At 42.5% G+C, this 57,671-nt stretch carries 48 protein-coding genes (2 of these 48 running past the window's edge); 16 read left to right on the forward strand and 32 right to left on the reverse strand.

The window, feature by feature from the left end:
• The 7 genes from D0907_RS14395 to D0907_RS14425 form a co-directional block, all read right to left on the reverse strand.
• A protein-coding gene (locus D0907_RS14395) for a YhdP family protein (RefSeq protein WP_118844658.1) crosses the window boundary here: on the reverse strand, positions 1 to 2,405 show its 5' portion. 1,456 nt of this gene lie to the left of the window's left edge; 2,405 of the gene's 3,861 nt are visible here — the first part of the coding sequence; its start codon is at positions 2,403 to 2,405; the stop codon falls past the left edge of the window.
• Entirely contained in the window at positions 2,405 to 3,877 is a 1,473-nt protein-coding gene (gene rng, locus D0907_RS14400; protein WP_036973165.1) for a ribonuclease G, read from the reverse strand. The genes D0907_RS14395 and rng overlap by 1 nt, the downstream gene beginning before the upstream one ends.
• A gap of 1 nt (position 3,878) precedes the next feature.
• Positions 3,879 to 4,448, reverse strand: coding sequence for a Maf family protein (locus D0907_RS14405; RefSeq protein WP_036973166.1), 570 nt, complete (start codon positions 4,446 to 4,448; stop codon positions 3,879 to 3,881).
• Entirely contained in the window at positions 4,448 to 4,927 is a 480-nt protein-coding gene (gene mreD / locus D0907_RS14410) for a rod shape-determining protein MreD (RefSeq protein ID WP_036973169.1), read from the reverse strand. Before mreD ends, D0907_RS14405 begins: the two co-directional genes overlap by 1 nt.
• A complete protein-coding gene (gene mreC, locus D0907_RS14415; RefSeq protein WP_174403892.1) occupies positions 4,920 to 5,762 on the reverse strand; it encodes a rod shape-determining protein MreC in 843 nt (280 codons plus the stop codon). Before mreC ends, mreD begins: the two co-directional genes overlap by 8 nt.
• The gene (locus tag D0907_RS14420; protein WP_036973172.1) at positions 5,762 to 6,805 is read right to left on the reverse strand and encodes a rod shape-determining protein; all 1,044 of its coding nucleotides are present in this window, start codon (positions 6,803 to 6,805) and stop codon (positions 5,762 to 5,764) included. Before D0907_RS14420 ends, mreC begins: the two co-directional genes overlap by 1 nt.
• 132 nt (positions 6,806 to 6,937) lie before the next feature.
• Entirely contained in the window at positions 6,938 to 8,962 is a 2,025-nt protein-coding gene (locus D0907_RS14425; RefSeq protein ID WP_036973173.1) for an SUMF1/EgtB/PvdO family nonheme iron enzyme, read from the reverse strand.
• Between the two features lie 236 nt (positions 8,963 to 9,198).
• On the opposite strand from D0907_RS14425, the gene D0907_RS14430 reads away from it, so the two are divergent.
• A complete protein-coding gene (locus tag D0907_RS14430) occupies positions 9,199 to 10,095 on the forward strand; it encodes a 1-aminocyclopropane-1-carboxylate deaminase/D-cysteine desulfhydrase (RefSeq protein ID WP_118844659.1) in 897 nt (298 codons plus the stop codon).
• Here D0907_RS14430 and D0907_RS14435 read toward each other — a convergent pair.
• From D0907_RS14435 to D0907_RS14445, 3 genes are all read right to left on the reverse strand, one after another.
• Positions 10,092 to 11,789: an EAL domain-containing protein gene (locus tag D0907_RS14435; protein WP_118844660.1), complete on the reverse strand. Its 1,698-nt coding sequence runs from the start codon at positions 11,787 to 11,789 to the stop codon at positions 10,092 to 10,094. The genes D0907_RS14430 and D0907_RS14435 overlap by 4 nt on opposite strands.
• A 323-nt stretch (positions 11,790 to 12,112) precedes the next feature.
• A complete protein-coding gene (gene ssb / locus D0907_RS14440) occupies positions 12,113 to 12,805 on the reverse strand; it encodes a single-stranded DNA-binding protein (protein ID WP_065978307.1) in 693 nt (230 codons plus the stop codon).
• Between the two features lie 19 nt (positions 12,806 to 12,824).
• The gene (locus tag D0907_RS14445; RefSeq protein WP_036973178.1) at positions 12,825 to 14,192 is read right to left on the reverse strand and encodes an MFS transporter; all 1,368 of its coding nucleotides are present in this window, start codon (positions 14,190 to 14,192) and stop codon (positions 12,825 to 12,827) included.
• A gap of 163 nt (positions 14,193 to 14,355) precedes the next feature.
• Between D0907_RS14445 and uvrA the strand changes: the two genes are divergently transcribed.
• Positions 14,356 to 17,175, forward strand: coding sequence for an excinuclease ABC subunit UvrA (gene uvrA / locus D0907_RS14450; RefSeq protein WP_074989346.1), 2,820 nt, complete (start codon positions 14,356 to 14,358; stop codon positions 17,173 to 17,175).
• Between the two features lie 13 nt (positions 17,176 to 17,188).
• Positions 17,189 to 18,259 carry a hypothetical protein gene (locus D0907_RS14455; protein WP_118844661.1) on the forward strand — a complete coding sequence of 357 codons (1,071 nt, stop codon included), beginning with the start codon at positions 17,189 to 17,191 and terminating at the stop codon, positions 18,257 to 18,259.
• Between the two features lie 481 nt (positions 18,260 to 18,740).
• Here the strand turns inward: D0907_RS14455 and trpS are convergent, their stop codons facing one another.
• Genes trpS through rpe form a run of 3 tightly spaced genes read right to left on the reverse strand, consistent with a single transcriptional unit; the run spans position 18,741 to position 21,142 of the window.
• Positions 18,741 to 19,745, reverse strand: coding sequence for a tryptophan--tRNA ligase (trpS, locus tag D0907_RS14460; protein WP_036973183.1), 1,005 nt, complete (start codon positions 19,743 to 19,745; stop codon positions 18,741 to 18,743).
• A gap of 48 nt (positions 19,746 to 19,793) precedes the next feature.
• Positions 19,794 to 20,459: an HAD-IA family hydrolase gene (locus D0907_RS14465; protein ID WP_065978303.1), complete on the reverse strand. Its 666-nt coding sequence runs from the start codon at positions 20,457 to 20,459 to the stop codon at positions 19,794 to 19,796.
• Positions 20,456 to 21,142 carry a ribulose-phosphate 3-epimerase gene (gene rpe / locus D0907_RS14470; RefSeq protein WP_036973185.1) on the reverse strand — a complete coding sequence of 229 codons (687 nt, stop codon included), beginning with the start codon at positions 21,140 to 21,142 and terminating at the stop codon, positions 20,456 to 20,458. Before rpe ends, D0907_RS14465 begins: the two co-directional genes overlap by 4 nt.
• 327 nt (positions 21,143 to 21,469) lie before the next feature.
• Between rpe and D0907_RS14475 the strand changes: the two genes are divergently transcribed.
• Positions 21,470 to 21,766 carry a hypothetical protein gene (locus D0907_RS14475; protein ID WP_036973186.1) on the forward strand — a complete coding sequence of 99 codons (297 nt, stop codon included), beginning with the start codon at positions 21,470 to 21,472 and terminating at the stop codon, positions 21,764 to 21,766.
• Between the two features lie 5 nt (positions 21,767 to 21,771).
• Positions 21,772 to 21,957 (forward strand): DUF2970 domain-containing protein, encoded by a 186-nt coding sequence (locus tag D0907_RS14480; protein WP_036973187.1) that lies wholly within the window; start codon positions 21,772 to 21,774, stop codon positions 21,955 to 21,957.
• On the opposite strand, the gene D0907_RS14485 is transcribed toward D0907_RS14480, so the two are convergent.
• The 9 genes from D0907_RS14485 to D0907_RS14525 all read right to left on the reverse strand — a co-directional run bounded on the left by D0907_RS14485 (position 21,929) and on the right by D0907_RS14525 (position 30,850).
• Entirely contained in the window at positions 21,929 to 22,771 is an 843-nt protein-coding gene (locus tag D0907_RS14485; RefSeq protein WP_075593954.1) for a Dam family site-specific DNA-(adenine-N6)-methyltransferase, read from the reverse strand. The genes D0907_RS14480 and D0907_RS14485 overlap by 29 nt on opposite strands.
• Positions 22,772 to 22,824: 53 nt before the next feature.
• Complete coding sequence (locus D0907_RS14490; RefSeq protein ID WP_118844662.1) at positions 22,825 to 24,219, reverse strand: AAA family ATPase; 1,395 nt, start codon at positions 24,217 to 24,219, stop codon at positions 22,825 to 22,827.
• A complete protein-coding gene (gene aroB / locus D0907_RS14495; RefSeq protein ID WP_036973191.1) occupies positions 24,219 to 25,289 on the reverse strand; it encodes a 3-dehydroquinate synthase in 1,071 nt (356 codons plus the stop codon). Before aroB ends, D0907_RS14490 begins: the two co-directional genes overlap by 1 nt.
• Positions 25,290 to 25,316: 27 nt before the next feature.
• Positions 25,317 to 25,835, reverse strand: a complete 519-nt coding sequence (gene aroK / locus D0907_RS14500; protein ID WP_036973192.1) for a shikimate kinase AroK — start codon at positions 25,833 to 25,835, stop codon at positions 25,317 to 25,319.
• Positions 25,836 to 26,014: 179 nt separating this feature from the next.
• On the reverse strand, positions 26,015 to 28,096 hold the full coding sequence (locus tag D0907_RS14505; RefSeq protein ID WP_065978298.1) for a type IV pilus secretin PilQ: 2,082 nt from the start codon (positions 28,094 to 28,096) through the stop codon (positions 26,015 to 26,017).
• A complete protein-coding gene (locus D0907_RS14510; protein WP_036973194.1) occupies positions 28,083 to 28,619 on the reverse strand; it encodes a pilus assembly protein PilP in 537 nt (178 codons plus the stop codon). Before D0907_RS14510 ends, D0907_RS14505 begins: the two co-directional genes overlap by 14 nt.
• The gene (locus D0907_RS14515) at positions 28,616 to 29,221 is read right to left on the reverse strand and encodes a type IV pilus inner membrane component PilO (protein WP_036973195.1); all 606 of its coding nucleotides are present in this window, start codon (positions 29,219 to 29,221) and stop codon (positions 28,616 to 28,618) included. The genes D0907_RS14510 and D0907_RS14515 overlap by 4 nt, the downstream gene beginning before the upstream one ends.
• Positions 29,211 to 29,783 carry a PilN domain-containing protein gene (locus tag D0907_RS14520; RefSeq protein ID WP_074989341.1) on the reverse strand — a complete coding sequence of 191 codons (573 nt, stop codon included), beginning with the start codon at positions 29,781 to 29,783 and terminating at the stop codon, positions 29,211 to 29,213. The genes D0907_RS14515 and D0907_RS14520 overlap by 11 nt, the downstream gene beginning before the upstream one ends.
• Positions 29,771 to 30,850, reverse strand: a complete 1,080-nt coding sequence (locus D0907_RS14525) for a pilus assembly protein PilM (protein WP_074989340.1) — start codon at positions 30,848 to 30,850, stop codon at positions 29,771 to 29,773. The genes D0907_RS14520 and D0907_RS14525 overlap by 13 nt, the downstream gene beginning before the upstream one ends.
• A gap of 132 nt (positions 30,851 to 30,982) precedes the next feature.
• On the opposite strand from D0907_RS14525, the gene D0907_RS14530 reads away from it, so the two are divergent.
• Positions 30,983 to 33,493 carry a penicillin-binding protein 1A gene (locus D0907_RS14530; protein ID WP_074989339.1) on the forward strand — a complete coding sequence of 837 codons (2,511 nt, stop codon included), beginning with the start codon at positions 30,983 to 30,985 and terminating at the stop codon, positions 33,491 to 33,493.
• Positions 33,494 to 33,578: 85 nt separating this feature from the next.
• On the opposite strand, the gene metL is transcribed toward D0907_RS14530, so the two are convergent.
• A complete protein-coding gene (gene metL, locus D0907_RS14535) occupies positions 33,579 to 35,924 on the reverse strand; it encodes a bifunctional aspartate kinase/homoserine dehydrogenase II (RefSeq protein WP_074989338.1) in 2,346 nt (781 codons plus the stop codon).
• A gap of 4 nt (positions 35,925 to 35,928) precedes the next feature.
• Entirely contained in the window at positions 35,929 to 37,194 is a 1,266-nt protein-coding gene (gene metB / locus D0907_RS14540) for a cystathionine gamma-synthase (protein WP_074989337.1), read from the reverse strand.
• A gap of 223 nt (positions 37,195 to 37,417) precedes the next feature.
• Between metB and metJ the strand changes: the two genes are divergently transcribed.
• Positions 37,418 to 37,738 (forward strand): met regulon transcriptional regulator MetJ, encoded by a 321-nt coding sequence (gene metJ, locus D0907_RS14545; RefSeq protein ID WP_036973203.1) that lies wholly within the window; start codon positions 37,418 to 37,420, stop codon positions 37,736 to 37,738.
• A 122-nt stretch (positions 37,739 to 37,860) separates the two neighbouring features.
• On the opposite strand, the gene D0907_RS14550 is transcribed toward metJ, so the two are convergent.
• A complete protein-coding gene (locus D0907_RS14550; RefSeq protein WP_118844663.1) occupies positions 37,861 to 39,102 on the reverse strand; it encodes a malic enzyme-like NAD(P)-binding protein in 1,242 nt (413 codons plus the stop codon).
• 524 nt (positions 39,103 to 39,626) lie between these two features.
• The gene (rpmE, locus tag D0907_RS14555; RefSeq protein ID WP_036973208.1) at positions 39,627 to 39,842 is read right to left on the reverse strand and encodes a 50S ribosomal protein L31; all 216 of its coding nucleotides are present in this window, start codon (positions 39,840 to 39,842) and stop codon (positions 39,627 to 39,629) included.
• A gap of 246 nt (positions 39,843 to 40,088) precedes the next feature.
• On the opposite strand from rpmE, the gene priA reads away from it, so the two are divergent.
• From priA to D0907_RS14580, 5 genes are all read left to right on the forward strand, one after another.
• Entirely contained in the window at positions 40,089 to 42,269 is a 2,181-nt protein-coding gene (gene priA, locus D0907_RS14560) for a primosomal protein N' (protein ID WP_075593951.1), read from the forward strand.
• A gap of 17 nt (positions 42,270 to 42,286) precedes the next feature.
• Positions 42,287 to 42,817: an SPOR domain-containing protein gene (locus D0907_RS14565; protein ID WP_065978292.1), complete on the forward strand. Its 531-nt coding sequence runs from the start codon at positions 42,287 to 42,289 to the stop codon at positions 42,815 to 42,817.
• An 80-nt stretch (positions 42,818 to 42,897) separates the two neighbouring features.
• On the forward strand, positions 42,898 to 43,416 hold the full coding sequence (gene hslV, locus D0907_RS14570; RefSeq protein WP_008115012.1) for an ATP-dependent protease subunit HslV: 519 nt from the start codon (positions 42,898 to 42,900) through the stop codon (positions 43,414 to 43,416).
• Positions 43,417 to 43,427: 11 nt separating this feature from the next.
• Positions 43,428 to 44,756, forward strand: coding sequence for an HslU--HslV peptidase ATPase subunit (gene hslU / locus D0907_RS14575; protein ID WP_036973213.1), 1,329 nt, complete (start codon positions 43,428 to 43,430; stop codon positions 44,754 to 44,756).
• A gap of 79 nt (positions 44,757 to 44,835) precedes the next feature.
• Positions 44,836 to 45,210 carry a gamma-butyrobetaine hydroxylase family protein gene (locus D0907_RS14580; RefSeq protein ID WP_074989335.1) on the forward strand — a complete coding sequence of 125 codons (375 nt, stop codon included), beginning with the start codon at positions 44,836 to 44,838 and terminating at the stop codon, positions 45,208 to 45,210.
• 73 nt (positions 45,211 to 45,283) lie between these two features.
• Here the strand turns inward: D0907_RS14580 and D0907_RS14585 are convergent, their stop codons facing one another.
• The 3 genes from D0907_RS14585 to D0907_RS14595 all read right to left on the reverse strand — a co-directional run bounded on the left by D0907_RS14585 (position 45,284) and on the right by D0907_RS14595 (position 48,852).
• Positions 45,284 to 47,164, reverse strand: a complete 1,881-nt coding sequence (locus D0907_RS14585) for a methyl-accepting chemotaxis protein (protein WP_074989334.1) — start codon at positions 47,162 to 47,164, stop codon at positions 45,284 to 45,286.
• Between the two features lie 105 nt (positions 47,165 to 47,269).
• Positions 47,270 to 48,319: an MJ1255/VC2487 family glycosyltransferase gene (locus D0907_RS14590; RefSeq protein WP_036973219.1), complete on the reverse strand. Its 1,050-nt coding sequence runs from the start codon at positions 48,317 to 48,319 to the stop codon at positions 47,270 to 47,272.
• Positions 48,316 to 48,852, reverse strand: coding sequence for a phosphatase PAP2 family protein (locus D0907_RS14595; protein ID WP_036973220.1), 537 nt, complete (start codon positions 48,850 to 48,852; stop codon positions 48,316 to 48,318). The genes D0907_RS14590 and D0907_RS14595 overlap by 4 nt, the downstream gene beginning before the upstream one ends.
• A 241-nt stretch (positions 48,853 to 49,093) precedes the next feature.
• Here D0907_RS14595 and rraA point away from each other — a divergent pair, with 241 nt between their 5' ends.
• Together rraA and D0907_RS14605 are read left to right on the forward strand one after the other, a co-directional pair.
• Positions 49,094 to 49,594, forward strand: coding sequence for a ribonuclease E activity regulator RraA (gene rraA / locus D0907_RS14600; protein WP_036973221.1), 501 nt, complete (start codon positions 49,094 to 49,096; stop codon positions 49,592 to 49,594).
• A gap of 5 nt (positions 49,595 to 49,599) precedes the next feature.
• Positions 49,600 to 50,649 (forward strand): formimidoylglutamase, encoded by a 1,050-nt coding sequence (locus tag D0907_RS14605; protein ID WP_118844664.1) that lies wholly within the window; start codon positions 49,600 to 49,602, stop codon positions 50,647 to 50,649.
• 815 nt (positions 50,650 to 51,464) lie between these two features.
• On the opposite strand, the gene D0907_RS14610 is transcribed toward D0907_RS14605, so the two are convergent.
• Together D0907_RS14610 and hutI are read right to left on the reverse strand one after the other, a co-directional pair.
• Positions 51,465 to 53,138, reverse strand: coding sequence for a GGDEF domain-containing phosphodiesterase (locus D0907_RS14610; protein ID WP_244223153.1), 1,674 nt, complete (start codon positions 53,136 to 53,138; stop codon positions 51,465 to 51,467).
• A gap of 120 nt (positions 53,139 to 53,258) precedes the next feature.
• Positions 53,259 to 54,500 carry an imidazolonepropionase gene (gene hutI / locus D0907_RS14615; RefSeq protein ID WP_036973224.1) on the reverse strand — a complete coding sequence of 414 codons (1,242 nt, stop codon included), beginning with the start codon at positions 54,498 to 54,500 and terminating at the stop codon, positions 53,259 to 53,261.
• 143 nt (positions 54,501 to 54,643) lie between these two features.
• On the opposite strand from hutI, the gene hutC reads away from it, so the two are divergent.
• Positions 54,644 to 55,351, forward strand: a complete 708-nt coding sequence (gene hutC / locus D0907_RS14620; protein WP_036973226.1) for a histidine utilization repressor — start codon at positions 54,644 to 54,646, stop codon at positions 55,349 to 55,351.
• Here hutC and D0907_RS14625 read toward each other — a convergent pair whose 3' ends face one another.
• Complete coding sequence (locus D0907_RS14625) at positions 55,352 to 56,122, reverse strand: Rossmann-fold NAD(P)-binding domain-containing protein (RefSeq protein ID WP_118844666.1); 771 nt, start codon at positions 56,120 to 56,122, stop codon at positions 55,352 to 55,354.
• A 123-nt stretch (positions 56,123 to 56,245) separates the two neighbouring features.
• Here D0907_RS14625 and D0907_RS14630 point away from each other — a divergent pair, with 123 nt between their 5' ends.
• Positions 56,246 to 57,671: the 5' portion of a methyl-accepting chemotaxis protein gene (locus D0907_RS14630; RefSeq protein WP_074989330.1), read on the forward strand. It continues 602 nt past the right edge of the window; only the first 1,426 of its 2,028 coding nucleotides appear in the window; its start codon is at positions 56,246 to 56,248; the stop codon falls past the right edge of the window.

Here is a 57,671-nt window from a genome sequence, read left to right on the forward strand (position 1 = left end):
CTTTTTGTGTAAGGTGCGGGTAATTGACTGGTTATACCGACTAAGTTACCACTGATATCAGCGCGATAGTTAAAGTCGTTGGGTAAAAAGTTAAGGGAGACATTAATAGCAACGTCACTTTGCCCCGTTAAATAACCTTCGAGCAGACCCTGCCCTTGCTCAATTAATGGTTCTGCATCTAAGGCCAATTTAATCGCAATTTCTGCGCGGTAGTTATCAGCCACATTTTCGCTATTAAAGCTGGCTGTTAACGGCATACCTAACCAATCAGCTTTGGCATTTTTTAAATCAATTTTGTCGTTATTAAATTTAACAATGCCTGTCATATGATTAAGTGTGATGCCAGGCTGAGCAAGATAAACAGGTAAATTAGCAAGCTCAACTTCGCCGAGGGTATCAACATGGCCTGAATGTAAATCGACAAGCAAATTAATATTTGCTGTGGCTTCACCTTGCGCTTGTACTACTTCAAAAACACTTGCTAACGGTTTAGCGAGCGGTGTGGCTGCAAAAAATGACTGTAATTTATTGCCGTGGGCACGTTTATTTATCGCTACATTGAGTGTATCGGCATGCATTAAATCAGCAATACTTACGTGTACACTGTCGCCAAGTGATAAGTTTACAAGTGTGCCTGACTTGCTGTAAATATCCATGCGTTCATTTTCAAAATGCAAAATCACATTGGCATTTTCAACGCTGGGCCAACTGGGTGTGAACTGGTATTTGGCATTGTTCACATTTGCCAATACTTCGAACTGCCCTTGTTGCTCTTTAAACGGAAAACCGCTAAACGGCCCCGAAAACAACACCTGTGCTTTATCAACTTCGCCGCCTTTAATGGCGCCGTTTAGGTAGTTAACTAAGTTTTCGCTCATTACCGGTAATGGAAAATAATGCCCCGCCACGTTGGCATCAGGTGCGTACGCTTCGGCATATAAATCAAGGCGCGGCTCTGCAGTTAGGCTAAGCATCATTTCTGCTGCAACGGTTACTTCGTCATTATCAAGCCAAATGTTGTCACTGCTAATACGCCAGCCATCGTCGTAATGACGTAAATCAAGTTCAACATTTAACTGATTATAAGGAATGTCTTGGCTAAAACTGCCATTGGTTAACAAACGGTTATTTTCGCCAAATAACGTTATTCGCCCCGCTGCTTGGTTAATATTTCCCTCAACCCGAATAGCTTGCCCACCAGGGATCCCTTGTAAGGATAACCAATTGAGCTGTTCACCCTTAAACCACAACTGCCAGTTATCTTGCGCACCAAATTCAACATACGCTTCGCTTAATTGGCCATTAGGCTGTCGTTCTAAAAATGGCGCTAATACTTCAAAGTTACTCAATTGAGATAATTTTGATAACAATGCAAAGTCAAACTGCTTGAGCCAAATCTTATTTGTATCTCCAAGCTGGGCTTCAAACTGCAATGTTGGCCATTGTTTTAAATCACTTTCAAAAGCAAGTCCGGTACTTTTTAAACGCCAACCATTCTGCCAAGGGAATAAGTGAAAGCCCCCTTCATTTAAACTAATTTGATGCGCTTCTTGGTTTTGTTGCCAATTTATGTAGCTGGGTAACCATTGCACTTTTACGTCACTGATCAGTCCTTTTTCAAGGCTAAACCAGGTTTGCAAGTTCATATCGGAGTGCAATTGTTGTTTGTCTGTATTGATGTATTGTGCCAACCATTTTGAGACATCGACATTCGCAGCTTGCACATAAATATCGCCAGCCATGGTCTCAAGCGTTGAACCATTAAGTGCCATGCGGGCATCAAAGTTGCCGACAGAAATCCCCGGTAAGGCTAGGCTTCCTGAACCTTGGTGCTGTTCTGGGGTATTTTGCCACACAATATTTTCAAGAATTAACGTACGCTCTTTGCCATCATTAAGCATAAAATTAATGCTACTGTCTTGAATCGCAAAGTGGCCCGTTTCACCCAAAAACAAGCTTTCTATTAACTCTTTTTGCTCAAAACTGTCTGCTTGCTTGTTGTTGCCAAACTTAAGCATGGTTGGCAAATCAACATCGGCATGAAAACCATTGATCACAAAGTAACTTGATTTAAGTTGACGAGTTTTAATCGACTCCCACAGATTTACCTCTAGGCTGGCTTTATCTATGGTTAGTGCAATCGGTGAAGTCTGGTTGTCCTCAAAAGAAATATCTTCAAGGACTAAGGAAGGGCCTTTACCTTGCCAACTGGCTGAGATAGCACCTATTGAAAGATTTACATCGAACTGTTCATACAAAAACGCTTCAATGTCGCCTTTATAGTCATTGGCATATGGCAGGGTATACTTTAAAACAGAGACAATAACGGCCAGCAGTACGATAGTAATAGCAAAAACTTGCCATAACTTACGTAAACAAAAAAAGCAGACCGTTTTTGCCTTCATTACATCATTACCACATCAAACTGTTCTTGATTGTATAAACTCTCTGTTTGAATACTGACCTGTTTACCTATAAATAGTTCAAGCTCGGCGAGGTTATGATACTCATCGTTGATCAACGCTTCGCTTACCGAAGGCGCTGCATACACCATAAACTTATCGGCTGCGTAGGCACGGTTAACCCTGACAATTTCACGCAGAATTTCGTAGCATACCGTTTCAACGGTTTTTTGCGACCCTCGGCCTGAACACGCAGGGCACACGTCACATAAAATATGTTCTAAACTTTCGCGGGTACGCTTACGAGTCATCTCGACTAAACCTAGAGCAGATAAGCCATTGATATTGGCTTTTGCGCGGTCTTTTGCCAGTGCCGACTCAAGTGAGTGTAAAACGCGACGTTTATGCTCGTCACTTACCATATCGATAAAGTCGATAATGATAATGCCACCTAAATTACGTAATCGCAGTTGTCGTGCGATTGCCGATGTTGCCTCGATGTTGGTGTTAAAAATGGTTTCTTCTAAATTGCGATGCCCAACAAATGCACCGGTATTTACATCAACGGTGGTCATTGCTTCGGTTTGGTCAATGATTAAATAACCACCTGATTTAAGCTCAACTTTACGGTGAAGGGCTTTTTGAATTTCGGTTTCGACATCAAACAAATCGAAAATAGGTCGCTCACCTGGGTAGTATTCAAGCGCCCCAGATAAGATGGGCACAAACTCTTCAGTAAATTCTTTTAACTCTTGGTATGTCAGCTTTGAGTCAACACGAATGCGCTCCATGTCTTCGCCAACATAATCACGCAGGGTACGAAACGCCAGCGTTAAGTCTTCGTGTAAGATGCTCTCTTTACTGATTTTTTTGCGTTTATTGACAATTTTTTGCCACAGTTTTTTCAAAAACTCTGCATCGTGACGCAGCTCAGCTTCTGAAGCGCCTTCGGCAGCAGTACGCACAATAAAGCTGCCATCTTCATCGCCATATTCAGCGACTATTTTTTTCAGTCTGGTACGTTCTTCTTCGGTTTCAATACGCTGACTTACGCCAACATGGGTCGCGTCAGGCATGAACACTAAATAGCGTGATGGAATTGTGATATCAGTCGTTAAGCGCGCCCCTTTGGTGCCCAAAGGATCTTTCACTACTTGCACCATAATGTATTGACCTTGGCGCACTAGTTCACGGATATCTTGCACCTTTTTAATGGGCTGCTCATCGACCCCTTCAACAATTGAAGCACTATTTACAATGTCAGATGCGTGCAAGAACGCTGCTTTCTCTAAGCCTATATCAACAAATGCGGCTTGCATTCCCGGTAATACACGGCTGATTTTGCCTAAGTAAATATTGCCAACAATGCCTAGGTTGCCGATTCTTTCTAGCTGGATCTCTTGTAGTACGCCGTTTTCAATAAGCGCAACACGACTTTCACTCGGTGTAACGTTGATCAGTAATTCAGTGCTCATGTTACCCTCTTAAAAATTCATTTAATAACTGCTCAGTCTCATATAAAGGTAAGCCTACTACTGCAAAATAGCTACCAGAAATATGACTTACAAACCGTCCACCTTGGCCTTGAATGCCATAACCACCCGCTTTATCGTGCGGTTCACCAGAGTGCCAATAAGCGTCGATTTCATCATCGCTAAGCTGTTTAAAAGTGACATCGGTAATTACAAGGCAGCTTTTTACGTGCTGTGTATCAGCAATTGCAACGGCGGTCATAACTTGGTGAGTTCGGCCCGACAAACGTTGCATCGTTGCTACAAAGTCGGCTTTATCAAGCGGTTTGCCAAGGGCTGTGTCATCAATAACCACAACCGTATCACTGCCTAACACGGGCCTGTCGGTATAGCCCATTGCAACGCCTGATTGTGCTTTGAGTTTGGCTAAACGTTCTACGTAATGACGTGGCGATTCGTTCGGAAATTGGCTTTCATCTGCATCAACGCTAAATTGAGAAAACTCAACGCCGAGTTGGCTGAGCAACTCTTTTCGGCGCGGTGATGCAGACGCCAAATAAATTGCGGTTTGCATTATCTAATCCTGAAATGACGGCGGTATTTACGCAAAATTAAGAAAATCCACCACCAACACAGCATGCCAGTCAGCACGGGCCACATATAATGAGGGCTGAAGTAAACTCCCATCAAAAAGTGATTAAGCCAAAATTGCATTAAGTGGTAAAGCGTTAAAAACAAAGCAATTAATATACTTTGCTGCCATAAAGAAAAGTTTCTAATTTTTTGAAAGTTACTGGCGGTAATAAAAATACACACCGAATAGGTCAGCGAGTTCACGCCCAGTGGAGAGCCCGATGCTAAGTCCATTAATAAACCCACAACCCACGCTGTGCCAATGTTTAAACGGTGCGGCACCGCTAACGACCAGTACATAAGCACCAGTAACACCCAGTCTGGGCGGTATGGCTCAAATGAGATAGGTAACGGCATTAATGCCATGACCAGTGCAAAAAAGATACTAATTGCAATCAGCAAAGAGTGACGGCTATTCATTGCTTATGCTCTCCTGCTGATTACGCCACAGCACAACCAATAAACGAATTCGGTCAAGTTGGGCAATTGGCTCAGCATACACTTGTGCGAATGGGTGCCCTTCATCACGATTAATTTCGGTTACCACGGCCACAGGATACCCCTCAGGGAAAGTCCCCCCAAGACCTGAAGTCACTAAAATATCACCAATACGTACATCAAGGCTATGCGGCACATGCGACAGCTTCACGACATTTATTTTGCCAATCCCTTCAACCACAGTGCGAACATCATTGCGTAAAATACGTACCGGTGTCGCATGGGTTGTGTCGGTCATAAGCAAAACGCGAGAAGTGGTTGAACCCACTTGTGTAATTTGCCCGACAACCCCCATTTCATCAATCACAGCTTGGCCTTCGCTTAAGCCATCTGTAGTGCCACGATTGATCACAACCTGATGGCTGTATGGATTTGAATGAACAGAGAGCACTTGGGCAATTATTTTACGATTTGATTGCTTTGCAGACGAGCCGAGTAACGCACGCAACTTGTCGTTTTCACGCGATAAAAATTGCAGCTGTTGTAGTTGTTCGCTTTGTAAAAGCTGTTTTTTCTTCAGTGCTTCGTTTTCAGTAAGAAGCTGATCGCGAGTATGAAGATTCTTCGCACCAATACTAAATAGCTCATACGGCAAATTGGCAAGATAGATGAGTGGGCTAACCAGTGTATTTAAACTGGTGCGGATTGTTGTACCACCTTGTGTATATCGATCGCCCACAATCAATACGACACTCAAAAGCACTGCGACAAAGAGTCGCAGTTGCAAAGAGATGGTACGACCAAACATTAACTTCATTAGTCGTAACTAAATACGTCACCACCGTGCATATCAATCATTTCTAATGCTTTACCGCCACCACGAGCAACACACGTTAGTGGGTCGTCAGCAACAACAACAGGAATACCTGTTTCTTCCATTAATAAACGATCTAAATCTTTTAACAGTGCACCACCGCCTGTTAATACCATGCCGTGTGCAGAGATATCAGAGGCAAGCTCAGGAGGTGATTGCTCAAGTGCCACCATAACCGCACTTACAATCCCCATTAGAGGCTCTTGTAATGCTTCTAGGATTTCATGTGAGTTAAGTGTAAATGAGCGCGGCACGCCTTCAGCAAGGTTACGACCACGTACTTCAATCTCAACAGGCTCATCGGTTTTGAATGCCGAACCGATCTGATGCTTGATATTTTCAGCTGTTGCTTCACCAATTAGGCTACCAAAGTTACGACGGACGTAGTTGATAATAGCTTCATCAAATTTATCACCACCAATACGCACAGATGATGAGTAAACCACGCCATTAAGCGAGATAATGGCCACTTCTGTCGTACCACCACCGATATCTACAACCATTGAACCCGTTGCTTCTGATACAGGTAAGCCTGCACCGATTGCCGCAGCCATTGGCTCTTCAATCAAATACACTTCACGTGCACCTGCACCCATTGCTGATTCGCGAATAGCGCGTTTTTCAACTTGTGTTGCCCCACACGGCACACAAATTAAGACACGTGGGCTAGGACGCATAAAATTGTTGTTATGTACTTGCTTGATAAAGTGCTGGAGCATTTTTTCGGTGACATAAAAGTCGGCAATAACACCGTCTTTCATTGGACGAATAGCTTTAATGTTCCCCGGTGTACGGCCTAACATTTGTTTTGCTTCCGTACCTACAGACGCAACACTTTTAGGACCACCAGCTCGCTCTTGACGAATAGCAACTACTGAAGGTTCATTTAATACGATACCTTCTTCTTTTACATAAATAAGGGTATTGGCTGTACCCAAGTCGATCGATAGATCGTTTGAAAAAATACCACGAAGTTTTTTAAACATGAGGCTGGATGACCTTTGATAATACGTTCTTATACTAGCTGCTCTCACTCTACCATGCTAAGCACAATAAAGCGCAACTGCCTTTATTAAATTGCTAAAAAAGGAAGCCTGCTTTGCTTCCTTTAAAAATTTTTATCGCTCGCGTACTAAACGAAACCCGATATAGTTTGCACGAAAATCTGGCGCTAAAATTAAGCGTGTTGATACACGTGCTAGGCTCGGAGCGAAATTCCATGCCCCACCACGAACAGTCACATCAGACTGCCCCGGTTTTTTGTTTGTCCATTCCCATACATTACCTACTGTGTCATACAGACCAAATGCATTAGGAGAAAACGACCCGGTTGGTGCAGCGCTTTTGTTTGACCATTCACTACCACACCAGCCACAGTTCGCTAAATTTTTACCTATCTCGTTACCCCAAGGGTATTCAGTTTCTTTACCTGCGCGTGCAGCGTACTCCCACTCAACCTCATTCGGTAAACGAAACAACTGCCCTGTTTGCCCTGATAACCAATCTGCATATGCTTTGGCATCATTATACGTTAAGCAAACAGCCGGAAAATCACTGTCTTGCTCAAATCCTGGGTTGCGCCAGTTTAAGGTCGCCTCCCATACTGGCTCACCATTTAAGTAATAAGCACAGCCACGATTCTTTTCGGCTTCTGTTTTATAACCTGTATTAGCAACGAATTGCTCATATTCACCCACACTGACTTCTTTGCTTTGCATGGCAAATGAGTTAGCAATGGTTTTTTCAACAACAGGGCGCTCATTAGCTAAGCCATTACCGTTAATGTCACCCATCTTAAATGTACCCGCTGGGATAACCACAATACTCGCTGTATTGGTTTTATTAACAATACTTGCCACTGGCGCTGCTGTAGGTTGCTCTGTTGCGACAACGGCAGCGACAATTGGTTCAGGCTCTTTCACTAATTTTGCATTAATAGTTTGAGCTTTACGCAAGTCTAAACGCGCTTTATAGCTTTTATAACCACGCTTGCGTATCTCAATATCATGAAAACCTCTTGGTAATGATGTCGTTAGCTTGGTTGACCCAAAGCTCACACCATCAATAAACACTTCATCATCATAAACATTTGAACGAAGCGTTAATTCAACCATTTTAGATTTTTTTAGATCAGGTAATGGTTCAACCCTTACTGGCTTTTTTACTGAGTAATCACTTACAGGTTGTTCGCTCATACGCGAAACCGATACCACCTGATTATTATCCTGAGAGTCACTGAATGTTAACTGACTATCAGAGTAAGTGGTGGTGTAATTGGGTTGATAGTTTCCAGCAAGCGGTGAACCATAATCTGCGCAAAAACGGTTGTCTAAGTTAAGCAGACTACATAAACGGCTGCTATTCACATCACCGCGCATCGTTACGCTTAAGTTCACGTTATAGTTACCTTGTCCGCTAAAGGCACTATTTACAACATGACTACTTAAAATTTTAACTTGTGCACCCGCTAAATTGCGTTTCGGCTCAACTAAACGTTCTTCTGTTAAGTTAGCAAAAATTTGATCTACAAAGCGCTTGGTGGCTTTTTGTAATCCCATTTGCTGACCACGTTGCTCACACGCTGCTAATGTTTCAGTGCGCTTACAATTAATCGTATGATTAACTTCAAGTGTGCCTTCGCGCGTAAACTCATTGCGCAAACGTTCAACACGTGCTGTTGCGAGTTGCTCTTTTAAGCTCTCTAAGGTGTTTAGTTGGGTATGCTTAGCAACACGAATTTGCTCAATATCTTTTCTATGCGATGCAATTGCCGCCAATTGCATCGAAATGTCATCTTTGTTCTGTTTGTGATCCACCACTGCTTTTTGATAGCGCGTTTGTGCATTGCTAATATCTAAAGTGGGGTCATCAATTAATCGACGATACATCTCGTTCATTGCATCAAGCGCTTGGTTTTTTTCTTTGTCTAGCTCAGCTGAGCGGGCGCGCAATAATTCGAGTTGTTTTTGTAACTGACTTTCTTCTTTTAGGTGTTTTTCGAGTATTAAGGTCGAGTTATCGTATTCGGCTTGTTTTTTACTGATCTCTGATTCAATGCCAGTTACCGTAGCAGTATCTTGTGCAAATGCACTCGATGCTAGCAAACTAACTGAAATTAACAGAGATAAAGGAGCAATTCGCATATATTCCATTCCCAAAAAGCGGCAATTATTTGGTCATTATTATTTTTTATAATTAAACTCTTATGCTATGTACTTGCAAGGCAAAACACAAGCTTTGTTCAATTATTATCTGAGTTTACAACTATTACCTTAGTTGATGCCAGTAAATAACAAAATCATTTTAGTTTAATTGACTAATTTCTATCTCTATGACGACTTTGCTACAATTAAGCGTCTTTTTTAGCGTAAATTAAACCGTGACTATTATTTCTGAATCGCCTGTTCAAACCATCAACCACGAACTGTTATCAGCACAAAAGCTGACATTACAGATTAAACGTGATGATCTTATTCACCCACAAATTAGTGGTAACAAATGGCGTAAATTAAAATTTAATTTACAGGCTATGCAACAACAGGGAAAAACTGAGCTACTCACTTTTGGCGGCGCATTTTCAAACCATATTCATGCCACAGCAGCTGCGGGTCAGTTATTTGGGTTTAAAACGCACGGTATTATTCGCGGACCTGAGCTTGATGAACACAACCCCACATTGCAGTACGCCAAACGCTGTGGGATGACATTGCACCCCGTTAACCGTATTACTTACCGTTTAAGAGGCGAAAGCGGCTATTTGGCAGAATTACAAAAGCAGTTCCCGCATGCTTATATTCTACCCGAGGGAGGCACTAACCCTGCGGCGCTGCTGGGGTGCCAAGAATTAGCGCAAAGCTTACCGACGAGCGATGTCATTATTTGCCCAACAGGCAGTGGTGGCACGCTGGCAGGCTTAATTGAAGGCAGCCCACACTCCACAACCGTGCTCGGTATTGCAGTATTAAAACAAGCCGAATATTTAATTGATGACATTAAGCAACTGAGCCGTAAAGCAAGACAACAACAAAATTGGCAGCTATTACTTGAACATCATGATGGCGGTTATGGCAAATTCAGTCATGAACTGTGGGAGTTTTGTCAGACATTTACGCAACAACACGCCATCCCACTTGAGCCTATTTATAGCGGTAAAATGATGTATGCGCTGTGGCAATTGATAGAACAAGGTTTCTTTGCAGAAGGCACGCGGATCATGGCTATCCATACTGGTGGCTTGCAAGGGTTAGACGGCTTAAAGTACCGTCGTGTAATCTAACTAAAAGGCGTAATATCGGCAAGCTTTTGTAGGGGTTCAGCAAAGTAAAAACCTTGCGCTGCGATGACGCCTAAGTTTTTTAATGTTGCAAGCTCGTTGCGTGTTTCAACGCCTACAGCATAAACAGGAAAATTAAGCTCATTGCCTTTCGCTATAATCTGTCTAACCACTTTTTGTTGCTGCGTATTAGTATCAATATTATGAATAAGCTCGTATGCCAATTTAATACTACACACATTATTAAGTTGCTTGTATTCAACAAGGTTTTCGGCACTGCGAACATTGTCAATCACAATACCTGCGGATAATTTTTCTAAACAAGCAAACTGCGAGCTTAATTGTTTATGCTGTTTTAAATAATCGTCTTCACTGAGCTCAAATTGTAATTTATTAGCTGCATCAAAGCCTTGCATTTGCGCTTTAAACCAATGCCAAAACTCATCATTAAACCAGTTCATCGCATGTAAGTTTATACTTACCATCATCGCACCTGATTCGTTATCAAGCATTTTTTGTACTTGTGTCACTACGGTCTGATCTAACAATAAAACATCTTTCTTGCTGGTCATCTGTGGAATGAAATGACGAGCAGCAAGTAATCCTAAGCTTTTATGACGAATTCTAATAAGCGCTTCATGCTGCAAAATATCCCCCGTTTCTAAATCAAACAACGGTTGAAAGAACAACATAAAATGCTTTTTCTTAATGTACTCAAACAGGTGTTCATTACTATCAGTGAGCATACTAGATTGCGTATGCCCAAACGGTAAGCGGTGAATGTGTTGCCATGCACTTTGCTTAGCTAAAGTCAGTGCCGATTTAGTAAGCTGATACACCACAGCCTGATCAGCCCCAGTACGGTAATTACAGACACCAATTTTTATATCACCACGCGATAAATCGCTGCGATAATTAAGGCACGCTTGATATACAACGTGATGCAAACGCTTGGTGTACTTATCAACTTCGGTGGCAGGCACACTGTTTAGTGTTACAGCTATACCGCCCGAGGGAAGTAGTTTTACCGAGCGATTAACAAGTTCCCCAAACCCTTTGGCAATCACTACTTTAAAGTAATTATCGACATCAAGATTCGCCGGAAACGGGGTTTTCCAAAAAAACAGAGCAAATAAATGATTGTAGTTTGTTGGTACCCCATACAAAATATTTAAATCTTGATGAGGCAGCGGCTTTGGCAGCTCTCCTTTTTTAAGTACCGGCTTGACCTGTTTTTCAATAGGCTTCACTGGCGGTGCTGCGGCTACCAATACTTTTTTAGACAGTACTCGCCACCAGCGGAATCCCCAATACCCAGCCCCAATTAGAATTAAGTTCAAAAAGATAAATAAATGACTTTCAACGACCCATGAAGGCCAGTGAAAAAGGCGCAAACTCACAGTGTGATAACTAAATACCTCCTGCTCTAAATCAATAAAGTTGGCAAAATTATGTGGCACATCTGTCACGTTCATAGCAAAACCTTTACTTTCAACTAAGGTTGCAATGATATCTTTTGACGCAATAGGGTCTAAGTTTAAGTCGTATACTTGCCTTGCAAGCTCAGTACCTGTGCGATGCACTTTCTCGTGTAATACGTCACTTAAAAAAATATTAAAAACAACTAATAACAAAAAAGCGGCCGTCACATAAATGACTTCCGGTTGCTTTATTTGTGATGTTAGGTCTTTTTTCATTTCACAAGTTAGTTGCCCAAATATACACAAAGTGTTGTTCAAGAACCCTATAAATACAAGGCTGCAGCGCGATTTAAAGAAATTTCTGATTCATCCCCTGACCAACGCTGTCAAAAGTTACGTAAATTTAAACACCTAGCAAAATGTCTTAATGAGAATTATTTTGTAACCGAAACATATCCGAAGCCATCCCCATTCGTTTATACCATTGTGCTTAATTAAGTGGTCTATTTTGAGCAATAAAAAACCCAGCACCAAGGCTGGGTTCTTAATACGATCTTTATATAAAGTATCTTGCTTAATACTTTAACTTTTCCCCGGTGCTAGAACGGGATATCGTCGTCAAAATCGATTGGTGGTTCCATTGGGTTTGATGCGCCACCTTGTGGTGCATTTTGTGGCTTAGGAGCAAAACCACCTTGCTGTGGTGCGCTGCTTTGCTGTTGGCCATAACCACCGTATTGGTTGTTATTTTGCTGCGGTGCAGGTGCAGGCTGTTGTTGTGGGCGCTGTTGTTGTGCTGGCGCCGGTGCTGACTGCTGCTGAGGTGCATAGCTGTTGCTTTGCGCTTGCTGCGAACCGCCACCATAGCCGCCACCTTGTTGTTGACCACCTTGGTAACCGCCTTGTGATTGGCCACCTTGATAACCACCACCCTGTTGGTCGCCACCTCGGCCACCTAACATTTGCATTTGACCGCCCATGTCTACCACGATTTCAGTGGTAAATTTTTCTTGGCCAGATTGATCAGTCCACTTACGTGTTTGTAAACGACCCTCAATATAAACTTGTGAACCTTTACGAAGGTACTCACCCGCTACTTCAGCTAGCTTGCCAAATAAAACAACACGGTGCCATTCTGTACGCTCTTGCATTTGCCCTGTGTTTTTATCTTTCCAGCTATCAGTCGTAGCAATGCTGATATTCGCTACACCATTGCCATTAGGCATATAACGTACTTCTGGATCTTGGCCTAAATTACCAACCAAGATTACTTTGTTCACACCGCGTGCCATGGAACTTCTCCTTTAAACGTTAGATTAAACCAGCCGCTTTTCGTGCTTGGTCTAGGTCAAATTCTTTATCATTAATCTTTAAATAGCTGCGATTTTCATCGCAAACAACCGTTGCTTCTATTACGCCCGGTAAAGCAACTAGACGAGAAGCAAGCGCTTGTGCCTGCTGCTCTGAACTTAATTCTGTCATTAAGCTAATAATTTTACTTCTTGGTGGGACTTGCATATTCCAAGCAAGGATAAGCCATATTACCCCAACAAGTGCCGCCGCCGCAAACACTGCTTGCGCACTTAGCGCTTGTGCAACATAGCCCCCCAATAAACCACCTAAAAAGGCACCAAAAAACTGCGTAGACGAAAACACGCCCATGGCAGAGCCTTTCTGGTTTGCAGGGGCAATACGAGACACTAATGCAGGCATAGTGGCTTCTAAAAAATTAAATGCGACAAAGTAAACTAACATACACACACCGATGCCAATCACAGAATCAACCCAGAATGACATCGCCAGCATGCTCAATACTAATAAAGCGATTGAACCAATAAACGCCTGTTTTTCTTTTTCTTTGCGGATAGCCACTATCATCATTGGCGCCATTAAGAAAAACGCTAAAAATAAGACTGGAATATATAAATACCAATGATGATCAGCAATTAATCCATCTTTAATTAATTGCCCCGGTAAGGCTACAAACACCGTGGTTAACGTAAGATGAAGTAACATAACCCCAAAATCTAAACGCGCTAATTGCGGGTGTTTAATTAATTGTTTTATGTCATCTAAGGTGGCAAGCGTGTCGCCTTTGGGTGCCTTGTTTACAGCATTCGGAACCAAAAACAAGACAATAAAAATACCTAAAATGGCCAACCCAGCTGTTAGCCAAAAAACGCCAGCAACACCCCAAGATGCCGCAACTATTGGCCCTAGTAGCATCGCAACAGCAAAGCTCATACCAATACACATACCAATAACAGCCATCACCTTTGGACGCTGCTCATCTCGGCTTAAATCTGAAGCCAAAGCAAGTAACGCACTGGCAATCGCGCCCATACCTTGTAATGCACGGCCAAACGTCACCATTTGTACCGACTCGGCGGTGGCAGCAATAACGGAACCAAGCGCAAACACGCACAGGCCTCCAATAATCACTTTTTTACGGCCTATTTTATCCGACAACCACCCCATTGGAATTTGTAACACGGCTTGCGTTAAACCATACGCACCGATTGCAAAACCAATCCATAGCGGCGAAAAACCTTCCAATTGCTGACCATAAATAGCCAGAACTGGCATCAACATAAATAGGCCAAGCATACGGAACGCAAACACGCTCGCTAACGAAACGGCAGCGCGTTTTTCTCGGGAGTTGAGTGAAGATGCTGTCATGAATTACTGAATCTTGCTGTCTATTAAAATGTAAGCGTGGATTCTACCACAAGCGAAAAATAAATAATCACCTGTAAGTGAGGATTTTTTCTTTGATCAAGGATTAATCTTGTCGCGTATTGTGAGATACTGAAATAATCACTTGGTAATAAAACGAGATAGCATGGAAAACATTGAAGTCCGAGGCGCCCGTACGCACAATTTAAAAGACATCAGCCTAACCATTCCCCGTGATAAGCTGATAGTTATCACTGGCCTATCTGGTTCAGGGAAATCGTCTTTAGCGTTTGATACATTGTATGCAGAAGGGCAACGTCGTTATGTAGAATCACTCTCAGCCTATGCAAGACAATTTTTATCGTTAATGGAAAAGCCTGATGTTGATCATATCGAAGGTCTTTCACCGGCTATCTCTATTGAACAAAAATCAACCTCGCACAATCCACGTTCGACGGTTGGCACAATCACCGAGATATACGATTACCTGCGTTTACTCTTTGCCCGTGTTGGTGAGCCTCGTTGCCCTACCCACGACCTACCACTGGCAGCACAAACAATTAGCCAAATGGTCGACACGGTTTTAGCTCTGCCAGAGGGCAGCAAACTCATGCTACTCGCCCCCGTGGTTAAAGACCGTAAAGGTGAGCATGTAAAGCTACTTGAGCAACTAGCAAGTCAAGGTTTCATTCGTGCCCGTATAGATGGTGAGGTATGTGACTTATCAGATCCTCCCACGTTAGAGCTGCATAAAAAGCACACGATAGAAGTGGTTGTCGATCGTTTTAAAGTGAAAGATGGTCAGCAGCAGCGCTTAGCCGAGTCATTCGAAACAGCCCTTGATCTTTCAAGTGGTGTTGCGCACGTCGCTGCAATGGATGACTCACTTAGCGAAGACATGCTTTTTTCAGCAAACTTTGCTTGTCCAACATGTGGCTACGCTATGAGCGAGCTTGAGCCTCGCCTTTTCTCGTTTAATAATCCTGCTGGTGCATGTCAAAGCTGTGATGGTTTAGGGGTTCGCCAGTACTTTGATCCCAATCGTGTGGTGCAAAACCCAGAGCTAAGTTTATCGGGCGGTGCGATTAAGGGCTGGGACAAACGCAGCTTTTATTATTTTCAGATGCTGCAAGCAGTGGCTGAACACTATGGCTTTGATCTAGAAGCCCCGTTTCAAGAATTAAGTAAAGATGCCCAAAAAGTCATTCTTGAAGGATCGGGTAAAACCAAAATCGCCTTTAATTATCGAAATGACCGCGGCGACCTTATTACTCGTAATCACGAGTTTGAAGGTGTATTAAATAATATGAACCGCCGCTACCGCGAAACCGAGTCAAACTCAGTTCGCGAAGAGCTGGCAAAATATCAAACCAGCCAAGCATGTCCAAGCTGTCATGGTTCTCGTTTACGCCAAGAGGCTCGTCACGTATTCATAGGTCAAACTAATTTGCCAGCCATCACCACCATGAGTATTGGTGAAAGTATGGCATTTTTTGAAGGCCTAGCGCTTACAGGTCAGCGTGCTCAGATTGCCGATAAAATCTTAAAAGAGATCCGTGATCGCTTATCATTTTTAATAAATGTTGGCTTAAACTACTTATCACTTGAGCGCAGTGCAGACACGCTATCGGGCGGTGAAGCGCAGCGTATTCGCCTTGCAAGCCAAATTGGTGCTGGGCTTGTTGGCGTTATGTATGTACTGGATGAACCGTCAATTGGTTTACACCAACGCGACAACGACCGCTTGCTAAAAACCCTTATTCACCTTCGCGATTTAGGGAATACCGTGATAGTGGTTGAACACGATGAAGATGCAATTCGCGCTGCAGATCACATTATCGATATTGGTCCAGGTGCCGGTGTTCATGGTGGTCATGTTATCGCACAAGGTACGCATGACGATATTTTAGCGAGCAAAGACTCTATCACCGGGCAATACTTATCGGGTGTGAAAAAAATTGAAGTACCAACCACTCGTCATCCAACGAACGACAAATGGCTTGAGCTATTCGGCGCAACGGGTAATAACCTAAAGAATGTTGATTTAAAAATTCCATTCGGTTTGATGACCTGTATCACTGGTGTTTCAGGCTCTGGTAAGTCAACGCTTATCAACGACACCTTATTTAAACTCGCTCACACTGAACTTAATGGTGCAACGACCGCAGAGGCCGCACCGTATAAATCGATTAGTGGTCTTGAACACTTTGATAAAGTAATTGATATTGACCAAAGCCCGATTGGCCGTACGCCACGTTCAAACCCTGCCACATACACCGGTATTTTTACTGGTATTCGTGAACTGTTTGCTGGCACCCAAGAAGCCCGCTCACGAGGTTATAAAGTCGGTCGCTTTAGCTTTAACGTGAAAGGCGGTCGTTGTGAAGCGTGTCAAGGTGATGGCGTAATCAAAGTAGAAATGCACTTTTTACCAGACGTGTATGTGCCGTGTGATGTATGTAAAGGCCAGCGCTACAACCGTGAAACACTTGAAGTACAGTACAAAGGTAAAAATATTCACCAAGTATTAGAAATGACCGTGGAAGATGCGCGCGAGTATTTTGATAAAATTCCCGCGATTGCCCGCAAGCTACAAACCCTAATGGATGTTGGCTTGTCTTATATCCGTTTAGGGCAAGCAGCGACAACCTTATCGGGTGGTGAAGCACAGCGTGTAAAACTGGCACGAGAGCTATCAAAACGCGACACGGGTAAAACACTCTATATACTTGATGAACCTACAACAGGTTTACACTTTGCTGATATTCAGCAATTATTAGTGGTGCTTCACCGTTTACGCGACCATGGCAATACCATTGTAGTGATTGAACACAATCTTGATGTGATCAAAACTGCTGACTGGATTGTCGATTTAGGCCCTGAAGGGGGCTCTGGCGGCGGTGAAATTTTAATTTCGGGTACGCCTGAAGAAGTGGCCGATTGCGAACGTTCACACACAGGCAGATACTTAAAACCACTACTATAAAAAAGGACGTTGGGTGCGTAGGTATTTAAAAATAGCAAAGTGGCGCGCTAATAAACAGTTTCAACAACAGCAGCGTAGCTGGCAACCCCATAAAACAAGGTTGGTTGAACGCATACAAGCCATTTGGTTTAACTTAAGTACCGCACAAAAGCTCTACCTTTTAGCATTAAGCAGCCTGATTGTTCTGCAATCAGGCTGGCTCAGTGCCACCATCACTATCATTGCCCTCGTTATTGAATTTTGGCCTAAGTTTAATCAGCTGTGGCACTCTTTAGCGGGCAAAGCACTCATCTTAATTTTCTATGCCAGTATCGCGAACTTTGTATTAGCTGGGGCCAGTGGCATTGTTAACGACGTTACCCATGTGTCGGCCAACCACTTTAACTATACCCATAACTTTGCCACCTTACTGTATTTGCCCCCTTGGGCAATGGGGATCACATTAGGTACCCTGTTGTTGTTTCAACTTTTTTTACCCTTCTATATCTTCATTTTATTATTAATAAAACCGTTTGGCTCAGAGCGGATAAAATTTATTAGTCAAAGTTATTCACCATTATTAACGGCTATAGTGCGCTTTATATTAGCGTCAGTGGTCTTTATTAATCTGACTTCGTTCATTAATGACAAACCACCTGAAGAGGTGCTTGATAATATTCTTACAAGCTTTGTTGATGGCCAAGCGATAGCAAAAGAGTCACCCACTGAGCAACAAAAAGCCGTTGAAGAACTCAGTGAAAAAATAGAACAACACCTTCCAAAGAGCAGCGCAGAAACGCCCCCATCTAAGCGCAATGTTGAGGTAGACAGTGAGAGTGATGGTGAGAGTGAAACCGTTGAAAACTTACGTCAATTTTTAAATACCAAGGGCTACTTTGAGCGCAGCAAACGTCTCATTGCCATGTTTGCTTTTAGCTTTGAGGCTGATAGTTACTCTCGTTGCTTAAAAGATGAGAAGAGTAAAGCTGTGGAATTGAATGATTATGAGATTGTTCAAATTACCCCCGATCACAATGCGCCGTATGGCTATCGCTTTTCGGTGATCGCTTGTGATTCGCCTGGCGTTACGCCCGTTAAAAAATAGCGGCTCAAACACGCTACTCACTTAGCTTACTGCGTTTTTTGAAACCAATGAAAGAAAGCGCAGCTAAACCAAAGCCTACTAAGCAATAAAAAACACTAAAAAGTACTGATTAAAAGCTTATTTCCTTTCATAAGGTTTAAATATAACCCACTGATAAATAAAAGATATCAATTAAAAAACCTTATCAAACAAATTGCTCATATCTTGATAAGCGACATCCCCCCTCTAAGGCCGTTATTGTAGCGCTATCAACAGGTCACCAACCTTTATGCCTGAAGATATACCCAACCAGCTTTGATGAAAATTGAGTCATATTTTAAATGTGATGAGGAACGTAGAATGGAAAAAACAGATAAATATGCTGTGTCACTCATTTGCCTATTTAGCGTCTTAATGGCATTGAGTTTCTGTTAGACGCTTAGATATAAAAATACCGCTTATAAGCGGTATTTTTATATCTTTAAAAGCCGTTGTTATATGACTACGGGCGAGGAATAAAACCCACCGCGTCGTACACTGCTTTTAATGTTTTTTCAGCACGAATACTCGCTTTCTCAGCGCCAGACTTCATGATGCTATTAAGTAACGCTTGATCATCACGAATTTCATGAAAACGCGCTTGGATAGGCTCAATCATGCTAACCACGGCTGCTGCTGTATCCTTTTTCAGGTGACCATACATTTTATCTTCGTACTCAGGCACTAAGTCTTCGATTGAACGTTTAGTGGCAACTGATAACAAGGTAAGTAAATTAGATACGCCTGGTTTTTCTTCACGGTCGAAGTAAATACGTGCTTGCTCGTCTGAATCAGTAACGGCTTTTTTCAGTTTCTTTTCAATCTTCTTCGGTTCATCTAACAACATGATGTAGCCGTTTGGATTTTCATCTGACTTAGACATTTTCTTTAGTGGGTCTTGCAAGCTCATTACACGTGCACCAAATTCAGGAATGTATGGCTCAGGAAGCTTAAATACGTCTCCGTACAGGTTATTAAAACGCGTCGCAATATCACGAGTAAGCTCTAAATGCTGCTTTTGGTCTTCGCCTACTGGCACTTGATCAGCTTGATACAACAAAATATCAGCGGCTTGTAATACAGGGTATGAAAATAAGCCCACGTTTACGTTATTAGCATGCTTTGATGACTTGTCTTTAAACTGCGTCATACGGTTAAGCTCACCCATTTGCGCATAACAGTTTAACACCCAACTAAGCTGAGCATGCTCTGGCACTTGAGATTGAACAAATAACGCAGATTTTTCAGGGTCGATACCACACGCCGCATACAATGCAATACCATCTAAAACACGTGAGCGCAGCTGCTCAGGATCTTGACGTACAGTAATGGCATGTAAATCAACCAGCATAAAGAAACTTTCGTGGTCTTCCTGTAGCTTAAGCCACTGGTTAATAGCGCCAACATAGTTGCCTATTGTCATACCACCGGTTGGCTGAATGCCACTTAACACTACTGGTTTACTCATGATGTTCCTTTATTTTACTAAACTAATAAGACTAAATTTAAAATGCACTTACCTTTGCGTAAGAACAGGTATTATATCTAAGAAATTATCACAGAGGTACTCTGGATTGAAATCAGCAAGGTTTTCACCTTGGTTATAACCATAACCGAGCGCGATAACATCAACATTAGCGGCTTTAGCTGCTAATACATCGCTTTTAGAGTCACCGATCATAATGGCTTTTTCTGGGCTTACATTAAGTTGTCTGCAAGCAAATTGTAACGGTTCAGCTGATGGTTTTTTTGTCATATCATCGCCGCAAACAATAAACTGAAAATGATGAGTAAGTGCCAACTTATCAAGTAGTTTTTCAGTAAAGCGGCGTGCTTTGTTGGTTATGATGACTTTGGGTATGCTTGCCAGCGCTGCAAGACCTGTCTCAACGTGCTGATAAAGCGCGCTATAATCACCAACAACCTCATCATAATGCTGATAAAAAAGAGTGATAGCTTGCTGCGCCAACGCATCATCTAAATGCTCGCTTATTTGCATATCACCGCTCAAGCCTCGCTTAACAAGCGTTTCTATGCCATTACCAACCCAACCTTCCACTAATTTTTGTGTGACCACTGGGAACGCTAAATCTGTTAGCGTTAAATTCATGGCAATATACAAATCATAAACACTGTCGACTAATGTGCCGTCGAGGTCAAAAAAGGCAGCATCGTATCTCATGAATTAACGTTTCCTAGCTCTGCACGCATTTTATCGATCACCTCTTTGTAATCAGGTTGGTTGAAAATAGCAGAACCGGCAACAAACATATCGGCTCCTGCCTCAGCGATTTCTGCAATGTTATCCACATTAACACCGCCATCCACTTCAAGGCGAATATTTCGACCTGATTGTTCAATAATTTTACGCGCTTGACGTAACTTGTCTAAGGTATGTGGAATAAAGCTTTGACCGCCAAAACCGGGGTTTACCGACATCAATAAGATCACATCAACTTTGTCGAGAACATGCTCAAGGTAGCTCAGGCTGGTTGCAGGATTAAACACCAATCCCGCTTGGCAACCACAATCTTTAATTAGCTGTAAGGTGCGGTCAATATGTTCACTGGCTTCTGGGTGAAAACTAATAATTGATGCCCCAGCTTCAGCAAAATCAGGAATTAAGCGGTCAACCGGCTTCACCATTAAATGCACATCTATCGGTGCGGTAACACCGTAGTCACGTAATGCTTTGCAAATCATGGGGCCAAAGGTCAGGTTTGGCACATAGTGGTTATCCATTACATCAAAATGTACAACATCAGCACCACTGGTTAAGACGCGATCGACATCTTCGCCTAAACGCGCAAAGTCGGCCGATAAAATAGACGGGGCAATTAAATACTTTTGTAATGTTTCCAGCATGAGAGATCCCTTAAAATTTGCTACAGCAATGAAAGTGCGCTTAATGTAACCCAATCGTTAGCTGATTTAAACACCGGCACGAAAGCGCAGCGCCCGACAAAATAATAGAGTCAGTCTTTTAGACTATTGAATCTAGGTAAAAAGAACGAACCCATTGCGTATAACCTCTTTTTTAATAACAACTAAAAACAAACAAAAATTAAACATTTCATTTACTTCAAGCTGCTAATTTTACTAAAAAATCATCTAATTCAGCATTAATTAAGTTTGTTATTTGAACAACTTTTATGTATGCTTGTCTAAATAACACAAACAAAGGTTATTACAATGCGTGCTTTTAAAACTGGGATCTTAATCGCGTCCGCACTTTCAGTTACTGCTTTTGTATCACTTTCTTCAAATGATGAAGATACATTTCTAGCAGCCACATCAGACTGTCAATGCAATACGATTACTGTATCGTCTTCGACTAATCAATGTATTCAAACTAATAAAGAAACGGGTTGGTTTTCGTGGATAACGGGCGATAGCCGTAGTGCTCAATTTCATTACTTAGATTTACTTGAACTGTTAACTAGCAGCGAAGAATCAAAGAAAGTTAGCGGTTTAGGCTCAACGTTCTAAATCGCATGAAAAAATTCTTTAGTGCATTACAAAGTGTCGTTGCGGCATTTTTTGGTGTTCAATCAGAAGACAAACGTCAAGCTGATTTCAAAGAGCATTCACTCAGCTCCCTCGCTGTGATTGCCCTCATCTTATTTATTCTTTTCGTCGCTGCTATCTATTTCACCGTGTCTTTGGTGCTAAGTACATAGCCATTAACTCATTGACTTTATTGCGTGAACCGCCTTTAGGGCTGATTGTTCGCTTAACTTGAATTTCGTCTAATGATGCTTGGCTGTATATTTTACGCGTCCAGACCGTATCATGATTCGAGATAAGCACTGGTGTATTGTTTTCAAAAGCAGCTTGCTCGGCTAAATTTGCTAGGTTTGCTTGATCATCTAAGTTAAACCCCCCTTTGGCATATGACGTAAAAGACGCGGTTTTACTGAGCGGCACATACGGTGGGTCACAGTACACAACAGCGTTTTCAGGAATAAGCTTAAAGACTTCGTCATAGCCTAGGCAGGTAAACGTAGCTTGCTGTGCTTTCTCAGCAAAAAAGCTCATTTCTTTTTCAGGGAAATAGGGACGTTTATATTTTCCAAAGGGGACGTTAAAAATCCCCTTCAAGTTATAACGGCATAGACCATTATAACCATGACGATTCATGTATAAGAATAAAATAGCACGCTCATACACATCGCTACTTTGATTAAACTGCACACGATATTCATAGTAAGCTTCTGGGTGGTTGTTTAATTCAACAAACAATTTTTTAGCGTCGCTAATAAACTCATCTGGCGAGCGCTTTAACTCAGTGTATAAATTGATGAGATCTGCATTGATATCATTCAAAATATAATGCTTAAAATCAGTATTTAAAAACACTGAACCCGCACCAACAAAAGGCTCAACTAAGGTGTCTGCATCCAAACTCGCTTGTTTTAAACGGGCGTGAATGTCCTCAACTAGGCTGTATTTTCCGCCTGCCCATTTAAGGAAGGCCCTGGTCTTTTGCTGCATCTGCTCTTAACTTCAATTCAGTGTTGCGCGATTTTACACTAATCAGTTTTAATTTACTGATCTAGTGAAGCGATTTCTTGTTTAATTTTACTTATTTTTTTATAAAAAGGCTGATTTTTACGCACATTTTCAGAAAGTGATAAGGCTGCTTTCTTAGCATCACTTAAGGTCGAAAAACTGCCATAAGTGACAATCCACCATGGCTTGCCACTGCGCATGCTTTTATAAGTATTCACTTGCCCTTGTAAGGTATTTTCAGCGATAAATTTCTCGCTGATCTGTGGGTTCGTGACAGCCAATAGCTGAATAACAAAATTATTGTCTGGCTGTGCTAAATACCAAGCATTACCGCTAAGTCGTGGCGGTTTGTCATTCACAGGCTCTTCTATGAATGAATCAATGTTATCAGTATTTTTCGCATCAGAGGTAAGCGCAGCGGCAATTTCATCACTGCTTGGCTTTTCTATTGGCTGTGATGGTTGCTCAATCGTTTTATCTGGCGCGAGGCTATCAACAATTGCAGCAACATTATTTTCATGCTTTTCATTGGGTTGCTTAATAACCTCTGCGGTTTCAACTGTTGGCGATGGCAGCTCAGGTGCTCGTTCTGGTTCTGGCTGCTTACCGGCGTTAAGTTCGGTATCTCTTTGCGAGTTAACAACAGCGTCAGTAGAAAGTGCCGTTTCCACCGGTAAGGCGGTATCTTGTTGATAATGCGCTTTCCACCACTGCGTCATATCAGCTTTGTATAAAAAGCCAATAATCAACAGCATGGTCGTTAACAACATTAAAATGATATACAGCAGCTTATAACTTTTTTCTGGCGCACGAATATCAGCGGTTTGTAGCTCAGGTTGCCATGCAAGTAGCAACGCAGGATTGCCCTGTGCTTCTTGTAAAAAAGTACGGAATACAGGGTCTTCCTCAACAGGTAAGTTATCAAAGAACCAGCGCATTAGCTGCTTACTTTCACTTATGTTCAATGCTTCAAGATGAATTTCAACCGCTTGCGTAAACTGCCCCGATGATTGTGAGGCAAGCAAAATATATAAGGTTGTTGGGCTTTGTTTTGCTAACGTTTCTAACTGTTGGATCATTTCATCTGATAAATGACGGCCGCCATCAATCACCCACAAACAATTACCGCAGGGTTGTTGTTTATAAAGCTGATAAAAGTTTTCAGATAAACTGAGGGTGTGATCAATCAGTGGGTTACGAAAGTTTTGTTCGAGTAGTTCAGTGATGAACTGTTGATCAGTCATCTTGCCAGAAAGTTGTACAAATGCTTTGTTGAACTCAAGATATTTGTCGGTAATAAACGTTTCCAACAAATAACTTTTTCCTAATCCTGATGCGCCTAATAAGCATATTAGGTTCTGCCCATATTCGAATTGGAGGGCAATACGATCAACTAGCGCTGCACGGCTAGGCAATATTTGTGATTGCATTAGCGCGCTATTAAATCACAGACCTGCTGATCGGTTACATCACTGACCAGCGCACATTGACCAAATTGTGTAGGAAGAATAAAGCGAATGGTGCCTTTTTTATTTTTCTTATCTTTGCGCATATGAATCAGAAACTGCTCACTGGTCATCTCGCTTGGAATATCCACAGGTAAATCATACTGTGATATTAACTGCACAATACGCTCAACCTCAGATGCTGATAAGTCGCCTCGCGTGTGTGCCAGTCGGGCTGCAAGCACCATACCTGCCGCCACGGCTTCTCCATGCAACCAATTACCGTAACCCATTTGTGCTTCAATAGCATGACCAAAAGTATGGCCCAGGTTTAGGAGTGCACGTAAACCGGCTTCTTTTTCATCTTCTGCAACAATAAGTGCTTTGATTTCGCAGCAACGATAAATCACATGCTGAAGCGTTTGCTCGTCAAGTGACTTTAACTTTGCGATATTTTGCTCAAGATAAGCAAATAGCTCTGTATCGTAGATTAAGCCGTACTTGATTACTTCTGCCATACCGGCTGCAAACTCGCGCTCTGGCAGAGTATGCAATGATTTGGTATCAATAAACACAGCTTGCGGTTGGTAAAAAGCACCAATCATGTTTTTACCCAGCGGATGGTTAACCGCTGTTTTACCGCCCACAGATGAATCTACTTGCGACAACAATGTCGTCGGTATTTGAATAAACGGCACACCACGCTGATAACACGCAGCTACAAAGCCCGTTAAATCACCTACAACACCCCCGCCTAATGCAATTAAGCAGGTGTCACGACCACAGTTATGCTCAAGTAAAAACGCTGAAATCTTTTCAAACCAATCCAGTGATTTAAATTGCTCACCATCAGGAATAACAAAAGATAACGGATTAAGATCAGCCAACGACGTCATTACATCATCTAAATACAAAGGTGCAATGGTGTCGTTGGTGATAATGATAGGTCGACAATCGCCAATGTGCTCGCGGAGTCGACCTGTCTGTTGAAGTGCAGATTGACCAATATAAATAGGATAACTTCGCTCGTCCAAATTAACAGTTAATTCAAGCATCGCTAATTTCCTTTTTATTATTGGTTTTTAAAAATCTAATTTCTCAATGATTTGATTAGCAACAACTTTAGCGCTTTGCTCATCAGTGCGGACAACAAAATCAGCCACTTCTTTGTATAACGGTTCGCGTTCTTCAGCTAAGCGCTCTAATACATCGCGCGGTGCTTCTTCTGTTTGCAATAATGGGCGACGCTTGTCGCGCTGTGTGCGTGCAACCTGCTTTTCGATCGGTGTCTCTAGGTATACAACAATACCTCGAGCAGAAAGCTTATTACGAACTTCTTTACTGATCACAGAACCACCACCAGTAGCAAGAACAATGCCTTGCATCTCAGTTAAGTCTGAAATAACAGTCTCTTCACGAAGTCGGAAGCCCTCTTCACCCTCAAGATCGAATACCCAAGCAATATCTGCTCCTGTACGACGCTCGATCTCTTGATCTGAATCGAAAAATTCAAGGTGTAATTGGTCAGCAATGTGACGACCAATTGTGCTTTTGCCAGCCCCCATAGGGCCCACTAGAAATATATTACGTTTCTCAGCCATATCTTTTTAGTACAAACGAACTCTAAAATTTGAAATAAAACCCCGCCTAACGACCTGGCCCCAAAATTAAGGAGGGGATTATCTCAGTAATTGATTGGTCATTTCAAGTCAATTAGCGTAAAAAGCCTCATAACGAGCAATTAAACCTGCGAATTGCTCGTTGCTTAAGAAAAAAACACTTAATCTATCTGAATTTTTGGTGTTACGAAGATTAGCAACTCTCTTTTTTCATTAAATTCACTCGTACTTCTAAACAGCACACCTAAATATGGAATGTCACCTAGTAGAGGTACTTTCTTTGTTGAGTTCACAATTTGTTGTTGAAAAATACCACCGAGTACGACGGTTTGGCCATTTTCAACCAACACTTGTGTTTGGATCTGTTGCGTATCAATAGCGACTGCAGGGCCTGTTGGAGTCTGTACCGTATCGCCTCGTGTATCTTGAGTGATAATAAGGTCAAGAATCACCTTGTTGTCTGGCGTGATATGCGGTGTCACTTCAAGGCTTAATACCGCCTTTTTGAAACTCACCGTTGTTGCACCACTTGAAGCAGCCTCTACATAGGGAATTTCAGTACCTTGCTCAATACGGGCTTTTTGCTGGTTTGCTGTGGTAATACGAGGGCTGGCAATGATTTCACCTTTATTTTCTTCTTCAAGCGCAGTCAGCTCGAGATCAATTAAAGTGCCATTGGCAAGTTTCGCAACATGCATACCAATGCTCCCTGCTGGGTTTGAGATTGGTAAGTTAACATTTAGACGATCAGCGACGTTCGGGATCAAACCATTTGAAATCGTTTCAGCGCCTTCAAGTGTTCCCGCTAAGCCATCAGTGCCTTGCTGGTCACTAAAGCCCCAACGCACACCTAAGTCTTCTTGTACGTTATCACGAACCGTCACCATACGAGACTCAATAACAACTTGTCGCACCGCAATATCAAGCGTATCAACCATACGGCGAACACTCTCTATGCTCTTAGCGGTGTCTTTAATTAATAGTGTATTGGTGCGCTTATCAACCGACACGCTGCCACGTGCAGAAATGATGCTGTTAGTGTCGGTTTTTAATAAATCGGCGAACTCTTCCGCTTTCGCGTAGTTAAGACGAATATATTCACTGTATAAAGGCTCTAGGTCTTCAACTTGCTGTTTTGCTTTTAACTCTTTCGCTTCGCGAGCAGCCAATTCTTCAGACGGTGCCACCATTAAAATGGTGCCATCCATGCGTTTGTCTAAGCCTTTCACTTTTAACACCACGTCGAGTGCTTGATCCCATGGCACACCTTCTAGGCGTAATGTGATGTTACCTGACACTGAGTCGCTGGTGACAAGGTTAAACTCGTTATAGCCTGCGATAATTTGCAGCACAGCACGGACCGGAATATCTTGAAAGTTTAAGGTCATTGGGCGACCTTGGTATTCAATACCGCCATCAAGGTATGCGCGTTGTGAGTCATCTTTTTCGACGGTCAAAGTAAAGATATTTTCGATCTGCTGATGCGTAAATTTAAATGCGGCATTAGGTTCAATTACAATGCGCGTCAAATTATCTTCTTTAAACGTTTCTATCGTGCTAACAACAGTGCCAAAATCAAGAACATCTAATTGATATAATAAATCGTCTAAAATGTCTGTATGGTGAAATTCTGCAACAATTTTACCACCGCTTTCATGTACATCGATTGCCGCTTGCGTATCTTGTAAAAACACAAGTAAGCGCGCTTCGCCTTTATCACCGCGACGAAAATCAATTGATTGCACCGTATTAATGTAATTATTTTTTGCTGATAGCGGATCAGCCGACTCATCGGTGGTGATTGGGTTGTCTGATACGTGTAAAGTGACGATGTTATCTTTCGCAGTCGTTTTATAAATTTTTAAACGCTCTAAAGAAACGGTTACTTTCAAGCCTTGTGATGTCATTGTGCTGCTGACATGTTTAATACCCGCCTGATTTATTTCAACATCGCGGACATTGTTATCTACACCGACATCGCTAAATAACATCTCAATGCGTGCAGGCGAATTGTACACTTGCACTTTTGGCTCAAAGGTAAGGGCCTCATCAAACACTAACTGTAATTGCGTTTCGCCTTTCATCAAGGGGTTATAACGCACATCATAGAGAAGAGGAGCAGCAATCGCTGTCTGCGTCATTAAGAGTGCCAATGCCGCCAACATAAATTTGTGCATGTGTACTAACCAAGCCATTCCTTTATGCATCTTATTTTTACCTTTCATACGATTAACTTGCACCATTTGTATCTGCCTCTAACATTTCTAGTTTTGTCAGACGCTCTTTCCAACAACCAGACCCATCAGGAATTAATTCTAATAATTGTATATAATTGTCGTGCACTTCTTTTATTTCACCATGATACAAACCTAGATAATTACCCTCTGTGACACGATATAGCGTGTCGTCAGCGGCTTTGATCAATGCCCAGGTTCTCCCTTTACTACCGATAGTGCCTTTCATTGACAAGTTATCGAGCGGGTATTTTTCAAGTGGTTGACGAACACGGTCAGGGTCTGGGTGTAAACAGTTTTTAACTTGAACCAAGTTATTTTGAATTATTTCTGGTTTTGGAGCGACAAACGGACTACGTAACTCACCTGCACTGTATTCAAAATATTCAAACTTTGCCATTTGAGGAATAGGCTCAACCTCAGGGGTCGTGCTCGCTTTTACCTGATCAATAAACTCTTTTTGTTCTGAAGTATCATCATTACAGGCGCTGAGAAGCAAGCTCATAACAATAATTAACGGGAGCTTTCTCATTTCTTAGGCCCCCCTTCATAACGGTAGGTTTTTGCCACAACGCTAAAGGTTAATTCATTCTCGTTAGACGTTTGAATGGTAAAATCATGCAAACTCACAATACGTGGTAACTGTGCCACTTTGCCAACAAAGTCACCAAACTCATGATAGGTTCCTATTACCTCAATTTTAATGGGTAATTCGGTGTAAAACTCTTTTTTAATTTCCGGCAACCAGCCAATCTTCAAAAAGGTTAAGCCGCTCGTTGTCCCCACATACGATAAGTCGTCAAGGAGCCCCGGTGTTTCATTCGACGTTGGTAAGCGTTTTAAAAGCTGTGAAAACTTTTCTTCCATGTCGACCATTTGTTGACGATATAACTCTAATTTACTGGCTAAAGCGTATTTTTGTTTGTACGTATTGCGCAGTTCGGTTTCTTTTGCAACCGCGGCGTGATAGCTGGTTATTTCGTCTGACACTAACAAGCTATAGCTGAAATACAACACGATTGCCGCAACAAACGCACAACACAGTGCTTTTACAGCAATGGGCCAATCGCCCATGTTTTCGAGTTCTATTTCATTCCAATCTATTTCAGTTAACGATTTGATATCAAGGCTCATTAGGTGCTTCTCCTATTTTATCAAACGGTTTAACGTAAAAATCCATATTAAAATCACTCAATAGCCTAGATGTTTGTTCACCTGCAACAATGCCTTGCATTACGGGTCGCTCTAACAAATAAGAGCTTTGCACTTGTCGTAACATCGTCGATAAGCGATTGTTAGATTCACTGCGACCAATCACATGAATACGGTCATTTTGGCGCTCAAGCTTGGTAAGATAGACACCCGCTGGCACTATTTTTGCCACTTCATCCATAATCTGCGTACCAAGGTTACGACTACTTTGTAGCTCTTCAATGAGTCGCATGCGTTGTTGAAGGCTTTCTTTTTTCTTATCAAGATCATTAATCTCGCGGATACGCTGATTAAGCAAGGCAATTTCTGTATTTAAGAAATCATTTTTTATATTTTGCCCTTCGCGTAAACCACTATAAAAAGAGCTTAATATATACATACTTAAGAAACTGATAACCACAACTGCAAAAAGTACTGTCACAAATTTATTCTGTGATTCTTTACGTTGTTGTTCGCGCCAAGGCAGTAGGTTTATATGTGGCATGATGAAAAGCTCCTTAACGCCAACCCAGTAGCTATCGCAAACTGCGTTCGGTGACGCTGCAGCACATTGCGATCAACTCTTGGAGAAACCTCAATGTTTGCGAAAGGATCAGCAACCACAGTATGAATTCCTAATTCTTCAATGAGTAAGCGATCTAACCCTTCAATCATCGCCGTGCCACCGGTTAAAACGATATAGTCAACATGATCTTTGCCACTTGTGGTTAAGAACATTTGCACCGCACGTCTTACTTGCTGTAGCAACGATGTTTGGAAAGGTGCCAATACTTCAAAGGTGTAATTAGGCGGCAAATCACCGGTTGTTTTGCCGATTTCAGCTTCATCAAAACTTTTGTTGTAGTAAGCAACAATGCTATTTGTATATTGATCACCACCGAACACTTGGTCACGGGTATAAATAGTTTCACCCGCTTGTACCACGCTCACTAACATCAGCACGGCACCAATATCAACCACAGCAACACACTTATTGTACGCATCGCTTGGCAACTGCTGGTAGTACACATCCATCGTTCGACTAAGTGCATAACTTTCTACATCGACCACTTTAGCTTTTAAATTAGCCGTTTCTAAAGCACCAACGCGTGCCTCAACACTTTCTGTACGGGCAGCTGAGAGCAATACATTAACCTTGCTCGGATCGGCCTCATTAATGGCGAGTTTTTCAAAGTCTATATTTACTTCATCAAGTGGGTACGGTATGAGGCTATCTGCCTCAATTGCAATTTGCGACTCTAATTCAGCATCAGTTAATGATACATCCATGAAAATCACTTTGGTGATCACGGTTTGACCAGACACGGCTACTGCCGCAGCCTGAACAGATTTAGGTATTTTCCTTTTTAATTTAGCGATAACATTGCCAATCGCTTCAATGTCTTGAATTGTACGCTCAGACATTGCTCCCTTTGGCATTGGCTCTATAGCTAACGCCTCAAGTCGCAAACCTGTGTCTGTCTCCTGCAACAACACTGCTTTAATGCAGTGCGATCCAATGTCGATCCCTACCATCATAGATGAAGGCTTTTTAAATAGCTGACTTAGCATGTTTGCAACTTGGCCTTTGTTTTAATAATAAACAAGTTATAATTTTTATCTGAAAAAATATTATTCATTTTTTAATCAATATATACTAGCAGTCTCCGATTCTAATTGGGAGTCCATTTAGGGAAAATATAAGTGATTTTATTAAAACGAACTTTACAATTTATTATCATCTGCTCATTTTTAGGACTAATCACTTTAGTCGGTCTATACTATTACGTTAAACCTGATATTCCTAGCGTTCAGGTACTGAAAGACGTTCAATTACAGACACCTATGCAAGTATTTTCTAGAGATGGTTTATTGATTAACCAATTCGGTGAAAAACGCCGCATTCCGGTCACAATCGATGAAATTCCCCAGCCTTTAATCGATGCTATTTTAGCAACTGAAGATAATCGATTTTATGAACATATTGGTATCGACCCTATCGGTATCATCCGCTCAGCCATTGTACTCATATCTACAGGAGAAAAGAAACAAGGCGCAAGTACTATAACAATGCAACTTGCCCGTAACTTCTTCTTAACTCGTGAAAAAGCATACATCCGTAAAGTGAAAGAGATCTTCATTGCTTTGCACATAGAAAGCATATTAAGCAAAGATGAAATTCTCGAATTATATTTAAATAAAATTGAATTAGGTAACCGCGCATTCGGTATAGGTGCTGCTGCACAAGTGTATTACGGTAAAGAACTGAATGAGCTTACACTGCCTCAAATGGCAATGATTGCAGGTCTCCCCAAAGCGCCTTCGGCTTTAAACCCCATTCGTAACCCTGCACGCGCAAAAAGTCGACGAAATGTTGTTCTTGGCCGTATGTTAACCGAAAAATATATTACCCAGAGTGAATACGAAGAAGCCATTAACGCACCAATTACCGCTAAATTTCATGGGGCAGAAATTGAAGTCTATGCACCGTATATCTCTGAAATGGTGCGTGCAGAAATGGTGGCCCGTTACGGCCACGAACGTGCATACAACACCGGTTTTAAAGTATACACCAGTGTTGAGTCTAATATTCAACAAGCAGCCCAAGATGCGCTCGTCGACAATCTACATGCCTACGATATGCGCCATGGATACCGAGGCGCCACCGCGCAGCTTTGGGATAGCAATACGGATAGTCCGCTTAGCGAAGACGCTATTTTAGATAAACTAAAAGACGTGAAAGAGTTTGGCCCTTTACGTGCGGGCGTAGTCACTAATGTTGCTGAGCAATCTGCGCAGGTATTACTAAAAAATGGCGAGCATATAACCCTTGAGTGGGATGGCCTAAAATGGGCACGTAAATACATTACCCGTTATCGCCAAGGTTTTGCACCGAAAACGGCCACCGAAATTCTCAATGCTGGCGAACAAATTTGGCTACGTAAGAATCCAGATGACAGTTATATTTTAAGCCAAGTACCCGAAGCATCAAGCGCCTTAGTATCACTTGACCCTCAAGATGGTCGCATAAAAGCCATTGTGGGAGGGTATAGTTTTGAGCAAAGCCAATATAATCGTGCAGTACAAGCTAAGCGCCAAGTAGGTTCGAATATTAAACCATTTATTTACTCAGCGGCGTTAGAAAATGGCTATACCTTAGCCTCAATCTTAAATGATGCCCCCATTAACCAATGGGACAAAAGCCAAGGTGTTGCATGGCGTCCTAAAAATAGCCCAGCAGTTTACAATGGCCCTATTCGTATTCGTCGTGCTTTAGCACAATCTAAAAACGTTATTTCAGTTCGGTTATTACGCGGTGTTGGTTTAGAGCGCACAGCAGATCATTTATTAAAGTTTGGCTTTTTGAATAGCGACATTAACCGCAGTGAGTCGCTGGCATTAGGGAGTGCCTCTATTACGCCTCTTGAGCTTGCACGCGGCATGAGTGCCTTTGCAAATGGAGGGCACTTAATTACGCCTTATTACATCTCTGAAATTCAAGATTCTGCTGGAACAACTTTATATAAAGCCACACCAGAGCTTGCCTGTGATACCCCAGAGCAAAAGGTCACGCCCGATTTTGCAACACTTGATGATAGCCAACTGGTGGCCACAGAATTAGAACACAATGCTCAGCCTCGCTGCGCGCCTCGTATCATCTCAAAACAAAATGCTTTCTTAATTTCGCAAGCAATGCACAGCGCAATTTGGGGTGGCGGAAGCTGGGCACATAAAACAGGTTGGAGTGGTACTGGCTGGCGTGCACAAGCGCTTGATCGCCGTGATCTAGCAGGTAAAACCGGAACCACGAATGACTCTGTTGATACATGGTTTAGTGGTTTTAATCGCAATGTACTGACCTCTGTGTGGGTTGGCTTTGATAACCCAGGCAACCCACTGGGTCGTTCAACCTACAACAGTAACCTTGATAAGTCACAAATATCAGGGGCTGAATCAGGCGCAAAAACGGCTCAACCAGCTTGGGTTGATTTTATGCGAGTTGCTTTAGATGGTATGCCTGAGGCACCGATTGAGTTTCCAGAAGGCTTAGTGTCTGTGCGCATTGATTTAGCAACAGGGTTACTGAGCCATAAAAATGATTACACCAGTCGCTTTGAGTACTTTATTAAAGGCACCGCTCCGACGAAGTATGTCCTTGAGCAACCGACTAATGTGTTTGAAGAGTCACTTTCTACAGAGGAAGAGCTGTTCTAAACAGTCTTTAACACCTTTATTAGACTAATAAAAAAGCGCCCATTGGGCGCTTTTTGCTTAGCTATTTAAACTAAGATCAGCAAAATTATTTTAAGTTATTCACTAACCAGTAAAGGTCTGAATGAACTCCCGCAGCAGTCACTTCTTTTCCTGCACCAGGGCCTTGAATGACGAGCGCGTTGTCTGTGTACCACTGCGAATTAATCACAAAAATATTATCACCCGGCTTTAAGCTAGCTAATACATCATCGTGTGCAACATTCACTAAGCCAACGGCTGCTTTCGCTTTACCATCAACGAGCGTAATTGCACCGGTGTAGCGAACAACTTTATTTTCGGCCTGTGCAATGGCAGCCTTTTCTTCGATGAATGCATCAAGCAAATGCCTGTTCGCAAGGAAGTCTTGCCAACTTCCTGTTGCCAGTTCTTCAGGCATCAATGGCGTTAATGCAATGTCATCAAGCTCTAAATCTAACCCTAAATCGCGGGCTAAAATAAGTAACTTGCGCTGCATATCTCGGCCAGATAAATCTTCACGCGGGTCAGGTTCGGTGTAGCCCATTTGCTGCGCTTGTAGCACAAGTTCAGTAAACGGAACGTTACCATCATAGCAACTGCACAACCACGACAGCGTCCCCGAAAAAACCCCTTCTATACGATGAATACTATCACCACTATTTTGTAAGTCTGCCAATGCAAAGTTAATTGGTAAGCCGGCCCCTACACTGGTGTTATAACGCCACAACAAATTACGCTCAGCTAAATTAGAGCGCAATGTTTGATACCAATCATTTGCCGCTGTGCCTGCATATTTATTGGCACTAATTAAATGACAATTAAGCTCAACGAGTGCTGGGTATAATTGGCTAAACGCTTCACTGGCGGTGATATCAATCACCACTTTGTGTTCGTAATCAAGTTCGCTAATACGTGTTAGCAGTGTTTCTTTATCGTAGTGTTGGGCTTCACTTTGCCACTGCGCTTGCCACGTTTCTGTGTTCAAGCCACTGGCACTAAATAGCATTTGTTTTGAGCGTAATAATGCCACGACTTTAATCTGGTAATGAGCTGATAACCTAACAAACTGAGCCTGTAACTGTGATAGAAAGACTTCACCAACATTACCCAGCCCAGCCACGATAATAGCCAGTTCTTGACCCTTGTTGACCAATTTATCATGCAACAGGGTCAGTACATCGCTGTCTATAGCTTGATCGTTTAGTAGCAACACATACTGCTGATCTTGTTGTACAAAGCGTGGATGAATACTTTGCTCTTTAAGGAGCGAAATTGCTTGTTCAGCTAACTGGCTCACATCGCTACTTGGTGCCACAACCGCGCAGCCGCTTAAATTAGATTCAACAATATTAGCCCGCCCAGCAAGGTGACTCACCACTTGATGAGTACTGTGCCCTGGTACCAGCAAATAGGTATCACCTTCTTTCACAAAATGATGCAAACTGTGCTGAATTAGCTGACTCAGCTCCCCCACTTCACCTGTGCTTAGCGTATCAACACGCAGTAAATCGATATTATCTAAGGTCGTAATAAAACGCTTCGCCTTGCTATACCCTTCTTTTACAACCTCAGTTGGGCTGGCATCACAATCAAAGCTACTTCTTACAACAAGTTTAATGTCGCTGTCTTTAAGCGGTGATAAGGTTTTTGCATGTAAAACAGGGTTACCTAAGCGAGCCAATAAATTAGCTTGCTCTCGGCACACTTTTGCGTATTTAACGGCGTTTTTCACCTTACGAGGGTCTGTACTGAATACACCTTGGGTATCAGTCCAAATAGACACTTGCTTGGCAAAGGTATAGCTTGCTAACAAGGTCGCACTGTAGTCACTGCCATTACGACCCAGTGTTACCGTCTTACCCTGACAATCTGCAGCGATAAAGCCTGTCACCACATTGATCTTTACTTTACTGATCGCATCGGTGCATTGCTGTTGATTCTTTTGATGCAATAGTTGGCCATCATTTAATGTAAATAACTGCCGTGCATCCACATCCTGTGCTGCCACACCCAGCTGATTTAGATAGCCCGCTAATAAACGCGCAGACCATACTTCTCCATGTGCTAGCAACACGGCTTCTTGTAGTTGCTGTTTAGCAATAAGTATATTTAATAGCGCCAGCTCATCTTTTAATTGTGCCAATGCCTGCTGCTTGTTTTTTGCTACTAACAGCTGCTCTATTAAGGCGCGCTGATTATTATCAATCAGCAATAAAATATCACTAACCGCTTGGTTATCTTGCTGTTGATAACTTTGCCAAAGTTTTACCAAGGTGTCGGTTGTTTTGCCCGATGCAGACACCACCACACAATCACCTTGCTGCGTATTTGCTAAAACAATATTTGCCACAGCATGATAACGCTCTGCAGAGCTTAAGCTTGAGCCACCAAATTTATGAACAATATTTACCATTTTTCTACCACAATGCCGTATGTGCTGGCGTTAACTTAAAAGTGCTGCTTTGTTGCGTATTGGCTTGCGTGTGCGTTTGCTTCGCGTTGCTCTGAGTGGCTTGCTGCCCCTGACCTGGTTTAACTAAATTGAAAACACGGTCTAAATCGGCAATTAAATCTTTTACATCCTCAATGCCAACAGAGATACGAATTAACGTATCACCCACCCCTGCTTCTAAGCGAGCTTTTGCCTCCATTCCAGCATGAGTCATGGTCGCAGGGTGACAAATTAAACTCTCAACGCCCCCCAATGATTCGGCTAAGCTAAACTCTTTAAGGCCTGTTAGAAAAGCCGCAGCATCATTAATGTCGCCTTTAATATCAAAACTCACCATGCCACCAAAACCGCGTTGCTGTGCTTTAGCGAGCGCATGCTGAGGATGAGAAGCGAGACCGGGATAATATACTTGGCTCACAAACGGTGAATCTTCTAAATATTCTGCAATTGCAAACGCATTCTCTTGGTGCTGTTTTAAACGCACATTTAAAGTGCGTAAACCACGCAGAGTAAGATAACTATCAAACGGTGCACCCGTAATACCAATATTATTTGCCCACCAAGCCAGTTCATCACCCAACTCTTGCGTTGCTGCAATAACAGCACCGCCAACCACATCAGAGTGACCGTTAATGTATTTAGTCGTTGAATGCACGACTATATCAACACCAAACTCAATCGGGTTTTGCAAGGCCGGCGATAAAAACGTGTTATCAGCCGCAACAAGTGCACCGGATTGTTTAGCAATGGCGGTAATCGCTTTAATATCTGTTAGGCGTAAAATGGGGTTACTGGGTGTTTCAATCCAGATCAGTTTAGGTTTTATCGCTAAGATTTCTTGGTGATTTTCAGCTTTTGTTAAATCAAGCACTTTTAGTTTCAGTAAACCGCGCTTCTCTAATGAGGTAAATAAACGATAGCTACCGCCGTAACAGTCATGTGGAATAACCAAGGTATCATCGCTATTCAAAAGCTGTGTCGTTAAGTGAACAGCCGCCATGCCTGTCGCAGTAATAATGCCTTTAGCTCCGCCCTCTAGTTCAGCGAGTGTTTCGGCTAAAATATCACGGTTAGGGTTACCACTGCGGCCATAGTCATATTGGCGCTTAGTATCAAAATCAGCGAACGAATAAGTGGTTGATAAGTAAATTGGTGGAACGACTGCACCGTGGTGTTTATCGGCTTCAATGCCATGACGAACAGCAATCGTCGCTTTATTTTTTTCACTCATTTCATCACCTACTTAGAATTGGATGTTTAGACGTCTAAAAGGTTAGATGATCAAATATGAGAAGTCAAAGCATTTATCGCCATTACATAGAAGTTTATACATTTACACGACTAGATGGCTAAATAACTAGTATTTGACTATCTTTTTTAAAGCGATAGAATTTCCGCATCTTGCGCTGTGGATAAGGCGTAAACAACTGACAACCGAGGCAACGAAACAACTTATGGCTAAATGGAACGGTGAATACATTCACCCATATGCAGAACACGGTAAAAAATCAGAGCAAGTAAAAAAAATTACCGTATCAATTCCGCTGAACGTATTAAAAGTATTAACTGATGAGCGCACGCGTCGTCAGATTAATAATCTTCGTCATGCCACTAACAGTGAGCTACTGTGCGAAGCCTTTTTACACGCTTTTACAGGTCAACCATTACCGAATGATGACGACCTTCGTAAAGATAACCCTGAAAAAGTACCTGAAGAAGTAAAAAGAATTATGCAAGAAATGGGGTTAGATATCCCCGTACTTGATTCAGAGTAAATATTTCGGCCACCGGATCGTAGCCGATTTCTCAGACATAAAAAAACTCAGCCTTGGCTGAGTTTTTTATTTGCAGTTAGTTATACCTACCCGCTTAATCAAACGAATAGGTACCTAATTATTTAACGCATGTAGTTTTCTGGCATGTCAATTTGCGCCACACCAGACTCAACGGCTGCTTCTGCAACAGCACGTGCAATACGTGGTAATAAGCGTGGGTCCATTGGTTTTGGAATAATGTACTCAGCACCAAACTCAAGTGAATCAACACCCGACGCCTTAAGCACTTCGTTAGGCACAGGCTCTTTCGCAATACTACGAATAGCATGCACCGCTGCAATTTTCATTTCATCATTGATTGATGTCGCACGCACATCAAGCGCACCGCGGAAAATGAATGGGAAACACAATACATTATTAACCTGATTAGGGTAATCAGAACGCCCTGTTGCCATAATTAAATCATTACGTGCACCGTGTGCAACAGCTGGCGCGATTTCTGGATCAGGGTTTGAACATGCAAAAACCACCGGCTTATCTGCCATCAGTTTTAAATCTTCAGCGGTTAATAAGTTAGGGCCAGATACACCAACAAATACATCAGCATCGGCTATCACATCTTGCAAAGTGCGCTTATCGGTATTGTTAGCAAATAGCAATTTATACTCGTTTAAGTCATCTCGACGTGTATGGATCACGCCTTTGCGGTCAAGCATATAAATGTGCTCACGCAATGCACCACATTTAATAAGTAGTTCCATACATGCAACCGCTGCTGCACCGGCACCTAAACACACGATAATCGCGTCTTCGATATCTTTACCCTGTACTTCAAGCGCATTTAGCATGCCTGCTGCTGTTACGATTGCAGTACCATGTTGGTCATCGTGGAAAACAGGGATGCTACAACGCTCAATAAGCGCTTTTTCAATTTCGAAACACTCTGGCGCTTTAATATCTTCTAGGTTGATACCACCAAACGTATCGGCAATATTTGCAACAGTATTAATGAAGTCTTCTGTCGTGCGGTGTTTTACTTCGATATCTATCGAGTCTAAACCTGCAAAGCGTTTAAATAAAAGTGCTTTACCTTCCATCACAGGTTTTGATGCAAGCGGACCTAAATTGCCTAAGCCTAAAATTGCGGTACCGTTTGAAATAACCGCAACAATATTACCTTTGCCGGTGTATTTATAGGCATTTGCTGGATCGGCTGCTATCTCACGGACGGGCTCTGCGACACCTGGACTATATGCTAGAGCGAGATCATTAACCGTTTCTGCTGGTTTAGTTAGTTCTACACTAATTTTACCTGGAACGGGGTGAGCGTGGTAATGTAATGCTTGTTCACGAAAATCTGACATAACGCGATAGTATCCTGCAATAAGTTAAAAAGTGAGAGGGCTTGCATCTGTACGATACCTGTAATATATAAAAATTCCAAGTATTATCAGGTCTATCCTGTTATATGCTATATCGCTTAATTTTAAAGGATTTCCCAACAATTTCTGCACATAGTTTTAATTCACAACAGATAAAAATTCATCTATTTGTGGCCATTTAAGCACCTGTTTTTGTATTTTATAGGCACGAACACAGCAAATAACCGAAACTTAGCAAAATGAGCAACTTTAACGAACTTAACAGCATTTATAGGTGAAGTTCATATAAATTGTTACTTTTTACAACTTTTGGAATCATTTATATCATTCAAAATATAGCGAAGGGATCACTATTTGTCTGCATTATTAGCGATATATTGGGCATAACAAGCAGAAATAGTTATGCACATAAAGCGTGTAGGCATGGGATATAAAAAAGAATGGTTCTGAATTTCAGGCATAAAAAAAGCACCCAAAGGGTGCTTCTTTCAACTAAACAGCAGATATTACTTCTTGCTGCTAAGTGCACCGAAGCGCTTGTTGAAACGATCAACACGGCCGCCAGTGTCTAAAATCTTTTGCTTACCAGTGTAAAACGGGTGACACTCAGAACATACGTCTAAGTGGATGTCTTTACATAAAGTAGAGCTAGTTTCGAATTTGTTACCACATGAACAAGTTGCAGTGATAGCTTCGTACTTAGGGTGAATACCTTCTTTCATAGGAACCTCTAGTTAAGGCCGCATCGCTCTCCAAACCCGAAGTCTGGCACCATACGTCGTTAATACAATTAATAGGTCGCGTATTTTATAGCTCAAGCAGCCTCTCGACAAGCTTTAAATTCATCTTTAGCTAAAAAAATAAACAAGTCATCAAACGTTCAGTATTTGTTGGTAGGTTTTTAGCACTAATTTTAGTACATTAGCAACACACGCTATTTTTTCTATTCTTAATTCAGTTGAGTTGTTATGCACTTTGTAGAAGTTGCCATAAAAGTCCCTTTACAGCGTACCTTCGATTATAAAGTTGAGCAGCTGCTACATAGCCCTGAGCTGCGAGTAGGCATGCGTGTGCGTGTGCCTTTTGGCTCTCAAAAAAAGATAGCAGTCGTACTGGCAATCAAAACCAGTACCGATGTACCCGAAGATAAAATTAAAGCCATTATTGATGTTATAGACGATGCCCCTATTTTATCTGAGCAACACTTAGCACTGCTAAAATTTACTGCTCGCTATTACTGCTACCCACTTGGTGAAACAATTCATACAGCGCTTCCAGCGGCACTACGCCAAGGTGAATGCCCAGACAAAACCAGTATAAATATGGTTGAACTCACCGACAAAGGTGCAAAATTACCTTCACTCAAAGCAAAAACACAACTTAATTTGCTGAAGCAGCTAGCGCAGTCAGGCAAGTCATCTTTAACCGAATTAAAAGCACTCGGCTTTAATAAAAAAACCATTGATAGCTTGCTCGAAAAAGAACTCATTAAACAGTTTATCGAACATGATAACCAATGGCAGCAACGCGCCCCAACAATTGGCAGTAAACCAACCCTAAACAAAGAACAAGCCGTTGCATGCACAACGATTAATCAAGCAAGTGGGTTCACCTGTTTTTTACTTGAAGGCGTTACCGGCAGTGGTAAAACAGAAGTGTATTTACAGTGCCTTGAAGAGGTTCTAAAAAAAGGCCAGCAAGCACTGGTGTTAGTGCCCGAAATTGGGCTAACACCACAAACCGTTAATCGTTTTCGCCGTCGCTTTCCCGATACCCCTATTATGCTTTGGCATTCAGCATTAACCGACAACGAGCGCTTGCAAACATGGCGTTTCTGCGAAAAAGGCAGCTGCGCCATTGTTATCGGCACCCGTTCGAGTATTTTCTTACCTTTTTTATCACTTGGTATGATCATTGTTGATGAAGAGCACGACAGCTCGTTTAAGCAACAAGATACGCTGCGTTATCATGCTCGCGATTTAGCAGCCTACAGAGCTTATCAACAGCAAATACCCTTGATACTAGGTAGCGCAACTCCCGCTCTCGAAACGTTACATAAAGCAATAAATAACAAGTACCAACTATTGAGCTTAACGGAGCGTGCGCAAACCAGCACTGATAACCAATTTCACTTAATGGATATGAAAGGCCAACCCGAACAAGCCGGTATTGCCCATGCAAGTTTGGCCTATATGCGTCAACATCTTGAGCGCGGCAAGCAAGTCATGGTGTTTTTAAATCGACGCGGCTTTTCTCCCACACTCATATGTCATGAGTGTGGCTGGTTAAGTGAGTGCTCACGTTGCAGTACCAGTGCCACATTCCACAAAGCAATTGGACAAATGATCTGCCATCATTGCTCCGAGCAGCATGCAGTGCCCCATCAATGCCCCGATTGTGGCAGCACACAGATTTTTCCTAATGGTAAAGGCACGGAACAAATTGAAGAGTTTTTAGCAGAAACTTTCCCTGATATACCCATTAGCCGCATTGACCGAGATTCAACTCGTCGTAAAGGCAGCTTAGAAAAAGCCCTCGACGACATAAATCAAGGGGGGGCGCGTATTTTGGTGGGCACGCAAATGCTTGCGAAAGGCCATCATTTTGCCGATGTCAGTTTAGTGCTTATTTTAGATGTTGATAGTGGTTTGTACTCGTGTGATTTTCGCGCTACAGAACATTTAGCACAGCTTGTCACTCAGGTTGCAGGCCGTGCAGGACGCAGTGGTGAACCGGGACAAGTACTGTTACAAACTCACTTTCCTGAGCACCCACTATTGCAAGATTTAGTGAATAATGGCTATCAAGATTTTGCGCGCTATGCCCTTGCAGAACGAGAAGATGCTCAGCTCCCCCCCATAACAAACATGGCAATTGTGCGTGCCGAAGGACATAACATAAATCAAGTCATGGATTTTTTAACTGATTTGGTTCCTGTCCAGAACATATCTGGTATACAATTGCTCGGACCGATCCCTGCGCCATTGGAGCGTGTAGCAGGTAAATATCGGTTTCAGTTACATATTCAAGCGCTGGAGCGCTCCCACTTACACCAATATTTAGCGCAAATGGTTGACTATATAAGCACCAGTAAATTAGCGCAAAAGGTGCGTTGGAGCTTAGACGTTGATCCAATAGATATGATTTAAAGGCCAATAAAAAAGTCATGGCACAACACGATTACATAAATAAAAAACCATCAAATCGAAATAATAAAAAACAAGCCCCGGCAAAAAAGCCGTTCCCTATTGTTCTTGTCTTTGTCGCCCTTATTTTGCTGGGTGGGTTTGGGTATGGTTTATGGTATATCAAACATAATGCCGATCCTGAACTTGTTGAGCAGCAAGCTAATCCAACAAAATCAGAAGAAGAAAAGGTTATTCCAAAACCGAAACCACCCGAGTTTATTAAAGAAATAAAAGAACACGAAATTCAGGTTGAAGTAAAAGAGATTGAGCAAAAAGGCCCTTATGTAATGCAATGCGGCTCTTTTAGAACGCTGGAACAAGCTCAAACCTTAAAAGCGAAGATTGCATTTGCAGGCTTAGTGTCTGAAGTTAAACGCGTAGAAGGCAGTAATGGCATTTGGTATAAAGTGCGTTTAGGCCCTTACGAAACCAAACGTCTGGCAGAAAGCGACAAAAACAAACTCAAGCGCATTAAAATAATGGGCTGTGGAATTTGGCTTTGGACTTGATTTTAGCTCATTCACCCATATAAACACCTCATCAATCGCTTTTTACGAGCGGCTTCGCCGCTCGATGATGAGGAATAATCATGACTACTATTGTAAGTGTTCGCCGCGACGACAAGGTCGTTATTGGTGGCGATGGCCAGGTTTCACTTGGTAACACCGTAATGAAGGGCAACGCCCGCAAAGTTCGACGTCTTTATAATGGCAAAGTAATCGCTGGTTTTGCTGGCGGTACTGCTGATGCCTTCACCCTTTTCGAACGCTTTGAAAGCAAACTAGAAATGCACCAAGGTAACCTCACCAAGGCCGCAGTAGAAATGGCCAAAGATTGGCGAAGTGACCGCGCACTCAGAAAGCTTGAAGCGCTACTGGCCGTTGCTGACGAAACCGCCTCGTTGATCATCACCGGTAATGGTGACGTAGTACAACCAGAGAACGACCTTATCGCCATTGGCAGTGGTGGTAACTTCGCACAATCTGCTGCGACAGCCCTGCTTGAAAATACCGACCTAAGTGCCCGTGAAATTGTAGAGAAAAGCCTAACAATTGCAGGCAACATCTGTGTATTCACGAATAATTTCCAAACTATTGAAGAATTGTAATAGGAACTGCCATGTCTGAGATGACTCCAAGAGAAATCGTTCACGAGCTTGATCAACACATTATTGGCCAAGCAAAAGCTAAAAAAGCAGTTTCAATCGCACTGCGTAATCGCTGGCGTCGCATGCAGCTTAGCGACGAATTACGCGCTGAGGTTACGCCAAAAAATATCTTAATGATTGGCCCTACCGGTGTCGGTAAAACCGAAATTGCACGTCGCCTTGCTAAACTAGCTAATGCGCCTTTCATTAAAGTCGAAGCAACAAAATTCACTGAAGTGGGTTATGTTGGTAAAGAAGTTGAGACGATCATTCGTGATCTAGTTGATATCTCAATCAAAATGACCCGTGAACAACAAACCAAAAAATTCAAGCACCGAGCTGAAGAAGCGGCAGAAGAGCGTATTCTCGACGCCCTACTACCACCAGCACGTGATACGTTTGGTGAATCACGTTCTGATGAAAACTCTTCGACACGTCAGTCGTTCCGTAAAAAGTTACGTGAAGGCCAATTAGACGATAAAGAAATCGATATTGATGTTGCACAAGCACAGCCTAACGTTGAGATCATGGCTCCGCCTGGTATGGAAGAAATGACCAACCAGTTACAAAGCATGTTCCAAAACATGGGCGGTGATAAGCGCAGTAAGCGCAAGCTGAAAATCAAAGAAGCTTTCAAGCTATTAGTTGAAGAAGAAGCCGCTAAACTTGTTAACCCTGAAGAGTTAAAAGAGCAAGCTATCTTTGCTGTAGAGCAAAACGGCATCGTATTTATCGACGAAATCGATAAAATCTGTAAGCGTGGCGAAGCGTCAGGCCCAGATGTAAGCCGCGAAGGTGTTCAACGCGATTTACTGCCATTAATCGAAGGCTCAACAGTGAGCACTAAACACGGTATGGTTAAGACTGACCACATGTTATTTATTGCATCTGGTGCATTCCAAATGGCAAAACCGTCAGACATGATCCCAGAGCTACAAGGTCGTTTACCGATTCGCGTAGAGCTAGAAGCGTTAACCGCCGATGACTTTAAACGTATCCTTACAGAGCCACATGCATCGCTTACAGAGCAGCAACGCGAACTGTTGAAAACAGAGCAGGTTAACGTTGATTTCACTGAAGACGCAATTGAGCGTATTGCTAAAGCCGCATGGCAAGTAAACGAAAAAACCGAAAACATCGGTGCACGTCGCTTACACACTGTGATGGAAAAGCTAATGGAAGAAATTTCATTCGATGCTTCTGAAAAAGCGGGTTCAACGCTCACAATTGATGCTAATTACGTCGAGCAGCACCTAGGCGCATTGGTTGAAGACGAAGATTTAAGTCGCTTTATTCTTTAATCACTAAATTATCGTTATAATTAAAAGCCTCCTGTTGGAGGCTTTTTTGTTAGCTTAAAAATCAATGATAGGGTTTACTATGAAAGAAGTGACGAAAGTGCATTATCACAGCGTAAGCAAAGTACTAGACGTTTACTTTGACGATGAGTCGAGTGCTTGCTTTAGTGCAGAGTTCTTACGTGTTCACTCACCCTCAGCCGAAGTACAAGGCCATGGTAATGAGCCCATGAAGCTGGTACTAAATAAGCACCAAGTAAGCATTAGCAAAATTGAGCCAGTTGGTCATTATGCGCTTCGTTTAGTATTTAGCGATAATCACAACAGCGGCTTATACAGCTGGCATTATTTAGCCGATTTACAGGCTAATAAAGACTCACTTTGGCAACAATACCAAACCCGTGTCCATGAGCACGAAGCGAATAAAGACAGCGTACCAATAAAGTTTGTACCTTAGTTTTATTAGCGCCACCTAAAACAAAAAAGCGCGACAAAATTGCGCGCTTTTAAATTTATCTGTTACTGAATCCCTACACTTTAAACTTATCAATTGCTTGGTACAGCACGCGAGCCTGCTCAGAGACTTCCTCGCTGGTTTGTGCATTAGTGACTGCATGTCCAGAGGCTTGTTGAGCAATATCTCGAATACGCACCACGTTTTTGTTAACCTCAGAAGCCACCTGACTTTGCTCGTCAATCGCCGTCGCAATGTGCGTACTCATATCCATAATCGTTTGCACGTCTTCAGTGATAGAGCGTAGTAACTCACCTGCTTTCGTTGCCTGAGCGGCACTTTCGCCACCTTGATTACGGCACTGCTGCATAATACTGACAACTTCTCGGGTACGCCCTTGCAAGGTCGTAATAATGCTTTCAATTTCTTGAGTTGAGTCTTGTGTACGTTGTGCAAGCGAGCGAACTTCGTCAGCAACCACAGCAAAACCGCGTCCCTGTTCACCGGCCCTCGCCGCTTCGATTGCAGCATTCAGTGCGAGTAAATTCGTTTGTTCAGCAATGCCACGGATCACATCAAGCACCGAGCCAATCGTTTCGGCATCTTTTTCTAATTGCGACACAACACTCGAAGCATTTCCAAGCGACTCAGATAAATGATTAATCTGTACGACCGTTGACTCAACTTCTGAGCGACCTTGTTGGGCACTTAAATTGGTTGACTCTGCTTTTTTAGCCGCTGCTTCGGTATTATGCGAAATATCTTGAATGGTTGCCTGCATTTCAGTTGCAGCAGTTGCAACCATATCGGCTTCATGCAGCTGCTCTTGCATACCCGAACTGGTTGCTGATGTGGTTTCTGATAAATGTTCAGTCGCGATATTAAGCGTACTCAGTGCCGTGTTAACTTCGTAAATCAGCTTTTTAAAATCACCAATTAAGCTGTTAAAATCAACCGTCATAATCGTCACTTCGTCTTTGCCCGACTGCTCAATCGAAATACTTAAATCGTTACTACGACGAATCTCATTAATTGTATGGTATACACGCTCAATAGGCTGAATAATTGAACGGCTGGTAAAGTAAACCAAAATCATCACAACAGCACTTGCAATAATAAACACCATTAAAGCAATTAACTGTGCTTGCGATGCGCTTGATTCAACAAATGTTTTTGTCTCATCGGTCAGTTCAGAAACAATGGCATCACTCATCTCAACGCTTTGCTTCATTTTACCCAAGGCACCCGAATCTAAGTCTAGACCGAGTAAGACTTGTGCATCGACGAGTGCTTTAAATTTAGTTTGATAGGTCGACAAAAGAGCCAGTAATTGACTTTCGTAGTTACCATCAAGCTCAGCTACTTTAATGGCGGACTCAAAATCAGCGACTAATTCATCAAACTTGGTCAGATATTTTGTGTCAAATCGCAGCATAAAATCTTTTTCGGCGCGGCGTAACTGCAACATGTAAGTGAGTAAACGGTAATCTTCGCGCTCACTTAATAGTGTTTCGACTTGATGCACAGCGTTACGCAAATCACCATAAAGCGCATCTTTTGGGTGTAAACCTATTTGTTTTTGTAACTCTACAACGCTGTTAAAATCATCGTAGTACACTTTAGCTAGACGTCTAAACTCGCCTAACTTATCTGTGTTCATCGATAAATCGTTTAGCAATTCATCTAATCGCGCCATTTTTGTTTTAAGTTGTGTGTACTCATTTTCAAATAAGCTAAGGCTGTTTACATCTTTGTAAAACAGAAAGTTTTTCTCATGCTTACGCATAGAAAGCTCATGAATATCAAGCTCCTCCGCGTTTTGAATTGTCTCATTGAGTTTTAGCATCGTGCGAGACTCAAAGATAATGACACATAGCATCACAATCATTGCAAGACCAACAACTAACGCGTTTAATTGTAAACGACGTTTTATAGTTAAGTTTTGTAATACATTCATTCAGAGCGCCCTATAGATACATACATATAAGAGTATAGCTAAACTATTTAAAGCAGCTAATAAAAGTAGCTAATGTTGCCGGGCATTGTCGTTGATACGAATGGTTTAAACAATAACTTTTTTTTCAATATCAACCTGTTGCCACAAGTGGTAGTGCAATTTATCTAGTTGTTGCCATTGTCTTTTTTGTAACCAGTCAACCAAAGGAGCCGGATCGCTAGGAAAATTCAGTTTTCTGTTTTGTGCTGATTGCAGCCAGTCATCCATGGCATAGGGATTTAAATAGCTCATGACATGCGCCGCCCCCATTGACAATAAAGTCTGTGCATTTATGCCTTGTTCAAATTGCTTACCAAGCGGCTTTAACAGCAGCTTTTTACCCAATTGCAAGGCCTCACTGGCCAGTTCAAATCCAGCATTTCCTATCACTCCCCCCGCATTGGCAAGATCATTTAAAAAACCGACGCGTGATGGTGATCTTAAGTGAATATTTCCAATTGATGAGTTTTCTGCATCAGGGTGGTAGCAATAGAATTCGCGCTCGGGAAAGTCTTTTAGGTAGTCGACTACACTGTCTAAGTTTTCGAATGGTAAGTAAACTAATACCTTATTTTCAACCATGACAGGATTATTATGCTGATGAGCCGCAATAAACGGAGGAATAATGTTTTTTGCATAAGGTTGCCAATGCACGCCTAAATAAACATTAGCGGGCGCATAATGACGAATTAACGCTCTTCTGAAAAATGAGCGACCAAACATCGGCACTTTATCTGACAAAAATGCCGCCTGATGACTCATACCAATAACCGGCACCCCCTGTTGTTTAGCCGCCCATGCTGTGATCGGCTCAAAATCATTAAACACCAAATCATAGTGACGTAAATCAAGGCTTTTTATATCTTTGATTAACTGCAATGGCCGAGCATTTTTGAGTGTTTTTAAGCTATCAACTTGCCCCGATTTACTGGTAAACGATAAACCACGAAACGCTCGATAGTTAGCAAATTCATCCATATCGAAGTAATCGTGCTCACGGCGGCCCGAAAACACATAATCAACATCGACACCTAATGCATTGAATGTTGTTGCCATAACCCGAGCACGTGTTATGTGACCATTCCCTGTACCTTGAATACCGTACAAAATTCTCATATATATTCCACCACCATCACAGCAAGCACAGCACAACTCGACCCTATCACCGCACCAACAATCACATCGGCTGGATAATGCACGCCCACGATAACCCGTGAAGCCGCAACGCCTGCCGCCCAGATAAACCACACAGCCATAAAAGCAGGGAAGTACATCGTTAAAATAGTCGCAACAACAAACGCACCAGCACTGTGCCCCGAGGGCAAACTAAACTTATCACTGGGCACCAGGTAAGCCCCTTGCACTAAACAATCACAAGGCCTGACTCGAGCAATGCGTTTTTTAGCCAAAAAATAAATGGGTCGCTCTATAGCAAAGCCAACCAACAGGCTCAAGGCAAACTGCTGGAAATGTAATTGTTCGCTGAACCACCAAAACCCCACAAATAACATCAGGTATAGCCCACCATCTCCGGTTTTTGATAGACCGATTGCTGAGCGTCTAAGCCAATTAGGCGATGCATCGTTAAATACGCTTAAAAACAACTGTTCATCTACTTTTGCTAACTTCGTCAGTATGTTATTTGCCATGGCCAAGCTCCTTGTCATACTTTGTGTCTGTTTTTAATACAAACATGACCTCTTTATAAGAGGGCTACTCATCTCAGCTTAGGTGTTAAAAATAACAATTAGGTGACGCTTTTGAGACACTAATGTTGCGGTGACTTGATTCCTTTGATTTAAAGTAATAAACACGTATTAAGTCGTTGTTATTGAGTTGTATCAGGGTATACTGAGTACTAAACAGACAGTCTCTTTAGAGGATGAAAAAATGGATTACAGCACTTCTGATTTATGCGACCACTTTGCCGATGTGGTTGATGTGCTCGAACCTATGTTTATCAATTTTGGTGGACGCCCAAGTTTCAGTGGTCGAGTTAGAACCGTAAAATGTTTTGAGAACAATGAGCTGATCCGCGAAATATTATCAACAGATGGTACCGACAGCGTACTGTTAATTGATGGTGGTGGTTCAACCCGCCGCGCACTAATTGATATTGAGCTGGCTGAAATCGCATTAGAAAATAACTGGCAAGGTATCATTGTATATGGTGCTATTCGCCATGTTGATGACCTTGAAGAATTAGATTTAGGCATTCAAGCAATTGCGTCTATTCCTGTTGCTGCCGACAGTGAAGGAGCCGGTGAAGACGGCATTGGCGTTAATTTTGCGGGTGTCTCATTCTTTGATGGTGACTTTGTTTACGCTGATAGCACCGGCATTATATTATCTGCTGATGAATTAGAGTTCGACGTAATAGAAGAAGACTAAACTCGGTGACTGACTACCTTAAAATTTATGATGAAGCGGCGGTTAAACATTTATGTGTCCGCCGCGCCAACGAACAGAAAGCGTGGCAAGCCCTCGCCCTCCTCGATACACACACAAACGCACCTCAAGCCCTTATCGATGCAAAACAATTCGGCATTCGCTATGTACTCGTTGGCGTGTGTGAAGATATTGGTCCCCGTGCTAATTTAGGCAATGGCGGTTCGCATCAAGCATGGCAAGCTTTTTTAAAACGCTTTCTTAATCAAACTCATAATCAATTTCTAAATCATGAACGCGTGTTATTACTCGGCGAAGTGGAACTTGATGATATAAACCAGCAAGCCGCTCACCTCGATAACAAAAACGACGCTGACTTAGCTCAGCTGCGCCAACTTTGCGCAGATATCGACACCCGCGTTGAGCGCGTACTGGCGATGATCTTTGCTGCAGGTTTAGAACCTATTGTCATTGGTGGGGGCCATAATAACTGCTTAGGAATTTTACGTGCGTTAAGTAAACAGCACGCTAAGCCTGTTAATGCCATTAACTTAGACCCACATGCAGATTTTAGAGAGTGTGAAGGTCGCCACAGTGGTAACGGCTTCAGGTACGCCTATTCTGAAAGTCACCTTGCGCAATATCATGTAATCGGTTTGCACGAGTTTAAAAATAACCAAGCAATTCTGAATGCTCTCAAAGACGCGAACTTCTTGTTTAATAGCTACCAAGATATTCAAGTGCGTCGCACTATCGACCTTTCAACGGCATGCAAACACGCGCTTGCTCGCTTTGACAGCGCCCCCCTTGGCGTGGAAGTAGACCTTGATAGTATTTCACTCATGCCGGTAAGCGCCTACACAAACTGTGGTTTTAGTGTCAGTGATGCTGAGCATTTTGTGCATTTAGCTGCTAGGCATGTTCATGCCAGCTACCTGCATTTATGTGAAGGTGCACCATCGCAACACCCCGTAGGGTTAGAGGCAGGAATAAACGATGCTGGGCAAATCATTACCGCATTAGTTAATGCTTACTTGCAAGCAAGAGAAAGCCTGTAATAAAACGCGCCAAGAGCCGGGTGAGTAACCTCGTTTTTAGGCGCCATGCATGGCGCGTTTGCGCGAAATAAATTTAACGCCTACATTAAACCGTAGGCGTTATGCTTGCATGGCGCGTTTGCGCAGCAACATCTTTTATAAGATTCACGGCTAAAGCCCTTCCTACAAGTGATACACTTCACACGTGGGAGGCGTTTTAACGCCGAAAAGCAAACCTGTTCAACGGTATTAAACAACCATCTCGATTTAGCTTTACTAGCTCCTATCTCGCCTTTCGTAACTCGTTGCTTGTAACCCTTTCACGCCTACATTAAACCGTAGGCGTTATGCTTGCATGGCGCGTTTGCGCAGCAACATCTTTTATATAATTCGCGGCTACAAGTGATGCACACTTCACACGTAGGAGGCGTTTTAACGCCGAAAAGCAAACCTTTTAACTGGCATTAAACAACCATCTCGATTTAGCTGTACTAGCTCCTATCTCGCCTTTCGTAACTCGTTGCTTATAACCCTTTCGCGCGAAATAAATTTCACGCCTACATTAAACCGTAGGCGTTATGCTTGCATGGCGCGTTTGCGCAGCAACATCTTTTATAAGATTCACGGCTAAAGCCCTTCCTACAAGTGATACACATCACACACGTAGGAGGTGTTTTAACGCCGAAAAAGTAAAGCTATTCAACGACATTAAACAACCTTCACGGTATAGCTCGTATCTCGCTTTTCGTAACTCGTTGCTTATAACACTTTTCGCGCGAAATAAATTTCACGCCTACATTAAACTGTAGACGGCATGCTTGCATGGCGCGTTTGCACTATTCACGTTCTAGCCGCCATTGTTTTAGCCAAGACATCATTCCCACACTGCTCAGCGGGTAGCTAAAATAATAACCTTGCGCGGCATATGTATTAAGTGATTTAACAAACTTCAGTTGCTCGAGTGTTTCAACACCTTCACAAATTACTTTAGCATTATTTTGCGTGTGCATATCGACCATACCCGATACTAAGCTGCGCACTTGGGCTTGATGCGCAAAGTCTGCGGTTAATGACGGTGCAACTTTAATGTATTCAACATTAAGGTTAGGTAACTTAGCCAACCAAACGGGGCTGTCTCCCAAGCCATCAACACACACTTTTATACCAATACTATTAAGCCGCGCGACCATGGCTTTACCTTGGTCATCTAACCCCATGAATAAGTCTAACGGACACTCTATAATTAAATCTCCGGGCTCTAAGCAATGCTCAGTTGCGATGCGGTCTACAAACTCTATAAACTCTTCATGAAGCATTTCAGGGCCAAACACATTGATACTCAATGGTAATTGAATGCCTTCCATACGTAAGGCCATTGCAAGCTCTGCGGCACGCTCAATGACAAACGCAGCAACCGGATACCCAAGCCCCGCAACGCGAATATCATCAATAAACTTATTGGCCGCTAATATGCCTTGTTTGGGGTGTTGCCAACGCAGTAAGAGTTCTAAAAACTCAATATGCTCATCACTATTACGAATCACGGGTTGAAAATACAGTTCAAGCTCACTGGCAAAATCAAGATGAGCAAGTTCACGTAATCGGGCTTGTTGCTCTAACTGTTCGATCATCATTTGTGATTGATACGGCACTATCGCTTTATCTGGGTTTGAATCAAGTGCAAGGTAAGCAAAAGAGATTAAATTATCAAAACTGTGATCAGGGTCGTTACAATTCACATAACTGGCACGCACTTTAACTTCAATGGTGCAATTGGCCACATTGAACGGCTTTAATGTCACTTGCCTTATTTGGCTAATTAATTGTTCATGAAGGTGCTTTTGCTCTTCAACCGCGCAAATAAACGCAAAGTTTAATCCACCTAAATGAGCCAGCTTATCGACGCCCCCTGAGCGCCCTTTCATATTCAGAACTGCATCTGAGGTGAGCTGCTGTTTGATACGATTGGCCGATTGAGCCAGTAATAAATCACCAAATTCACGACCTATGTGCTGGTTAACGGTTTCGAATCCTTCGAGGCGAATCACAACCAGCACACAGTTTTTTGAATGCGCTTCACTGTATACTGCGAAGCTTTTTTCTAATCCTTTGCGATCGGGAAGCTCTTTTAGCGGGGTTTTATCTAAATCGTCGTGGCGGCTAGGCTCAACGGGAACTTCTTCGTCTTCTGCGGGCTCTTCGTAATTAAAAAAGCCTGACACACTGAGTATTACTACCGACAATACTAACCAATAAAAGGCAATATCAAGTAAAAAATGCGCAGAAAATAACACGGCAAAACAGAGTGCTGCCGACACACTGAGTGTGATTGCTAACCAGTTGGTCGTTCTAAATGCTTGCCACAGATGAAAGCACAGACTTATGGCCAGTAATAAAATAAGCCAAGGTGACCCTACACTCAGGATTGCTAAGCCTAATACGCCATTAACGACTAGGCTTAACCTTAATACGGGATGATGGGTTACACACAAGGCACATATCATTGCCATAAAAACGGCACCAGCTAAAAAAACTGGTACAACATCACTACTTAAATTTACGAGGCTCGCAGTACTGCTCGCTAAACTGGCAATTAATGACATGTAATCCAAAATGTGTAAAAACTCTCTCTAACTTAGTCTACCCAAAATCCACAGATTTAACAGTTTATTTACGCCAAATTGGTAACTTAATTGCGCAGGATGGGATATTTGCCAATGGGCAATATCGGCACGCGCACCAACTTTAAGCACACCACGATCACTGAGACCTAATGCCCCCGCTGCATTACGTGTTACCCCAGCTAATGCTTGCTCTGGTGTCATACGGAAAATAGTACATGCCATATTCATCATTAAGTGCAATGAACACAAAGGTGAAGTACCTGGGTTAAAGTCAGTAGAAATTGCGATAGGCACGTGGTATTGCTGTAGTAATTCAATCGGCGGGTATTTTGTTTCACGTAAAAAGTAAAAGGCACCCGGCAAGAGCACCGCCGTCGTGCCAGCGCTAGCCATTGCTTTAATACCCGCTTCATCAAGGTGTTCAATATGATCAGCGGATAAGCCATTAAACTCGGCGACTAACGCAGCACCATGTTGATTAGATAACTGCTCAGCATGAAGCTTCACTGGCAGGTTATGCTTTTTAGCCGCTTCAAAAACGCGTCGAGTTTGCTCGTTACTGAAACCTACATTTTCACAAAAAGCATCAACGGCGTCAGCAAGGTTTCCTGCAACCACTTGTTCTAACATCTCGCCGCAGACAAGCTCAATATACTCATCGCTTCGGCCTTTGTATTCTGGCGGTAACGCATGAGCACCTAAGAATGTTGTCTTCACATCGACAGGGTGGTTTTCACCTAATAAGCGAGCAACTTCAAGTAATTTAATTTCGTTTTCACAATCTAAACCATAACCAGACTTAATTTCTACGGTAGTCACCCCTTCGCCGTACAACGCATTTAAGCGCTCTTTCGCTGCAACAAATAGTGTTTCATGGTCGGCTTCGCGTGTGGCGCGAACCGTACTGGCAATGCCGCCACCGTTTGCTGCAATTTGCTCATAACTCACACCTTGCAGACGTTGTTCAAACTCCTCTGCACGGCTACCAGCAAATACAAGGTGAGTGTGACAATCAATTAACCCAGGTGTTAACCATTGCCCTTTTGCAGATACTGTTGGGGTTGCTAACACATCAAATTGTGGCAAGTCAGCCTGTGATCCTAGCCATGCTATTTTGCCGTCTTTTACAGCAATTGCAGCGTGTTCAAGCGCACCATATGGTGCATCAATTGCAGGGTCCATCGTCGCGATATTGGCATCTGTGATCAATAAATCCCAGTGTGCGTGATCATTATTCGTTGTGTGCATTTTTCACCTATACTGATGCGTCGGGTTTGGTCGTTTGAACCCTGTAACTTGAAATTGTTTAAAGTTTAACAACTCACCTTGTATATACAAGAAAATTATGCCACCTTGAAACACACTAAAAAGTTACCAATAACGTTCTCAGCATGAGTGTTCCTAAGTTTGCGCAAATAAAACAATTTATTCTTGAAAATATCCGCGCTGGTCACTGGCAAGAAAATGACCGTGTACCGTCAGAAAATGAGCTAACTAATCAATTTCAAGTGAGTAGAATGACAGCAAGACGCGCTTTATCAGAACTCACCGAAGCCGGTATTTTAACGCGCAATCAAGGGTTAGGCACATTTGTAGCAAGCTTCAAATCGCAATCTTCATTGCTAGAAATAAAAAACATTGCCGACGAGGTAAAAGCACGAAATAGTCACTACAGTTGCACTATTTTGGTTATGGAATCGATACGTGCTATCGCCCCTATTGCCATTGCACTGAGTGTTGAAGTAGACAGCCATGTGTATCGCAGTGTTATTGTGCACAATGAAAACGAGCAACCACTGCAAGTTGAAGAGCGTTTCGTGAACCCTTTACTTGCCAAAGACTACTTACAGCAAGATTTTCACAACCAAACACCGCATGAATATTTATCGCGCGTCGCCCCACTCACCGAGGCACGCCACACGGTTGAAGCCGTTATGCCCAACCCTGAAATGTGTGAATGGCTCAACTTATATAACGAAGAGCCTTGTTTGCAAGTAATCCGCCGAACATGGTCATCACAAGGTATTGTGAGCTTTGCACGTCTTGTTTCACCCGGCAGTAAATACCGATTAGGCGGGCATTTAACCTTTAAAAAATAGCTAAATAGCGTGTTGGTAACTAAAGTTGAGCGCTTTAATGGCTTCACCATTAATAATTCGCTCCCCCACCTCATTGCTGGTAAAAGTAGGCGCTGGATTACCCTTCTCACGGCACTTTTCTCGATAGTAATCAGCTTTAGTTGGGTGAGCAGGGTTAACGACGTTATAAACACTTTGTGCCACAGGCCAATGCGTAATAACACTAAATATTGCGTTAATTACATCTTGCTGATGAACCATATTAACGATTTGCTCACTTGAGCTAGACAACTCTTTACCTGCCACAAATTGTCCCGGCTCACGTTGTGGACCAACTAAACCAGCCAAACGTAATACTTTTCCACCTGCTTTTAATACGGCTTGCTCTGCATCGTATAGCTGTTGCTGACGGTCTGTTTGACACTCAATAATACTTGCTTCGCTGTAAAGCCCATTATCATTAGCATAAACCCCTGTCGACGAGCACAAAATAAAGCCTTTGCAATGCAATGAATCGGCAAGAGCCAGTCCTGCATTTAAGGTCTCTAAATAATTACTTTGCTGTTGCCTACTACGTGGAGGAATAGCACATACCCACCATGCATTTTCAAGGCTAACATCATGCTTAACTTTTCCCTGTTCAAGTAAGAATTGTCTATGAAAATCAAATTGATGTTCACTACTTCGATGTGTGCCTTGCACATCCCACTGTAATTTTTTGGCTTCAAAGCAAAGTGCCTGACCAAGCCACCCAGCACCAAGTACAACTATTTTATTATCAAAATTAACCATTTAATAATATCGCCTTATCTATATGTAATATTTTATTAATAAGCTTCACTATGCAATGTAGCGATTTAGGTGCAAATATGATTAGATAACTAACTCTACCCGATAATAAAAACACGTGCACCTATGTTAAATAACCTTTCTTTACGTAAAAAAATATTATTACTCATCGGCGGAACGATAAGTGTATTACTTATCATCGCGTCTAGTTTTTTTGTGAGCCATATTGCTGACCTATCACGGCAGGCTATCCAACGCGAAGCGGATAGCTACTTACAAAGTGAGCGGCTTTCAATGCAAAGTTACTTTGCCAAATACGGTAAAGTAGTTGAAACCTTTGTAACCAATCCGCACTTAGTAAATTGGTTTGATAATTGGAACAAGCGCGATCAAAGCCTTGAGAACCAACCCGGATACGACAGCGTTAACCAAGACTTTGTGCGTATTAGTGGCAACGACGACAATATTTTATCTGCCTTCTTCGCATCGGCGACAACCGGTGAGTACTTTAAAGAAAACGAACGCACCACCCACTACAATGGCCAGCCTTATTACGCTTATAAACGTGGCTGGTGGCAAGATGCCTTAAAGATCAACAAATTGTATGTTGGTCCTATTTCTGTTGATTTAACCACAGGCAACGCCTCAGCTGTAGTACAGCAACCTGTTTATAATAAACAAAACAAACTGGTTGGTTTTGGGGGGGTTGATTTACAACTTAACAATATCAACGACATGGTTGAAGATATTCGCTTTAACGGACAAGGGTTTGGCTTTTTACTTGATGGCAACCAAAAGGTGGTTCACTTATCTAAGCGCACCGGCCATAAACTGTCTGTGACAGACGAAGGTCCAAACGGCAAAGAAGGTCTTGATGCCCTCGAAAAACAATTTAGTGACACATCAGGCTTCAGCGAATTAAACCGCACCATGAAAAGCAACAAAGACGGCAGTGGTTTTGTCACCCTAAAAGGCGAGCAATATTACGTTGTATACAACCGCCTTGAATTAGAAAGCCCATACCTTGATTGGTATGTGGGTATTTTAATACCAACCAGCATGATCGAAGAGCCAGTAGATGATGCAGTCATGACAACAACGACCTCTGTGATCATCATTTTAGCGATTATTATTGCGATGATCTTCTGGGCTACGCAAATGATCACTAAACCACTGACAAAACTTACTTATATCATGCGTGATATTGCTTCAGGTGATGGTGATTTAACCCAAAAAATCGAAATAAAGAGTCAAGATGAAGTTGGTCAGCTCGCTCACCACATGAATACCTTTATCGATAAATTACGCGCCATGATGCTTAATACAGCAGCCCAAGCTGAGCAGTTAAGCCAAGCGGCTTCACAGCTTAAAATCGTCTCCAAAAAAACCAACGACGAAATTCAGCAAGAAAAACAACAAGTTGACAGTGTTAGCGCCGCAGTAACAGAAATGGCCTCTACGGTACTCGAAATTTCGCGAAATGCGCAACACACCAACAATGCAGCCGAAGAAGTGCAAAGCATTACAGCCGATGGCACCAAGCGTTCAACGC

The sequence above is a fragment of the Pseudoalteromonas lipolytica genome, from assembly GCF_003515105.1.
Classification (GTDB): domain Bacteria; phylum Pseudomonadota; class Gammaproteobacteria; order Enterobacterales; family Alteromonadaceae; genus Pseudoalteromonas; species Pseudoalteromonas lipolytica.

What these genes read in the sequence shown, in the direction of transcription:
- rng (WP_036973165.1), bottom strand. Translation starts at nt 3,877, where the DNA reads ATGAGCACTGAATTACTGATCAACGTTACACCGAGTGAAAGTCGTGTT.
- D0907_RS14405 (WP_036973166.1), bottom strand. Translation starts at nt 4,448, where the DNA reads ATGCAAACCGCAATTTATTTGGCGTCTGCATCACCGCGCCGAAAAGAG.
- mreD (WP_036973169.1), bottom strand. Translation starts at nt 4,927, where the DNA reads ATGAATAGCCGTCACTCTTTGCTGATTGCAATTAGTATCTTTTTTGCA.
- mreC (WP_174403892.1), bottom strand. Translation starts at nt 5,762, where the DNA reads ATGAAGTTAATGTTTGGTCGTACCATCTCTTTGCAACTGCGACTCTTT.
- D0907_RS14420 (WP_036973172.1), bottom strand. Translation starts at nt 6,805, where the DNA reads ATGTTTAAAAAACTTCGTGGTATTTTTTCAAACGATCTATCGATCGAC.
- D0907_RS14425 (WP_036973173.1), bottom strand. Translation starts at nt 8,962, where the DNA reads ATGCGAATTGCTCCTTTATCTCTGTTAATTTCAGTTAGTTTGCTAGCA.
- D0907_RS14435 (WP_118844660.1), bottom strand. Translation starts at nt 11,789, where the DNA reads ATGAAAAAAGACCTAACATCACAAATAAAGCAACCGGAAGTCATTTAT.
- ssb (WP_065978307.1), bottom strand. Translation starts at nt 12,805, where the DNA reads ATGGCACGCGGTGTGAACAAAGTAATCTTGGTTGGTAATTTAGGCCAA.
- D0907_RS14445 (WP_036973178.1), bottom strand. Translation starts at nt 14,192, where the DNA reads ATGACAGCATCTTCACTCAACTCCCGAGAAAAACGCGCTGCCGTTTCG.
- uvrA (WP_074989346.1), top strand. Translation starts at nt 14,356, where the DNA reads ATGGAAAACATTGAAGTCCGAGGCGCCCGTACGCACAATTTAAAAGAC.
- trpS (WP_036973183.1), bottom strand. Translation starts at nt 19,745, where the DNA reads ATGAGTAAACCAGTAGTGTTAAGTGGCATTCAGCCAACCGGTGGTATG.
- D0907_RS14465 (WP_065978303.1), bottom strand. Translation starts at nt 20,459, where the DNA reads ATGAGATACGATGCTGCCTTTTTTGACCTCGACGGCACATTAGTCGAC.
- rpe (WP_036973185.1), bottom strand. Translation starts at nt 21,142, where the DNA reads ATGCTGGAAACATTACAAAAGTATTTAATTGCCCCGTCTATTTTATCG.
- D0907_RS14475 (WP_036973186.1), top strand. Translation starts at nt 21,470, where the DNA reads ATGCGTGCTTTTAAAACTGGGATCTTAATCGCGTCCGCACTTTCAGTT.
- D0907_RS14480 (WP_036973187.1), top strand. Translation starts at nt 21,772, where the DNA reads ATGAAAAAATTCTTTAGTGCATTACAAAGTGTCGTTGCGGCATTTTTT.
- D0907_RS14485 (WP_075593954.1), bottom strand. Translation starts at nt 22,771, where the DNA reads ATGCAGCAAAAGACCAGGGCCTTCCTTAAATGGGCAGGCGGAAAATAC.
- D0907_RS14490 (WP_118844662.1), bottom strand. Translation starts at nt 24,219, where the DNA reads ATGCAATCACAAATATTGCCTAGCCGTGCAGCGCTAGTTGATCGTATT.
- aroB (WP_036973191.1), bottom strand. Translation starts at nt 25,289, where the DNA reads ATGCTTGAATTAACTGTTAATTTGGACGAGCGAAGTTATCCTATTTAT.
- aroK (WP_036973192.1), bottom strand. Translation starts at nt 25,835, where the DNA reads ATGGCTGAGAAACGTAATATATTTCTAGTGGGCCCTATGGGGGCTGGC.
- D0907_RS14505 (WP_065978298.1), bottom strand. Translation starts at nt 28,096, where the DNA reads ATGGTGCAAGTTAATCGTATGAAAGGTAAAAATAAGATGCATAAAGGA.
- D0907_RS14510 (WP_036973194.1), bottom strand. Translation starts at nt 28,619, where the DNA reads ATGAGAAAGCTCCCGTTAATTATTGTTATGAGCTTGCTTCTCAGCGCC.
- D0907_RS14515 (WP_036973195.1), bottom strand. Translation starts at nt 29,221, where the DNA reads ATGAGCCTTGATATCAAATCGTTAACTGAAATAGATTGGAATGAAATA.
- D0907_RS14520 (WP_074989341.1), bottom strand. Translation starts at nt 29,783, where the DNA reads ATGCCACATATAAACCTACTGCCTTGGCGCGAACAACAACGTAAAGAA.
- D0907_RS14525 (WP_074989340.1), bottom strand. Translation starts at nt 30,850, where the DNA reads ATGCTAAGTCAGCTATTTAAAAAGCCTTCATCTATGATGGTAGGGATC.
- metL (WP_074989338.1), bottom strand. Translation starts at nt 35,924, where the DNA reads ATGGTAAATATTGTTCATAAATTTGGTGGCTCAAGCTTAAGCTCTGCA.
- metB (WP_074989337.1), bottom strand. Translation starts at nt 37,194, where the DNA reads ATGAGTGAAAAAAATAAAGCGACGATTGCTGTTCGTCATGGCATTGAA.
- metJ (WP_036973203.1), top strand. Translation starts at nt 37,418, where the DNA reads ATGGCTAAATGGAACGGTGAATACATTCACCCATATGCAGAACACGGT.
- D0907_RS14550 (WP_118844663.1), bottom strand. Translation starts at nt 39,102, where the DNA reads ATGTCAGATTTTCGTGAACAAGCATTACATTACCACGCTCACCCCGTT.
- rpmE (WP_036973208.1), bottom strand. Translation starts at nt 39,842, where the DNA reads ATGAAAGAAGGTATTCACCCTAAGTACGAAGCTATCACTGCAACTTGT.
- priA (WP_075593951.1), top strand. Translation starts at nt 40,089, where the DNA reads ATGCACTTTGTAGAAGTTGCCATAAAAGTCCCTTTACAGCGTACCTTC.
- D0907_RS14565 (WP_065978292.1), top strand. Translation starts at nt 42,287, where the DNA reads ATGGCACAACACGATTACATAAATAAAAAACCATCAAATCGAAATAAT.
- hslV (WP_008115012.1), top strand. Translation starts at nt 42,898, where the DNA reads ATGACTACTATTGTAAGTGTTCGCCGCGACGACAAGGTCGTTATTGGT.
- hslU (WP_036973213.1), top strand. Translation starts at nt 43,428, where the DNA reads ATGTCTGAGATGACTCCAAGAGAAATCGTTCACGAGCTTGATCAACAC.
- D0907_RS14580 (WP_074989335.1), top strand. Translation starts at nt 44,836, where the DNA reads ATGAAAGAAGTGACGAAAGTGCATTATCACAGCGTAAGCAAAGTACTA.
- D0907_RS14585 (WP_074989334.1), bottom strand. Translation starts at nt 47,164, where the DNA reads ATGAATGTATTACAAAACTTAACTATAAAACGTCGTTTACAATTAAAC.
- D0907_RS14590 (WP_036973219.1), bottom strand. Translation starts at nt 48,319, where the DNA reads ATGAGAATTTTGTACGGTATTCAAGGTACAGGGAATGGTCACATAACA.
- D0907_RS14595 (WP_036973220.1), bottom strand. Translation starts at nt 48,852, where the DNA reads ATGGCAAATAACATACTGACGAAGTTAGCAAAAGTAGATGAACAGTTG.
- rraA (WP_036973221.1), top strand. Translation starts at nt 49,094, where the DNA reads ATGGATTACAGCACTTCTGATTTATGCGACCACTTTGCCGATGTGGTT.
- D0907_RS14610 (WP_244223153.1), bottom strand. Translation starts at nt 53,138, where the DNA reads ATGGCAATGATATGTGCCTTGTGTGTAACCCATCATCCCGTATTAAGG.
- hutI (WP_036973224.1), bottom strand. Translation starts at nt 54,500, where the DNA reads ATGCACACAACGAATAATGATCACGCACACTGGGATTTATTGATCACA.
- hutC (WP_036973226.1), top strand. Translation starts at nt 54,644, where the DNA reads ATGAGTGTTCCTAAGTTTGCGCAAATAAAACAATTTATTCTTGAAAAT.
- D0907_RS14625 (WP_118844666.1), bottom strand. Translation starts at nt 56,122, where the DNA reads ATGGTTAATTTTGATAATAAAATAGTTGTACTTGGTGCTGGGTGGCTT.